The organism is Paraburkholderia sp. CNPSo 3272, assembly GCF_024206495.1.
Lineage (GTDB): Bacteria > Pseudomonadota > Gammaproteobacteria > Burkholderiales > Burkholderiaceae > Paraburkholderia.
Map to the genome: position 1 here is coordinate 55,793 of NZ_JAMBPQ010000021.1, position 56,911 is coordinate 112,703.

The 56,911-nt window shown below is 63.0% G+C and carries 52 protein-coding genes and 2 pseudogenes (1 of these 54 only partly in view); 34 read left to right on the top strand and 20 right to left on the bottom strand.

Going from position 1 to position 56,911, the window contains the following annotated elements; all coding sequences use genetic code 11:
* The first annotated feature begins 4 nt into the window (after positions 1-4).
* The 10 genes from M3I53_RS23670 (at position 5) to M3I53_RS23715 (ending at position 10,082) form a co-directional block, all read left to right on the top strand.
* On the top strand, positions 5-1,300 hold the full coding sequence (locus M3I53_RS23670; RefSeq protein WP_254318269.1) for an extracellular solute-binding protein: 1,296 nt from the start codon (positions 5-7) through the stop codon (positions 1,298-1,300).
* Between the two features lie 60 nt (positions 1,301-1,360).
* Positions 1,361-2,278: a carbohydrate ABC transporter permease gene (locus M3I53_RS23675; protein WP_254318271.1), complete on the top strand. Its 918-nt coding sequence runs from the start codon at positions 1,361-1,363 to the stop codon at positions 2,276-2,278.
* Between the two features lie 3 nt (positions 2,279-2,281).
* Complete coding sequence (locus M3I53_RS23680) at positions 2,282-3,112, top strand: carbohydrate ABC transporter permease (protein WP_254318272.1); 831 nt, start codon at positions 2,282-2,284, stop codon at positions 3,110-3,112.
* A gap of 45 nt (positions 3,113-3,157) precedes the next feature.
* Positions 3,158-4,288, top strand: coding sequence for an ABC transporter ATP-binding protein (locus M3I53_RS23685; protein WP_254318274.1), 1,131 nt, complete (start codon positions 3,158-3,160; stop codon positions 4,286-4,288).
* A 108-nt stretch (positions 4,289-4,396) separates the two neighbouring features.
* Positions 4,397-6,805, top strand: coding sequence for a glycoside hydrolase family 3 N-terminal domain-containing protein (locus M3I53_RS23690; protein WP_254318275.1), 2,409 nt, complete (start codon positions 4,397-4,399; stop codon positions 6,803-6,805).
* An 88-nt stretch (positions 6,806-6,893) separates the two neighbouring features.
* Positions 6,894-7,661, top strand: coding sequence for an SDR family NAD(P)-dependent oxidoreductase (locus M3I53_RS23695; RefSeq protein ID WP_254318276.1), 768 nt, complete (start codon positions 6,894-6,896; stop codon positions 7,659-7,661).
* A complete protein-coding gene (locus M3I53_RS23700; protein ID WP_254318278.1) occupies positions 7,658-8,542 on the top strand; it encodes an SMP-30/gluconolactonase/LRE family protein in 885 nt (294 codons plus the stop codon). Before M3I53_RS23695 ends, M3I53_RS23700 begins: the two co-directional genes overlap by 4 nt.
* A gap of 178 nt (positions 8,543-8,720) precedes the next feature.
* Positions 8,721-9,347: a hypothetical protein gene (locus tag M3I53_RS23705; protein ID WP_254318279.1), complete on the top strand. Its 627-nt coding sequence runs from the start codon at positions 8,721-8,723 to the stop codon at positions 9,345-9,347.
* Positions 9,348-9,459: 112 nt separating this feature from the next.
* The gene (locus tag M3I53_RS23710; protein WP_254318280.1) at positions 9,460-9,744 is read left to right on the top strand and encodes a type II toxin-antitoxin system Phd/YefM family antitoxin; all 285 of its coding nucleotides are present in this window, start codon (positions 9,460-9,462) and stop codon (positions 9,742-9,744) included.
* The gene (locus tag M3I53_RS23715) at positions 9,744-10,082 is read left to right on the top strand and encodes a type II toxin-antitoxin system RelE/ParE family toxin (protein ID WP_254318282.1); all 339 of its coding nucleotides are present in this window, start codon (positions 9,744-9,746) and stop codon (positions 10,080-10,082) included. The genes M3I53_RS23710 and M3I53_RS23715 overlap by 1 nt, the downstream gene beginning before the upstream one ends.
* Before the next feature lie 60 nt (positions 10,083-10,142).
* Here the strand turns inward: M3I53_RS23715 and M3I53_RS23720 are convergent, their stop codons facing one another.
* Together M3I53_RS23720 and M3I53_RS23725 are read right to left on the bottom strand one after the other, a co-directional pair.
* The gene (locus M3I53_RS23720) at positions 10,143-11,027 is read right to left on the bottom strand and encodes an amidohydrolase family protein (RefSeq protein WP_254318283.1); all 885 of its coding nucleotides are present in this window, start codon (positions 11,025-11,027) and stop codon (positions 10,143-10,145) included.
* Positions 11,028-11,065: 38 nt separating this feature from the next.
* Positions 11,066-11,563, bottom strand: a complete 498-nt coding sequence (locus tag M3I53_RS23725; RefSeq protein ID WP_254318284.1) for a MarR family winged helix-turn-helix transcriptional regulator — start codon at positions 11,561-11,563, stop codon at positions 11,066-11,068.
* Between the two features lie 111 nt (positions 11,564-11,674).
* Between M3I53_RS23725 and M3I53_RS23730 the strand changes: the two genes are divergently transcribed.
* The 5 genes from M3I53_RS23730 (at position 11,675) to mhpT (ending at position 19,096) form a co-directional block, all read left to right on the top strand.
* Positions 11,675-12,502: a p-hydroxycinnamoyl CoA hydratase/lyase gene (locus M3I53_RS23730; RefSeq protein WP_069262195.1), complete on the top strand. Its 828-nt coding sequence runs from the start codon at positions 11,675-11,677 to the stop codon at positions 12,500-12,502.
* Positions 12,503-12,537: 35 nt separating this feature from the next.
* Positions 12,538-13,989, top strand: a complete 1,452-nt coding sequence (locus M3I53_RS23735; RefSeq protein ID WP_254318285.1) for an aldehyde dehydrogenase — start codon at positions 12,538-12,540, stop codon at positions 13,987-13,989.
* A gap of 85 nt (positions 13,990-14,074) precedes the next feature.
* The gene (locus M3I53_RS23740) at positions 14,075-15,979 is read left to right on the top strand and encodes a feruloyl-CoA synthase (RefSeq protein ID WP_254318286.1); all 1,905 of its coding nucleotides are present in this window, start codon (positions 14,075-14,077) and stop codon (positions 15,977-15,979) included.
* Between the two features lie 12 nt (positions 15,980-15,991).
* Positions 15,992-17,779, top strand: coding sequence for an acyl-CoA dehydrogenase family protein (locus M3I53_RS23745; protein WP_254318287.1), 1,788 nt, complete (start codon positions 15,992-15,994; stop codon positions 17,777-17,779).
* Between the two features lie 87 nt (positions 17,780-17,866).
* On the top strand, positions 17,867-19,096 hold the full coding sequence (gene mhpT / locus M3I53_RS23750; protein ID WP_254318288.1) for a 3-(3-hydroxy-phenyl)propionate transporter MhpT: 1,230 nt from the start codon (positions 17,867-17,869) through the stop codon (positions 19,094-19,096).
* Positions 19,097-19,119: 23 nt separating this feature from the next.
* On the opposite strand, the gene M3I53_RS23755 is transcribed toward mhpT, so the two are convergent.
* The 3 genes from M3I53_RS23755 to M3I53_RS23765 form a co-directional block, all read right to left on the bottom strand.
* A complete protein-coding gene (locus M3I53_RS23755) occupies positions 19,120-20,070 on the bottom strand; it encodes a PDR/VanB family oxidoreductase (RefSeq protein WP_254318290.1) in 951 nt (316 codons plus the stop codon).
* Positions 20,071-20,134: 64 nt separating this feature from the next.
* Positions 20,135-21,187, bottom strand: a complete 1,053-nt coding sequence (locus tag M3I53_RS23760; RefSeq protein ID WP_254318291.1) for an aromatic ring-hydroxylating dioxygenase subunit alpha — start codon at positions 21,185-21,187, stop codon at positions 20,135-20,137.
* Between the two features lie 105 nt (positions 21,188-21,292).
* Entirely contained in the window at positions 21,293-22,063 is a 771-nt protein-coding gene (locus tag M3I53_RS23765) for a GntR family transcriptional regulator (RefSeq protein ID WP_254318292.1), read from the bottom strand.
* A gap of 284 nt (positions 22,064-22,347) precedes the next feature.
* Here M3I53_RS23765 and M3I53_RS23770 point away from each other — a divergent pair, with 284 nt between their 5' ends.
* The 5 genes from M3I53_RS23770 to M3I53_RS23790 all read left to right on the top strand — a co-directional run bounded on the left by M3I53_RS23770 (position 22,348) and on the right by M3I53_RS23790 (position 26,922).
* Positions 22,348-23,625, top strand: coding sequence for an MFS transporter (locus M3I53_RS23770; protein ID WP_254318293.1), 1,278 nt, complete (start codon positions 22,348-22,350; stop codon positions 23,623-23,625).
* A gap of 120 nt (positions 23,626-23,745) precedes the next feature.
* Positions 23,746-24,861, top strand: a complete 1,116-nt coding sequence (locus M3I53_RS23775; RefSeq protein WP_254318294.1) for a porin — start codon at positions 23,746-23,748, stop codon at positions 24,859-24,861.
* 415 nt (positions 24,862-25,276) lie between these two features.
* Entirely contained in the window at positions 25,277-25,840 is a 564-nt protein-coding gene (locus M3I53_RS23780) for a cysteine hydrolase family protein (RefSeq protein WP_254318295.1), read from the top strand.
* A 255-nt stretch (positions 25,841-26,095) separates the two neighbouring features.
* The gene (locus tag M3I53_RS23785) at positions 26,096-26,581 is read left to right on the top strand and encodes a MerR family transcriptional regulator (protein ID WP_254318296.1); all 486 of its coding nucleotides are present in this window, start codon (positions 26,096-26,098) and stop codon (positions 26,579-26,581) included.
* Positions 26,515-26,922, top strand: a complete 408-nt coding sequence (locus M3I53_RS23790) for a carboxymuconolactone decarboxylase family protein (protein ID WP_254318297.1) — start codon at positions 26,515-26,517, stop codon at positions 26,920-26,922. The genes M3I53_RS23785 and M3I53_RS23790 overlap by 67 nt, the downstream gene beginning before the upstream one ends.
* A gap of 147 nt (positions 26,923-27,069) precedes the next feature.
* Here M3I53_RS23790 and M3I53_RS38675 read toward each other — a convergent pair.
* The 8 genes and pseudogenes from M3I53_RS38675 to M3I53_RS38260 all read right to left on the bottom strand — a co-directional run.
* Positions 27,070-27,219: pseudogene (locus M3I53_RS38675) on the bottom strand (integrase); the annotation flags it as partial.
* 50 nt (positions 27,220-27,269) lie between these two features.
* Entirely contained in the window at positions 27,270-28,718 is a 1,449-nt protein-coding gene (locus M3I53_RS23795) for an amidohydrolase family protein (protein ID WP_254318298.1), read from the bottom strand.
* Positions 28,719-28,755: 37 nt separating this feature from the next.
* Positions 28,756-29,607 (bottom strand): ABC transporter permease, encoded by an 852-nt coding sequence (locus M3I53_RS23800; RefSeq protein WP_254318299.1) that lies wholly within the window; start codon positions 29,605-29,607, stop codon positions 28,756-28,758.
* Positions 29,604-30,473, bottom strand: coding sequence for an ABC transporter ATP-binding protein (locus tag M3I53_RS23805; protein WP_254318300.1), 870 nt, complete (start codon positions 30,471-30,473; stop codon positions 29,604-29,606). Before M3I53_RS23805 ends, M3I53_RS23800 begins: the two co-directional genes overlap by 4 nt.
* A gap of 2 nt (positions 30,474-30,475) precedes the next feature.
* Positions 30,476-31,510, bottom strand: coding sequence for an aromatic ring-hydroxylating dioxygenase subunit alpha (locus M3I53_RS23810; RefSeq protein ID WP_254318344.1), 1,035 nt, complete (start codon positions 31,508-31,510; stop codon positions 30,476-30,478).
* A 112-nt stretch (positions 31,511-31,622) separates the two neighbouring features.
* The gene (locus tag M3I53_RS23815; RefSeq protein ID WP_254318301.1) at positions 31,623-32,582 is read right to left on the bottom strand and encodes an ABC transporter substrate-binding protein; all 960 of its coding nucleotides are present in this window, start codon (positions 32,580-32,582) and stop codon (positions 31,623-31,625) included.
* A gap of 1,121 nt (positions 32,583-33,703) precedes the next feature.
* Positions 33,704-34,336, bottom strand: coding sequence for a TetR/AcrR family transcriptional regulator (locus M3I53_RS23820; RefSeq protein WP_254318302.1), 633 nt, complete (start codon positions 34,334-34,336; stop codon positions 33,704-33,706).
* A 100-nt stretch (positions 34,337-34,436) separates the two neighbouring features.
* Positions 34,437-34,559 carry a hypothetical protein gene (locus M3I53_RS38260; RefSeq protein WP_302057810.1) on the bottom strand — a complete coding sequence of 41 codons (123 nt, stop codon included), beginning with the start codon at positions 34,557-34,559 and terminating at the stop codon, positions 34,437-34,439.
* A 149-nt stretch (positions 34,560-34,708) separates the two neighbouring features.
* Between M3I53_RS38260 and M3I53_RS23825 the strand changes: the two genes are divergently transcribed.
* From M3I53_RS23825 to M3I53_RS23835, 3 genes are read left to right on the top strand one after another with little or no spacing between them, the layout of a single operon-like run.
* Positions 34,709-35,602, top strand: coding sequence for an NAD(P)/FAD-dependent oxidoreductase (locus tag M3I53_RS23825; RefSeq protein WP_254318303.1), 894 nt, complete (start codon positions 34,709-34,711; stop codon positions 35,600-35,602).
* A 10-nt stretch (positions 35,603-35,612) separates the two neighbouring features.
* Positions 35,613-36,464, top strand: a complete 852-nt coding sequence (locus tag M3I53_RS23830; protein ID WP_254318304.1) for an alpha/beta fold hydrolase — start codon at positions 35,613-35,615, stop codon at positions 36,462-36,464.
* A gap of 60 nt (positions 36,465-36,524) precedes the next feature.
* Positions 36,525-37,388, top strand: a complete 864-nt coding sequence (locus M3I53_RS23835; protein WP_254318305.1) for a class I SAM-dependent methyltransferase — start codon at positions 36,525-36,527, stop codon at positions 37,386-37,388.
* A gap of 248 nt (positions 37,389-37,636) precedes the next feature.
* Here M3I53_RS23835 and M3I53_RS23840 read toward each other — a convergent pair whose 3' ends face one another.
* Both M3I53_RS23840 and M3I53_RS23845 read right to left on the bottom strand, forming a co-directional pair.
* Positions 37,637-37,843, bottom strand: a complete 207-nt coding sequence (locus M3I53_RS23840; protein ID WP_254318306.1) for a hypothetical protein — start codon at positions 37,841-37,843, stop codon at positions 37,637-37,639.
* A gap of 493 nt (positions 37,844-38,336) precedes the next feature.
* The gene (locus M3I53_RS23845; RefSeq protein WP_254318307.1) at positions 38,337-39,080 is read right to left on the bottom strand and encodes an NAD(P)-binding domain-containing protein; all 744 of its coding nucleotides are present in this window, start codon (positions 39,078-39,080) and stop codon (positions 38,337-38,339) included.
* Positions 39,081-39,136: 56 nt separating this feature from the next.
* Between M3I53_RS23845 and M3I53_RS23850 the strand changes: the two genes are divergently transcribed.
* On the top strand, positions 39,137-39,559 hold the full coding sequence (locus tag M3I53_RS23850; protein WP_254318308.1) for a helix-turn-helix domain-containing protein: 423 nt from the start codon (positions 39,137-39,139) through the stop codon (positions 39,557-39,559).
* Positions 39,560-39,599: 40 nt separating this feature from the next.
* Here M3I53_RS23850 and M3I53_RS23855 read toward each other — a convergent pair whose 3' ends face one another.
* Together M3I53_RS23855 and M3I53_RS23860 are read right to left on the bottom strand one after the other, a co-directional pair.
* Positions 39,600-40,070, bottom strand: a complete 471-nt coding sequence (locus M3I53_RS23855; protein ID WP_254318309.1) for an SDR family NAD(P)-dependent oxidoreductase — start codon at positions 40,068-40,070, stop codon at positions 39,600-39,602.
* Positions 40,071-40,102: 32 nt separating this feature from the next.
* Positions 40,103-40,984 carry a LysR family transcriptional regulator gene (locus M3I53_RS23860; protein WP_254318310.1) on the bottom strand — a complete coding sequence of 294 codons (882 nt, stop codon included), beginning with the start codon at positions 40,982-40,984 and terminating at the stop codon, positions 40,103-40,105.
* On the opposite strand from M3I53_RS23860, the gene M3I53_RS23865 reads away from it, so the two are divergent.
* From M3I53_RS23865 to M3I53_RS23880, 4 genes are all read left to right on the top strand, one after another.
* The gene (locus M3I53_RS23865; protein ID WP_375542569.1) at positions 40,983-42,137 is read left to right on the top strand and encodes an SDR family NAD(P)-dependent oxidoreductase; all 1,155 of its coding nucleotides are present in this window, start codon (positions 40,983-40,985) and stop codon (positions 42,135-42,137) included. The genes M3I53_RS23860 and M3I53_RS23865 overlap by 2 nt on opposite strands.
* 5 nt (positions 42,138-42,142) lie before the next feature.
* Positions 42,143-42,682 carry an MFS transporter gene (locus M3I53_RS23870; protein ID WP_254318311.1) on the top strand — a complete coding sequence of 180 codons (540 nt, stop codon included), beginning with the start codon at positions 42,143-42,145 and terminating at the stop codon, positions 42,680-42,682.
* A gap of 369 nt (positions 42,683-43,051) precedes the next feature.
* A complete protein-coding gene (locus M3I53_RS23875) occupies positions 43,052-43,897 on the top strand; it encodes an alpha/beta fold hydrolase (protein ID WP_254318312.1) in 846 nt (281 codons plus the stop codon).
* Positions 43,898-43,949: 52 nt separating this feature from the next.
* Positions 43,950-44,699 carry an SDR family oxidoreductase gene (locus M3I53_RS23880; RefSeq protein WP_254318313.1) on the top strand — a complete coding sequence of 250 codons (750 nt, stop codon included), beginning with the start codon at positions 43,950-43,952 and terminating at the stop codon, positions 44,697-44,699.
* A gap of 197 nt (positions 44,700-44,896) precedes the next feature.
* Here M3I53_RS23880 and M3I53_RS23885 read toward each other — a convergent pair.
* Positions 44,897-45,088, bottom strand: a pseudogene (locus M3I53_RS23885) (MBL fold metallo-hydrolase); the annotation flags it as partial.
* A 625-nt stretch (positions 45,089-45,713) separates the two neighbouring features.
* Between M3I53_RS23885 and M3I53_RS23890 the strand changes: the two are divergent.
* From M3I53_RS23890 to M3I53_RS23905, 4 genes are all read left to right on the top strand, one after another.
* A complete protein-coding gene (locus M3I53_RS23890) occupies positions 45,714-46,949 on the top strand; it encodes an MFS transporter (RefSeq protein WP_254318314.1) in 1,236 nt (411 codons plus the stop codon).
* Between the two features lie 336 nt (positions 46,950-47,285).
* On the top strand, positions 47,286-48,530 hold the full coding sequence (locus M3I53_RS23895; protein WP_254318346.1) for an ABC transporter substrate-binding protein: 1,245 nt from the start codon (positions 47,286-47,288) through the stop codon (positions 48,528-48,530).
* Positions 48,527-51,487, top strand: coding sequence for an EAL domain-containing protein (locus M3I53_RS23900; protein ID WP_254318315.1), 2,961 nt, complete (start codon positions 48,527-48,529; stop codon positions 51,485-51,487). Before M3I53_RS23895 ends, M3I53_RS23900 begins: the two co-directional genes overlap by 4 nt.
* Before the next feature lie 176 nt (positions 51,488-51,663).
* Positions 51,664-52,443: a hypothetical protein gene (locus M3I53_RS23905; RefSeq protein WP_254318316.1), complete on the top strand. Its 780-nt coding sequence runs from the start codon at positions 51,664-51,666 to the stop codon at positions 52,441-52,443.
* 32 nt (positions 52,444-52,475) lie between these two features.
* Here M3I53_RS23905 and M3I53_RS23910 read toward each other — a convergent pair whose 3' ends face one another.
* The gene (locus M3I53_RS23910; protein WP_254318317.1) at positions 52,476-53,267 is read right to left on the bottom strand and encodes a 3-hydroxybutyrate dehydrogenase; all 792 of its coding nucleotides are present in this window, start codon (positions 53,265-53,267) and stop codon (positions 52,476-52,478) included.
* Between the two features lie 24 nt (positions 53,268-53,291).
* Complete coding sequence (locus M3I53_RS23915) at positions 53,292-54,692, bottom strand: GntP family permease (RefSeq protein WP_254318318.1); 1,401 nt, start codon at positions 54,690-54,692, stop codon at positions 53,292-53,294.
* A 354-nt stretch (positions 54,693-55,046) separates the two neighbouring features.
* Between M3I53_RS23915 and M3I53_RS23920 the strand changes: the two genes are divergently transcribed.
* Both M3I53_RS23920 and rbsK read left to right on the top strand, forming a co-directional pair.
* Positions 55,047-56,504: a sigma-54-dependent Fis family transcriptional regulator gene (locus tag M3I53_RS23920; RefSeq protein WP_254318319.1), complete on the top strand. Its 1,458-nt coding sequence runs from the start codon at positions 55,047-55,049 to the stop codon at positions 56,502-56,504.
* A gap of 223 nt (positions 56,505-56,727) precedes the next feature.
* Positions 56,728-56,911 carry the 5' portion of a ribokinase gene (rbsK, locus tag M3I53_RS23925; RefSeq protein ID WP_254318320.1) on the top strand. 707 nt of this gene lie beyond the right edge of the window, so 184 of the gene's 891 nt are visible here — the first part of the coding sequence; its start codon is at positions 56,728-56,730; its stop codon lies off the right edge, out of view.

Consider the following 56,911-nt stretch of genomic DNA (forward strand, 5'->3'; position numbering starts at 1 on the left):
AAACATGGCGTACCCAGGTTTCTCCAAGGCGCGGGCGATTGTCGGCGCCACGGCACTGCTGTTTTCACTGTCTGCAGTCGTTTCGAACGCTGTTGCGGCGGAGTCCAAGACCATCACGGAATGGGATCAGCAGACCAATGCGTCGTCGAGCAAGATCATCCGCGACGCCTCGGACCGCTTCGAGAAGGCGGACCCGGGCTACAAGGTCGAGAATTCGCACGTCCTGAACGAGGCCTACAAGACGAAGCTGAAGGTGGCGTTCGGTGCGAACCAGCCGCCGTGCGTGTTCGAGAACTGGGGCGGCGGCGGCCTGCAGGAGTATGTGAAATCCGGTCAGATCGTCGACCTCACGCCGTACCTGAACAAGGACCCGGCGTATCGCAACCGCTTCATGCAGTCGTCGTGGAGCGTCACGACGTACGGCGGCAAGACCTACGGTGTGGCGGCCGAAAACGCGGCGGCCGCGGTGATCTTCTACAACAAGGAAGTCTTCAAGAAGTACGGCATCGCGCCGCCCAAGACGTGGGATGAACTGATGCACGTCGTGGATGTGCTGAAGTCGCACGGCGTGGCAGCGTTCTCGCTTGCGAACAAGAACAAGTGGACGGGCTCGATGTACTACATGTACCTCGTCGACCGTATCGGTGGTCCGCAAGTCGTGAGCGACGCAATCGCAGGCAAGGGCAAGGGCTTCGAAGATCCGGCTTTCGTCGAAGCCGGCAAGCGTATTCAGGAACTCGTGAAGGCTGGCGCGTTTGCGCCGGGCATCAACGGTCTCGACTATGACTCGGGTGCGTCGCGCCGTCTTCTGTATTCGGGCAAGGCCGCGATGGAACTGATGGGCGCCTGGGAAGCTTCGACGATCGCGAACGAAGACCCGGCGTTCTCGAAGGATCTCGACTTCTTCCCGTTCCCGAGCGTGCCGGGTGGCAAGGGTGATCCGCGCGACCTGATCGGCACGGTGGGCGATGGCTTCCTGAGCATCTCGACCGAGTGCAAGACGCCGGACGCCGCATTCAAGCTGATCCAGGCGCTGACCGACGACCAGGCGATGCAGGCGCGCGCGTCGGCTGATCACAAGCTCCCGCCAGTCAACAACGTCAAGATTGACGATCCGTTCACGCAGCGTCTGCAGCAACTGCTTGCGGCGGCGCCGAGCGTTCAGCTGTGGTACGACCAGGCCCTGCCGCCCGCGCTAGGCGAGCTGCACAAGGACACGACGCAGGCGCTGTTCGGTCTGTCGCTGACGCCCGAGGCGGCTGCGCAGCAAATGGAAGCCGCTTCGAAGAAGGGCGGTTGATCTCCGGCACTCAGGAAAAGTCCGGCTGGCGCCGCAAGGCGTCGGCCGGCAGACAAGCTCGTGAATATTGCACTTTCCGCTACACCCGAACGCCGGCTGAAGCTCTCCTCGCAAACGCTCGTCACGGTCGTGTTTCTTGCGCCGTCGCTGCTGCTGCTGGCCGTGTTCCTGCTTTATCCGCTCGTTTCCAGCTTGCGGCTGTCGCTGCTCGACTGGAATGGCCTCGGCAATACCGGCCGCTATACGGGGCTCGCGAACTGGGCGCGCCTCGCCCACGACACGGTGTTCTGGCAGTCGCTCAAGAACAACGTGATCCTCGCGCTCGCCTCGATCGTCATTCAGCTTCCTGTCGCGCTCGCGCTCGCCGTCCTGCTGGAAAAGGCCGGCCGTGGCTCGCGCGTGCTCAAGGTTCTCTATTTTCTGCCGCTGCTCATGTCGAGCGTGGCCATCGGCGTGCTGTTCAAGCAGATCTACGACCCGAATTTCGGACCCCTGAACGTCGCGCTGCAGGCATTCGGGCTCGATGGCCTCGCCAAGGACTGGCTGGGCGACCCGCACTTCTCGCTGGGCGCGACCATCGCCGTGATCATCTGGCAGAACGCGCCTTTCTACATGATTCTGTTCCTCGCCGGCCTCTCGTCGATGCCGGCCGAGGTCAACGAGGCGGCGCTGCTCGACGGCGCCTCCGAGTGGACCATCTTCTGGCGCATCAAGCTGCCGCACCTGCAGGGCACGGTACGCACGGCCGTGATCCTTTCCGTGCTCGGCTCGCTGCGTTACTTCGATCTCGTCTTCGTCATGACCGGCGGCGGCCCCGAGGGCTCGTCCGAGGTGATGGCCACGTACATGTATCGCACGGTGTTCAGTTCGTTCCAGCTCGGCTACGGCAGCACCATCGGCTCGGCGATGTTCCTGATCGTCATCGCAGTGGCGGCGGTGTCGATGTACTTCACGCGCCGCTATGCAACCGAGGTCTGAACCATGATCAAGAAATTCCGCTTTCCCCGCGTGACGATTCCGATCCTCGCGCTGATCTGGCTCGCCGTCACGACAGTCCCGTTCATCTTCATGGTGGTGTCGAGCTTCAAGAGCCAGGAAGAGACCTTCACGACTTCCGTGTGGGCGCCGCCGAGCCACCTGTACTGGGGCAACTACGCGGCCGTGCTGAAGGGGCCGTTCTTCACGTATTTCCGTAACAGCCTGTTCACGGTGGGCGTGTCGGTCGCGCTGATCGTCGTCATCAGCGCGATGGCGGCCTATGTGTTCGCGCGCATGCGCTTCCGGCTGAACAAGCTGCTCTTCGGTCTCGTGGTGGCCGGCATGATCGTGCCGCTGCACGCGACGCTGGTGCCGATCTATCTGCTCACGCGCAACCTCGGTCTTTACGATACGCAGTTCGCGCTGCTAGGCCCGTACGTGGCACTCAGCCTGCCGGTGTCGATCTTCATCCTCACCGAGTTCATGCGCCAGATTCCGCGCGAGCTCGAAGAAGCCGCGCAGCTCGACGGCTGCAGCCCGTTCCGCATTTTCTGGCGTATTTTCTTCCCGCTTTCGGGACCGGGGCTCGCCACGGTGGCGATCTTCAACGGCATTGGTCTCTGGAACGAGTTCATCTTTGCGTACATGCTCACGTCGACGTCCGAGCACCGTACGCTGCCCCTCGCGATCTGGGACTTCATGGGGCAATACGCGTCGAACATACCCTCGATGCTGTCCGTTCTCGTACTCACGTCGTTGCCGTTGATCGTCGCCTACGCGTTCGGTCAGGAGCGCGTGATCAAGGGGATGATGGCCGGCTCGATCAAGGGCTGATTCTGGTCTGATTCGCACCGCTAACCGAACTTCGCATAAAACGATATGGCAAGCATTTCCCTCAACAACGTACAGAAGGCCTACGCGAGCGGCAACGCGGTGATTCGCGACGCCAACCTCGAGGTCGGCAAGAACGAATTCTGCGTGTTCCTCGGCCCGTCGGGCTGCGGCAAGTCCACGCTGCTGCGCATGATCGCCGGACTCGAATCGATCACCGACGGCGAACTGCGCATCGACGGTGAACGGATGAACGAGGTCGAACCCGCGAAGCGCAAGGTCGCGATGGTGTTCCAGAACTACGCGCTTTATCCGCATATGAGCGTGTACGAGAACATGGCTTTCGGTCTGCGTCAGGCGAAAGTCGACAAGGCCGTCATCGACAAGAAGGTGCGCAGCGCGGCTGCCGCACTGCAACTCGATACCTATCTCGAACGCCGCCCCGCAGCGCTCTCCGGCGGCCAGCGCCAGCGCGTGGCGATCGGGCGCGCGATCGTGCGCGAGCCGGGCGTGTTCCTGTTCGACGAGCCGCTGTCGAATCTCGACGCGGCGCTGCGCGTGCAGACGCGCACCGAAATCGCGCGTCTGCATCGCGAGTTCAGCGAAGCGAGCGCCGTGTATGTGACGCACGATCAGGTCGAAGCCATGGCGCTGGCCGATCGCATCGTGCTCCTGCAGGCGGGCGATCACATGGAACGGCACGGCAGCGTCGCGCAGGTGGGGGCGCCGCTCGATCTGTATCACCATCCGAAGAGCCGGTTCGTCGCGGGCTTCATCGGCTCGCCGAAGATGAACTTCTTCGCGGGCACGGTGGTGGGCGGCGACGACGGCGGCCTGGACATCGACCTGCAAAGCGGCGAGCGCGTACGCGCGCGCGTGGACGGCGCGCGTGCGCGCGCCGGCATGAAGGTGACGCTGGGTGTGCGTCCGGAGCATCTGCGTGTTGCCGGCGATACGCACAACGAACAGACGCTCGCGTGCCGCGTGAAGCTCGTCGAGCACATGGGCGAGCACAGCTACATCCACGCAACGCAGACGGGCCTAGGCGCGGCGACGTTGATCGCCAAGGTGCCCGGCGACAGCGCGCTGACGCACGATGAAGTGGTCAAGCTTGCGCTGCCAGCCGAGGCGTGTCACGTGTTCGACGACCACGATCTGGCGCTGCGTCGTCTCATCTAGGCCGGGCGCGGCTCTCGCCGCGTGCCCGCGCAACGCCAATTTCAAAAGCACAACTAAGCGGACGGCGAAAGAAAAGCGCCGTCTCGTGCAATACCAGGGAGTGAAGCAATGTCGCTTGAACACACCACTGAGGTGCCGCTTTATCGCCGCTCGGAAACTCCGACCGCGCAGCGCGTGGCGGACCTGCTCGCGCGCATGACGCTCGACGAAAAGATTGCCCAGCTTCACGCCGCGTGGCTGGTTCTGTCGGTCGACGGCGAGCACAAGGCGCGCGGTATCGACTTCGCGCAAAGCGCCAACAGCCTCACGGTGGAACAGATCCTCGAGCACGGTCTTGGGCAGATCACGCGTCCGCTCGGCACCCACACGGTCGACCCCAAAGAGGGCGTGCGCGCGCTCAACGAGTTGCAGCGCAAGATGGTCGAAGACACGCGCCTGGGCATTCCCGTCATGTCGCACGAGGAATGCCTCGTGGGCCTCATGATCAAGGATGCCACGCTGTTTCCCTCGCCGCTGAACTACGCGGCAACGTGGAACCCGAATCTCGTCGGCGAAGTGGGGCGCATCATCGGCGAGCAGGCGCGCTCGATCGGCTGCCACCAGGGCCTCGCCCCCGTGCTCGATGTGTCGCGCGATCCGCGCTGGGGCCGCACCGAGGAAACGCTCGGCGAAGATCCGTATCTGGTGGGCGTGCTTGCATGTCACTACGTGAACGGCCTGCAAGGCGAGCGCCGCGACGTGCTCGCCACGCTCAAGCATTTCGTCGGCCACTCGGCGAGCGAAGGCGCCCGCAATCATGCGCCCGTGCATGTCGGGCCGCGCGAGTTGAACGACGTGTTTCTGCTGCCGTTCGAAATGGCAGTCAAGCTCGCGCACGCAGGCTCGATCATGCCGGCGTACCACGATATCGACGGCGTGCCCTGCCATGCGGACCGCACGCTGCTGCACGATACGCTGCGCGAAAAGTGGGGTTTCGAGGGGCTCGTCGTTGCGGACTATGCCGCCGTCGACCTGCTCTACAGCCATCACGCCGTGGCGCACGACAGCGCGTCGGCGGCGGCGCTCGCCTTCAATTCGGGACTCGACGTCGAGTTGCCGGGGCACGAGTGCGCTGTTCATCTGAAAGAAGCGCTCGATCGCGGCGAGATCACCGAAGCGACGATCGACACCGCGGTGTCGCGCGTGTTGAGCGCCAAATTCCGCCTTGGGCTGTTCGAGAATCCGTATGTGGACCCCGAGCGCGCGGATGTGAAGGGCACGGCGGCGGCCGATACGGCGTATCAGGTCGCGCTCGAATCGGCGGTGCTGCTGCGCAATGAAGGCGGCGTGCTGCCGTTGAACGCCAATGGCGCGCAAACAATCGCGGTGATCGGCCCGACCGCCGACGACCCGCTCGCGCTGCTCGCCGGCTACAGCTTTCCGGTGCACCTCATCAACTCGGGCGAGCAGTCTGTCGCTTCGATCGCCACGCCGCTGGGCGCACTGCGCGCGCTGCTGGGCGATTCGCGCGTGCTGCATGCCAAGGGTTGCGACATCATCAAGACCCGCCGTGCGGGCGCGCCGGTTTTCCCGGGCGACGTGTCGCTCGACCTGAGCGCCGCCGCCAACCGCGACGAACTGATCAGCAAGGACGCCGAAGCAATTCCCGCTGCGGTCGAAGTCGCCCGCACGGCGGACGTGGCCGTCGTGTTCGTCGGCGATCTCGCGGGCTTGTTCCAGTCGGGTACGGTGGGCGAAGGCTCCGATACGGACAGCCTGGAACTTCCGGGCGTGCAACTGCAGTTGCTCACGGCCGTAGTCGAGAGCGGCACGCCGACGGTCGTCGTGATGACGGGCGGCCGCCCGTACAACCTCGGCGGCCTCGAAGATCGCATCGCCGCGCAGATCATGGCGTTTGCGCCGGGCGAGCGCGGCGCCGAGGCGCTTGCCGATCTGCTGGTGGGCCGCGCGGGCTTCAGCGGCCGTCTGCCGCTTTCCGTGCCGAAGAGCGCAGGGGCCGTGCCGTATGTGTACAACCATCGCCTCAAGAGCGCGGGCACGCCAATCGCCTACCACTTCGGTAGCCGCTATCCGTTTGGTTTCGGTCTGGGGTACACCCAGTTCCGTTACGGCGATCTCACGGTGGCGCAACGCGAGGTGCCGCTCGAAGACGGTACCGTCGAACTGAGCTTCACGGTGGAGAACATCGGCTCGCGCGACGGCACGGAGATCGTGCAGATCTACGTGCGCGATCAGCACGCGTCGACGGCGCGGCCGGTACGCGAACTCAAGGCGTTTGCACGCGTGCCGCTCGCGGCAGGCGCGCGCACTCGCGTGAACGTGAAGCTGCCCGTCGATATGTTCAATTTCACCGACGCGCGCGGCGAGCGCATCGTCGAGCCGGGGAAGTTCGATCTGATGGTGGGCAGTTCGAGCCGCGACATCCATCTGAGCGGCACGGTCACGGTGGTGGGCAATGCCACGCGCACGCTCCCGCGCGACTGGCGCATGCTGAGCGCCGTCGAAGTCGTCTCGTAAGCGAAAGGGAAGCGGCAGGTCAGGGCGGCGAGCCATTTGCGGCTCGCCGCCCTGTTTGGGTTCTGACAAGTCAACACTGGAATATCTGATGTCGTACGCAATCTATCCGAGCCTGGCGGACAAAACCGTCGTTATCACCGGCGGCGGCAGCGGGATCGGCGCCGCGGTCGTGGAGGCATTCGCGCAGCAGGGCGCGCGCGTGTTTTTCCTCGATGTGGCCGAAGACGATTCGCTCGCTGTTCAGGAAAAGCTTCGCGGTGCGAAGCATCCGCCGCTGTTCAAGCGCTGCGACCTGTGCAGCGTGGACGCGATCGAGAGCGTGTTCGCGTCGATCGTCGATGCCGCGGGCCCGATCGACGTGCTCGTGAACAACGCGGGCAACGACGACCGCCATGATATTGGCGAGCTGACCGCGAGCTACTGGGACGGGCGTATCGCGGTGAACCTGCGCCATCAGTTCTTCTGCGCGCAGGCCGCCGCGCGGGGCATGCGCCAGGCGGGGCGCGGCGTGATCCTGAACTTCGGTTCGGTGTCGTGGCACGTCGCGTTGCCGAACCTGCCGATCTACCTGACCGCCAAGGCCGGCATCGAAGGTCTGACGCGGGGTCTCGCGCGCGACCTGGGCAGCGCGGGCATTCGCGTGAACTGCATCATCCCGGGCGCAGTGAAAACGCCGCGGCAGATGAACCTGTGGCAAACGCCGGAGAGCGAAGCGAAGGTCGTCGCGGGTCAGTGTCTGAAACTGCGCATCGAGCCCGAGCACGTCGCCCGCATGGCCTTGTTCCTCGCATCCGACGACGCCTCGCGTTGCTCCGGGCGCGATTACTACGTCGACGCGGGATGGTACGGAGAATGACGATGCCGGCTCCCGAGTGCGTATGGCCGGTCGGCGCGGAGCTGGCCGAAGGGCCGCTCTGGCAGGCCGCGGAAAACGCGGTCTATTTCGTCGATATCAAGGGGCGCCGGATTCACCGTTTCGCGGTCACGACCGGTGAGCGCACGACGTGGTACGCGCCCGATCAGGTCGGTTTTATCGCGCCGCTGGGGGATCGGAGTTTCGTGTGCGGCCTGCCTGACGGCCTGTATCGTTTCGACGCCGTGAGCGGGGAATTCGACAAGCTGGTCGATGTCGAGCCGCATCTGCCGGGCAATCGCCTGAACGACGGTTTCGCCGATGCGCGCGGGCGCCTGTGGTTCGGCTCGATGGACGACGCCGAGCAAGCGCCGAGCGGCACGCTGTATCGCATGGACGCAGGCGCGGTGGTGAGCACGCAGGACAGCGGCTACGTGATCACCAACGGCCCGGCGATGAGTCCGGACGGCCGCACGCTCTATCACAACGACACGATGCGTCGCGTCGTGTATGCGTTCGATGTTGCCATTGACGGCACGCTGTCGGGCAAGCGCGTCTTCACCGCCATTGCCGGCGACGGGTACCCGGACGGCATGGCCGTGGACGCAGAGGGCTACGTGTGGGTCGCGCTTTTCGGCGGCTGGCGCATCGACCGCTATTCGCCGCAGGGGCAACTTGCCGATCAGATCGCGTTTCCGTGCGCGAACATCACGAAGCTCGCGTTCTGCGGGGACGATCTGCAGACCGTGTACGTTTCCACCGCGTGGAAGGGGCTCACGGCGGCCGAGCGCGGGAAACAGCCGCTCGCGGGCGGCCTGTTCACGTTCCGCTCGCCGGTGCCGGGGCTGGCGCCGGCGAACTGTGCGGCGGCCTTCGCGCGTTGAGCAGCATCGCCCCAGCCTCGCTCCCCAGCCTTGACCCCGGCCTTGACCCCCGGCCTTGACCCTATAGGACCAAAGTCCGATGGCCGGGGCGTCCCGCAGTGCTAGGCTCCGAGAGCACACGCCATGGTCCCTGACCGGCGCAGCAAGCGTGTCACCTGATCGTTTGAAGGGGACTACCATGCTCTACCGATCGAATACGTGCATTGCGCTCGCGCGCTGCCTGGCGCTCTGCGTCGTAGCATGCGGCTTCTTCGCCGCCTCGGTGCCCTTGTGCCGTGCGGCTGACGAGGACGCCTCCGCCGCCTCGGAGGCCGTGCCGGCCGGTGCCTCCGTCGACACGGAAAACGGGACCATCAGTTTGATCGATCAGAAGAATGCACTCGTCGTCGTGACCGTACCGGGTCACGACGACCTGAGCTTCAATGTCAAAGATCATCCCGACGTGCTCAAGGTCATCCGGGTCGGCGACAAGCTGACGACCCACTACATGGAGCCGTACGTCACCGGATTGACGCCTGCCGAGGGCGCGGCGGTCACGCGCCTGACCCACACGGCAAAGGTGACCCAGCATTCCTCCGGCGCCGACCAGGAAAACTTCCAGGTGCTCCGGGTCTTCAGCGGCGTGGCGCAAGTCACCGGCGTCGACCGCAAGCTCAACCTCCTGACCGTCGTCGACAAGTCCGGCACTGCCCGTTCCATTCGGGTCAGCCGCCCGGACCTGATCGAGGTGATGCAGTCCCTCAAGCACCACAGCCACGTGCGGATCAAGTACGAATCGGAGATGACGATCATCGTCGCCCGTTAGCGGCGGCTACGCTGTGGGACGCCCGTTTCTCCCGGCCCTAAAAGGTGGTGCGTGCAATCGGACCGATAATAGTCTATATTTGGTCCTGTTTGACTTGCTACGGGAGCCCCTCATGCATCTCGCCGATCACGTGAAGCCAATCAGCTACCTCAAGAGTGAAGCCGCGCAAATCGTCAAGGATCTGACCGATTCAGGGGAGCCGCTCATCATCACGCAGAACGGCGAAGCGAAGCTCGTTGTTCAGGACGTGCGAACCTATGAATCGACTCAACAAACGCTCGCATTGCTGAAGATCCTTGCCATCGGCCAAAAACAGATCGAGCGTGCGGACCATCTGGATGGCGACGAGTTCTTTGCAGAACTCAACGAGCTCGACCGCAAGGAAACGCTTCGCTAATGCAGGCCCCGCTGCTGAAGTACCGCGTCCTGCCGACCGCGCGGATCGGTATCGATGAGCTGAGAAGCTACATCGTCCGCGCATTCGGATGGGAGACCTGGCGTCAGACGTCGGCTCAACTCCAGGACACCATTGCGCAGACCCGCGAGTTCCCGGAGAGCGGCCATGTGCCTGCCGAACTCGATGGCTTTGTCGAAGACACTTTTCGACAGATGTTTTCGGGCAAGAACCGGATCATCTATCAGGTCCGCGACGACACCGTTTTTATTCACCTCGTGATCGACACGCGACGCGACCTGCAAGCGCTTCTCCATAGAATCGTGCTCCGCTTGATGTAAATTGCATGGGCGCAGCATATCGAATACCGTGGCCGTGTCTCGCCGAGCGCGCCGCTTTCTTCAGGGTTTCGCGCCGAGATCCAGCAGCCGTACCGCATTCTCCTTGAGGATCAACGGGCGCACTTCCGGCTTGATGTCGAGCGTATCGAAATCCGCGAGCCAGCGATCCGGACGGATCAAGGGAAAGTCCGAAGCGAATAGCACTCGCTCGCGCAAGAGCGTATTCGCGTACTTCACCAGTTCCGGCGAGAAGTATTTCGGCGACCAGCCCGACAGGTCGATATACACGTTGGGCTTGTGCAGCGCGATGGAAAGCGCCTGCTCCTGCCACGGCCAGGAGGGATGCGCGATGACGATCTTCATGTCGGGGAAATCGGCGGCCACGTCGTCGAGATAGATCGGCTCCGAGTACTTCAGACGCAACCCGCCGCCGCCGCGCATGCCCGAACCCATGCCCGAGTGGCCGCTATGAAACACCGCAGGCAGGCCATATTCGGCAATCACTTCGTATAGCGGGTAAGCCAGCCGGTCGTTGGCGAAAAAGCCCTGCATGGTGGGGTGAAACTTGAAGCCGCGCACGCCATGCGCCTCGATCAGCCGCCGCGCCTCGCGCGCGCCGAACTTGCCCTTGTGCGGGTCGATGCTGGCGAACGCGATCATGATGTCGGCATGCTGCTGCGCGAAGTCGGCGATCTCTTCGTTGTCGATGCGGCGACGCCCGATATTCGCCTCGCAATCCACCGTGAACATCACGAAACCGATGTTGCGCTCGCGGTAGTGCTCGATCGTTTCCGGAATCGTCGGGCGGCGGCCTTGCTTCAGTACGGTGCCGAAATACTTGTCGGCGGCTTCGTCGAATTCCTTCGCGAAGAGGTCGGGCGGCTGGCAGCACGACACTTCGGCGTGGACATGCGTGTCGATCGCAACGAGCTGGTCGATGTTCAAGGGTGTCTCCTCCTTCCTGTCACTCGCCGAGCGAGCGCTTACGCGGCGCGCAGATTGCGCACGCACGCATGCAGCAGCGCGTGCAGCTTTTCCGCTGTTTCGGTGTCCATATCGTCGAGCATCGCGCCTTCCACGTGGTCGGCCGCGGCGTCGCATTCGCCCAGCAGTGCGTTGCCGGCTTTGGTGAGCGATAGCAGCACCACGCGGCGGTTCATCGGGTCGGCTTCGCGCATGACCCAGCCGTTGGCCTCCATCGTCTTCACGACTTCGTTGGCGGCCTGCGGCGTGATGAACGAGCGCTCGGCGAGTTGCGCATTGGACGAGCGGCCGCGCGCGCGCAGCACGGAAAGCGCGGTGTACTGCGGCAGCGTGAGCCCGTGGCGAGCGAGCGCTTCGGTCAGGCGGCGGGACACGACGCGGTCGAGCTGGCCGATCAGATAGCTCAGGCGCATGGGCGGCACGGCGTGCGGGCTACCCTCGGCGGGCGGCTGCGGGGCTCGGGCGCGCGGCGCGGTCAGGGAAGTTTTCTGGGTCATCGCGTTTTACGGGTTTGTACCGACGAGATCATATTCTACTTTACATATCAGGCAGCCTGATAGTAAATTGATTTCAAGCCGTGAGTGCGGCAGTGTCTACGGAGAGAGAGAATGAGTTACGAAGGTCGCTGGAAAACGGTCAAGGTTGCGGTCGAGGGCGGCATCGGCTGGGTGACGTTCAACCGGCCGGAAAAGCGCAACGCCATGAGCCCCACGCTCAACAAGGAGATGATCGACGTGCTCGAAACGCTCGAGCTCGACGCCGAGGCGCAAGTGCTCGTGCTGACCGGCGAAGGCTCGGCGTGGACGGCCGGCATGGACCTGAAGGAATACTTCCGCGAAGTCGATGCCGGCCCCGACGTGCTGCAGGAGCGCATTCGCCGCGACGCGAGCCGCTGGCAATGGCAACTGCTGCGTATGTATTCGAAGCCGACCATCGCGATGGTGAACGGCTGGTGTTTCGGCGGCGGCTTCTCGCCGCTCGTGGCGTGCGACCTCGCGATTGCCGCGGACGAAGCCACGTTCGGTCTTTCGGAAATCAATTGGGGCATTCCGCCGGGCAACCTCGTGAGCAAGGCGATGGCGGATACGGTGGGCCACCGCGAGGCGCTTTACTACATCATGACGGGCGATACCTTTACGGGCCAGCAAGCCGCGAAAATGGGCCTCGTCAACAAGAGCGTGCCGCTCGCGCAACTGCGCGAGGAAGTGCTCGCGCTCGCCGCGAAACTGCTCGACAAGAACCCGGTCGTGCTGCGCAACGCGAAGCATGGCTTCAAGCGTTCGCGCGAACTGACGTGGGAGCAGAACGAGGACTATCTCTACGCGAAGCTCGACCAGGCCAACCATCGCGACAAGGAAGGCGGCCGCGAGCAGGGCCTCAAACAGTTCCTCGACGACAAGAGCATCAAGCCGGGCCTGCAGGCATACAAGCGCTAATCGATAGCGGCGCACCAGACAGAGGAGACAACGACATGCATGAAACCCGGCTTCTGATCGGCGGCGAGAAGCGCGCTGCGTCGAACGGCAAGACCTTCGAGCGCATCAATCCGGCCACGCGCGCGGTGGCCACGCGCGCCGCCGCCGCCACGGTGGAAGATGCAGACGCGGCCGTTGCCGCGGCCGCGCGCGCCTTCCCGGCGTGGGCAGCGCTCACGCCCACGGAGCGCCGCAAGCGCCTGCTGGCCGCCGCCGAGCGCATGGACGCGCGCACTGCGGACTTCATCGCCATCGGCGCGGCGGAAACGGGCGCAATGGCGAACTGGTACGGCTTCAATGTGATGCTCGCCGCCAACATGCTGCGCGAAGCGGCCGCCATGACCACGCAGATCGACGGCGCGGTGATCCCTTCCGACGTGCCGGGCAGCCTCGCGATGGCCGTGCGCGAGCCGTGCGGCGTCGTGCTCGGCATGGCGCCCTGGAACGCACCGGTGATTCTCGCCACGCGTGCGCTCGCCATGCCGCTCGCGTGCGGCAATACCGTGGTCCTGAAGGCTTCCGAAGGATGTCCCGGCGTGCATGCGCTGATCGGCGAAGTGCTCAACGAGGCGGGGCTGGGCGAGGGCGTCGTCAACGTGCTCACGCATGCGCCGGAAGATGCGCCCGCCATTGTCGAGCGCCTGATCGCCAACCCGGCCGTCAAGCGCGTGAACTTCACGGGCTCGACGCGCGTGGGCCGCGTCGTCGCGGAGCATTGCGCGCGGCGTCTGTTGCCCGCACTGCTCGAACTGGGCGGCAAGGCGCCGGTGCTCGTGCTCGACGATGCCGATCTCGACGCCGCAGTGGAAGGCATCGCCTTCGGTGCATTCTTCAATCAAGGGCAGATCTGCATGTCGACCGAGCGCGTGATTGTCGACCGCAAGATTGCCGATGCGTTCGTCGACAAGCTCGTTGCGAAGGCACGCACGCTGAAGGCTGGCGACCCCACGCAGCCGGGCTCGGTACTGGGTACTCTGGAAAGCGAAGCATCGGCGCGACGCATCCGTGCGCTAGTGGAAGACGCGCGCGAGAAGGGTGCGAACCTGCCGCTAGGCTGCGAGGTGAACGGCGCGATCATGCAGCCTGTGATCGTCGAAAACGTCACGCGCGAGATGAAGCTCTACGCCGACGAATCGTTCGGTCCCGTGGTGACGGTGCAGCGTGTGGACAGCGACGAAGAAGCGGTGAAGGTCGCCAACGACAGCGAGTACGGTCTTTCGGCGGCGGTGTTCAGCCGCGATATCGCGCGCGCGATGAACGTGGCGAAGCGCATCGAATCGGGCATCTGCCATATCAACGGGCCGACGGTGCACGACGAAGCGCAAATGCCGTTCGGCGGCGTGAAGGCGAGCGGCTATGGCCGCTTCGGCAGCAAGGCTTCGATTGCCGAATTCACGGACCTGCGCTGGATCACCGTGCAGACCGGCCCGCGCCACTATCCGATCTGAACGCGCGCATCACGACATGAACCACCGGGCCGTCTGCGCCGATCCACCGCGCAGCCCGGCACCGGTCAAGCAAAGGAGACAGGCTTTGGATTCGGAGCCGACCCAAACGCATGCTCGCGCCGTCGTGCAACCGGACTTCGCCGGTTATCGCGCCGTCGCGATCGGCTTAGCCGCGCCGCAGATCGAACGGCGCGGCGACTGCTGGTATTTGCGCTCGAGCGAGGCGCTCGACGACTTCCCCGAACGCGTGACCGACCGGCTCGTGAGCGGCGCGCGCGAGCATCCGGACCGCTGGCTCGTGGCGCGCCGCGGCGCCGACGGGCAATGGCAGGGCATCAGCTACGCGCAGATGCTCGAACGCGCCCGTGCGATCGGGCAAGCCTTGATCGAGCGCGGCTTGTCGGCCGAACGTCCGGTCGCGCTGCTCTCGGGCAACGATCTCGAACATCTGCAGATGGCGTTCGGCGCACTATGGGCCGGCGTGCCCTATGCGCCCATTTCTCCTGCTTATTCGCTCGTCTCCAGCGATTACAACAAGCTGCGGCACACGCTGGGTCTGCTCAATCCGGGCCTAGTATTCGCGGCGGACGGCCCCGCTTTTGCCGCGGCGCTCGACGCCGCGGTGCCCGCCGATATCGAGCGCGTGGTCGTGACGCCGGCTGGCGGCGGCCGCCGCGAGACGCCGTTTTCGACGTTGCTCGAGACGCAGGCGGGCAGCTTCGAGGCCGCGCAGGCGCGCGTGAGCGGCGACACGATCGCGAAGTTCCTCTTCACCTCCGGATCGACGCGCCTGCCGAAGGCCGTACCCACCACGCATCGCATGCTGTGCAGCAACCAGCAGATGCTGCTGCAGACTTTCCCGCAGTTCGGCATCGAGCCGCCGGTGCTGGTGGACTGGCTGCCGTGGAATCACACCTTCGGCGGCAGCCACAACGTGGGTATCGCGCTCTACAACGGCGGCACGCTCTATATCGACGACGGCAAACCGGTGGCCGGCCGCTTCGAAGAGACGCTGCGCAATTTGCGCGAAATCGCGCCCACGCTCTACTTCAACGTTCCGAAGGGTTGGGAAGAACTGACCGCCGCGCTCGAAACCGACGCGCAGTTGCGCGAGACGTTTTTCTCGCGCGTAAAGATGTATTTCTTCGCGGGCGCGGGGCTCTCGCAGGCGGCGTGGGACCGGCTAGAACGTGTGACGCAGGCCCATTGCGGCGAGCGCATCCGCATCATGGCGGGCCTCGGCATGACCGAGACCGCGCCGTCGTGCCTCTTCACGACCGGCCCGGTGATGGGCGCGGGCTATATCGGCCTGCCCGCGCCGGGCTGCGAGACGCGTCTTGTACCCGTGGACGGCAAGCTCGAAGCGCGCTTTCGCGGCCCGAACGTGATGGGCGGCTACTGGCGCGCGAACGAGGCGGACCGTCACGACGTGTTCGACGAAGAGGGCTACTACCGCACCGGCGACGCCGTGCGCTTCGTCGATGCCGGGCGGCCCGAACTGGGCCTGCTGTTCGACGGACGCATTGCTGAGGACTTCAAGCTCAGCTCCGGCACGTTCGTGAGCGTGGGGCCCATGCGCGCGCGCATCGTCTCGGGCGGCGCACCGTACGTGCAGGACGCGGTGATCGCGGGCATGGATCGCGACGACGTCGGCGTGCTGATCTTCCCGCGCCTCGACGAATGCCGCCGGCTCGCGGGGCTCGACGCGAGCGCGGCCGCGCGCGACGTTCTGGACGCGAGCGCCGTGCGCGACTTCTTTGCCGACCTGCTGGAGCGGCTGAACCGCGAGGCGACGGGCAGCGCGACCCTCGTCACGCGACTGCACCTGATGGACGCGCCGCCGTCGCTCGATCTGGGCGAGATCACGGATAAAGGGTCGATCAATCAGCGCGTCGTGCTGAGCCAGCGCGCGGCGCTCGTAGACGCGTTGTACGCAGCGCGGGGCACAGAAACGCGCGTGATTTTCGCCCGTCATCTGCAGCACGTTTGAGGACCGGTCACGATGAGTCTCGACTATCAGGTTCCGCTGCGCGACATGCGCTTCGTGATCGACGAATGGATCGAAGCACCCGCATGGTGGCGCAGTGTTCCCGCATGGGAGGACCTCGACAGCGCGACGGCACAGCAGGTGCTCGAAGAAGCCGCTCGTTTCGTGATGGAACGCATCGCGCCGCTGAACCCGGCGGGCGACCTCGAGGGGTGCCGCTTCGAGGGCGGCGAGGTCTCGATGCCCACGGGCTTTCGCGAGGCGTATGCGGATTTCGTCGCGGCAGGCTGGCCGACGCTCGCGCTCGACGCCGACGCGGGCGGCCAGGGCCTGCCGCAACTGCTCGAAGTCGCACTGCAGGAAATGCTCGCGGCGGCCAACCACGCATGGCTGATGTCGCCCGGCCTCACGCATGGCGCGACGGCGTGTCTGATGGCGCACGGCAGTGATGCGCTGAAGCGCGACTGGCTGCCGAAGATCGCGAGCGGCGAGTGGCTTGCCACGATGTGCCTGACCGAGCCGCAGGCGGGCAGCGATCTCGCGCTGCTGCGCGCGCGAGCGACGCCCGACGCGGCGCACGGCGCCTGGCGCATCGACGGCAGCAAGATTTTCATCACGGGCGGCGAGCACGATCTGACCGAAAACATCGTGCACCTCGTGCTCGCGCGTCTGCCCGATGCGCCGGCGGGCACGAAGGGCCTCTCGCTCTTCGTGGTGCCGAAACGGACCTTCGGCGAGACCGGCGAGCGCGTGCGCAACGGCGTGCATTGCGAAGGCATCGAGAAGAAGATGGGCCTCAAGGCCAGCCCGACGTGCTCGATGCGTTTCGAACACGCGCTGGGCTGGCTGGTGGGCGAGCCGCATCGCGGCCTCGCTTCGATGTTCGTCATGATGAACGCGGCGCGCCTGCAGGTGGCGATGCAGGGCGTGGGCCATGCGCAGCTTGCCTGGCAGCGCGCGCATGCCTACGCGCACGAACGCGTGCAAATGCGCGCCGTGAGCGCGCCTGCGCATTACGAGGGCGAGCCGGCGCAGGCCGCGCCGATCGCGTTTCATCCGGCCATGCGACGCGTCCTGCTCGATTTGCGCGCGACGGTGGAGGGCGAGCGGGCCATCGGCTACTGGATCGGTTACTGGCTCGATGTGGCCGCGCGCCATCCCGAGGCGCATGAACGCGAGGCGGCGGGGCGGATCGCTTCGCTGCTCACGCCTGTCGCCAAGGCGTTCTTCACCGCCAATGGTTTTGCGGCGGCATCGAGTGCGCTGCAGGTGTTCGGCGGCTACGGCTATATCCACGACTACGGCGTGGAGCAGATCCTGCGCGACAGCCGCGTCGCCATGCTTTACGAAGGCACGAACGAAATCCAGGCGATCGATCTGCTTGTCCGCAAGGTGCTCGGCGACGGCGGCGAGGCGTTGCGCGCGTTGCTCGCGCATGTCACAGCGGAGGCCGCACGCTGTATCGCTTCCCAGGATCGCGCACTTCACGGCGCATGCGCACGGCTCGATGCGCTGGTGGTGGACGTGCAGCGCATTACGGATGAAATCAGGCAGGGCAGCGCGGACGATCGCGAGTTGCCCTACCGCGTGGCCGACGACTATCTCGCGCTTATCGGCTGGCTGCTGCTTGCATTTGCCTGGGCGCGCACGCTGCGCATCGCGACGGATGCCTCGGCCGACGACCCGTTCTATGCCGAAAAGCGCGTCACGGCGCTTTACTTTTTCGCTTACCCGCTGATGGCGTTCGATCACCGGCTGCGGCTCATCGAAACGGGGGGCCGCGATCCGCTGCCCTATGCCTGAAATTTTTTTAGCACGTAGGTTAGGTTAACTAACTAGTGCCGGCGTGGTGAAAGGCCGCGACATTCCATTACAAAACGAGGAGGCAACGTGTCGTCATCGACTACGCAGGTGAGCGCGCGCACGGCGGCGGGAACCGCATGGGTGTTGGGTTTGTGTCTGATCGTGGCGGTGCTGGAGGGCGTCGATCTCCAGTCGACGGGTGTGGCCGCGCCGCGCATGGCGCGCGAGTTCGGTCTTTCGGTGAGCCAGATGGGGCTCGCGTTCAGCGCGGGCATGCTCGGTCTTCTGCCCGGCGCGATGATCGGCGGACGCCTCGCCGACCGCATCGGGCGCAAGCGCGTGCTGCTGCTCTCGATGGTGGCGTTCGGCGTGTTCTCGATCTCCACCGCCCATGTGTGGAGCTTCCCCACGCTGCTGGTGGCGCGCGTCCTGACCGGTATCGGCCTCGGCGGCGCCATGCCGAACCTGATCGCGCTCTCGGCTGAAGCCGTGGCGCCGCGGCTGCGCAATACGGCGGTCAGCATCATGTATTGCGGCATGCCGCTCGGCGGCGCGCTTGCGGCGCTGATCGGCGTGCTCAGCGCGGGCGACACCGAATGGCGGCATATCTTCTACGCGGGCGGCGTCGGACCGCTCGTGGTCGCGCCGCTGATCCTCGCCTGCCTGCCCGAATCCGCGGCCTATGAAGCGGCCTCGAGCCGCGCGCAGTCCACGCAGGGCGGGCCGCCGCCCACGTGGCGCGTGCTGTTCGGCGACGGCCGCGCCGCGGTGACCGCGCAGATCTGGCTCAGCTTTTTCTGCACGCTGATCGTGCTGTACTTCCTGCTCAACTGGCTGCCCTCGCTGATCGTGAGCCGGGGCCTTTCGCGCAGCCAGGCCGGCGTCACGCAGATCTTCTTCAACGTGGGCAGCGTGATCGGCGTGCTCGGCATCGGCATGCTGATGGACCGCGTAAAGCCGGGGCGTGTCGTCGCGGCTGTCTACGGCGGCATCGCGATCTCGCTCTTCATGCTCGCGGGCGCGGGCAACCTGTTCTGGATCTCGGTTTCGGTGCTGCTCGCGGGTATGGGCGTGGTCGGCGCACAGTCGATGCTCTACGCGCTTTCCGCGACGAGTTATGCCACCGTCATGCGCGGCACCGGCGTGGGCGCGGCAGTCGCGGTGGGACGCGTGGGGTCGATCGTCGGTCCGCTCGCGGCAGGGCAGTTGCTGGCAGGCGGCGCGAGCGCCACGACGGTGATAGGCGCGAGCGTCCCGGTCACGTTGGTGGCGGCGCTCGCCGCGCTGCTCGCGGTGAGGCGAGCGCGCGAGTCCTGATGTGCGGTGGCGCCGCCGCCGTATCAGAGGTCGAGCACGAGCATGGGCGAGCGCGAGCGCGAACAGCACGGCAGCAGCTGGTCGTTGGCGGCACGCTCCTCGTCGGTCAGGTAGAGGTCGCGATGGTCCGGCTCGCCGGAGAGCACGCGCGTGATGCAGGTGCCGCATACACCTTGCTCGCATGAGACCGGCACCTCGACGCCGCCCGCGCGCAGTGCTTCGACGATGGTCATGCCGGCCGGGACGTCGATCACGCGCTGGCAGCTCGCGAGCGTGACCTGGAAGGCGCCGTTGGCGTCGGCGTTCGCGCCTGGTTGGGCGGCGCCGAAGTACTCGCGGTGCACGTTTTGCGCGGGCCACCCCGCGCCGGCCGCGGCTGCGAGCACGGCATCGATGAAGCCCGCCGGGCCGCAAACGTAGGCATGCTTACCGTCCTGCGGGGCGCGAAGCACGCGCGCGAGGTCGATGCGCGCATCGGCGCCTTCGCTGTCGAAATAGAAGTGGGTGCGCTCCGCAAGACCCGCTTCGGCAAGACGCTCGCGAAAGGCGGCGCGCTGTGGGTCGCGAGTGCAGTAGTGCAGTTCGAACGGGCGGCCTTGCTCGCGCAACTGCTCGGCCATGGCGATGAGCGGCGTGATGCCGATGCCGCCCGCGAGCAGGATGGTATGCGTGGCCTGTTCGTCTAGCGGGAAGTGATTTTTCGGACTGCTGATTTCCAGGCTCGTGCCGGCATCGAGCGCGTGCATCGCGACGGAGCCGCCGCGCGAAACCGGGTCGCGCAACACGCCGATGCGGTAGACGCCTTTATCGGAGGGACGGTTGCAAAGCGAGTACTGGCGCACGAATCCATCGACATGGACGTCGATGTGCGCGCCCGCCGCGAAAGCGGGGAGCGGCGAGCCGTCGGCGCTCGCCAGTTCGAAAACGCAGATGTCGGTGGCAACGGAAATCTTGCGCAGAAGGGTGACTTTCATGATGCGTTGGGGCGAGGGAAGGAGAGCGGCCGCGCGTCCCCGCGCGACCGTGGCTTTGATCGAATCAGAGCGCCGCGGCGGTGGCCGTTGCGTTGCGTTCTGCGGCGATCAGGCGGTCGAGCACGCGGCGCGACTGCACGCCGCCGGCGTCGATGTTGAGGCTCAGAATGCGGCGTTCGGGCCATGTGAGCAGATTGCGCTGCTGCGATTCGAGCATCTCGAGGTCCTCGGAGAAGATCTTGCCCTGTCCCGCGCGAATCGTTTCGGTGAGCGCGTGGTCGTGCACGGCGAAGCTGCGCGCCATGCCCCAGAAATACCAGATCGACGTTTCGGTTTCCGGCGTAATGAAGTCGACGACGATGCTCGATGCCTTGTCGCGCGCATCGGCGTCATATCCGCCTTTGCCTGCGTGCGCCACGCCCACTTCGATCATCACATGGCTGGGCGGCGAGAAGTGACAGATCTGCCAGCGGTCGCAGGGCACATCGTCGGCAAGGCCGTTGCCGCGCAGCGCCGCGGCCCAGAACGGCGGCGGCATGATGTTGTGCATGAAGCGGCTGGTGGTGACCACGTCGCCGTTGACCGTGGTCTTGGGCGGTGCTTCCTCGATCTCGGGCTGGCCGATGCTCGAGGCGTGCACGTAGGTCTCGTGCGTGAGGTCCATGAGGTTGTCGACCATCAGGCGATAGTCGCACTGGATGTGATACAGGCCGCCGCCATACGCCCACGCGGGATTGTCGGCCCATTCGAGGTGATGGATCTTCGTTGGGTCGGCTTGCGCCGCGTCGCCGGGCCATACCCAGATGAAGCCGTAGCGCTCGACCGCGGGATAGCTGCGCACGGACGGAATGCCGCCCACGCGCTGGCACGGCATGCTCACGCATTTGCCGCCGGCGCCCACGGTGAGGCCGTGATAGCCGCACACCAGGTGCCCTTCGCGCACGCTGCCGAGCGAGAGCGGGGCGCCGCGATGCGGGCAGAAGTCTTCGAGCGCGGCGACGCCGCCTTCGGTCGTGCGCCAGAACACCATGCGCTCGCCGCAGACTTGCCGCCCAAGCGGCTTGCCGTCGATTTCATCGGGGGTGCACGCGACATACCATGCATTTTTCAGGAACATATATCTCCTCCAGGGCGTTTGATTGCGCCTTCGTTCAGGGTGAGGGGCGGCACGCGTGCCGCCATTCGAATCAAGCCTTTTGGCGAGCCTGTATACCGCTCGCCACTAGCGCGGATTGCGGCGAATGAGATTGCCGCCAATCAGCCTCGTCATGGCGCGCTGGTTGTCGAGCACGCGCTTGAGGTTTTGATGGGCGATATGCGAGTGCTCGCGCATCAGCGCTTCGGCGCGCGCGCCTTCGCGGCTTTCGATCGCTTCGAGTACGGCGCGATGCTGGGCCTGCGCAACGATCAGCGTTTCGCGCGCACGCGGGTCGAGCGACTGCACGACGACGAATGCGCTGGCGGATGCAAACGGCAAGGTGGCGACTTTCTCGATCTGCCGCGCCACCACTTCGCTGTCGGAAGCCGCGGCCAGCAGCCGGTGAAAGCGGCCATTCGCTTCGACGTAGCGGGAAAAGGTTTCCTCGCTCAGCTCGCCCACGAGCAGTTCGTCGATCTCGTCGATGCAGTCGTGCAGGTCGCGGAACATCGAATGGGTGATGCCGCGCTCGGCGGCAAGGCGCGCAGCCAGCCCTTCGAGCGTGCCGCGCAATTCGATCGAGTCGCGTATTTCTATTTCCGAAAACGAGCGCACGGCATAGCCGCCGCTCGGAATCGGTTCGAGCAGCCCTTCCTCCTGCAGGCGCATGAGCGCCGCGCGCACCGGCGTGCGCGAGACGCCAAGGCGCTCGACCACGCCCAATTCGGAAATGCGCTCGCCGGGCGCGAGTTCGCCGCCGAGTATCAGTTCTCTCAGCCCGAGCTGGGCTTTGACGGTCTGCGAAGCGGCGGAGCCGGCGCGCGTGCTGGCGGGGGTATCGTCGATGCCGTTCATGCGTAGAGGAAGTGGGGAAAGCGAATTGGGAGGCGGCCAGAGACAGCTTGGGTTCTGCCCGCGATGTGTACAGATTGTATACAGCGATTCGATCAATTCAATCGAAGTGACGCGAAATTCAGGGTAAACGTGGAAAAGTAAGCGGAAAGTAAAGAGAAATTGTGTACAACGAGGGTCTTTTTTGATTGACATCATTAGGTGAGGTTTCCTACGATCTTGCTCGAAGTTCGATAAACGAAGCGTAGTTCGTAATGCGAACACGCAAGATAACCAAGGAGACAAATGTGACGAGGCAGGTCCAATCACACCATCCGCATGAACCACACGATCTGAAAAACGAACGCAGGACGCTGGTCCTGCTCGCCATCGGCTTCGGTCTGGTCGGGCTCGATCGCTGGATGATCGCGCCGCTCTTTCCCCACATGATGAAAGACCTCAACCTGAGCTACCAGCAGCTCGGCCAGTTGATCGGCATTCTCAGTATTGCGTGGGGCGTGTTCTCGATCCTCATGGGCCGCCTGTCCGACCGCATTGGCCGGCGCAAGATCATGATCGCGGCGATGGTGATGTTCTCGCTGCTCTCGAGCTTCTCGGGATTCGCCGCCGGCTTCGCGAGCCTGCTGCTCATTCGCGCGCTGATGGGCGTCGCAGAGGGCGCATTCACGCCCACCAGCGTGGCCTCCGTGGGCGAGGCCTCGCATCCGTCGCGCCGCGGACGCAACCAGGGGCTGCAGCTCAGCATGTTCGCGCTGATGGGCCTCGGACTCGCGCCGATCATCGCGACGCAGTTGCTGCGCGTCGTGCCGTCGTGGCACTGGGTGTTCGCGGTTTCCGCCGTCCCGGGCCTCATCGTGGCCGTGCTGATCGCGACGATGCTGCGCGACGCGCCGCAAATCAAGCCGGCGCACGCGGCGGCTGCGCGCGCAACGGGCGGCCCGCGCTGGAGCGCGCTCTTTGGCAGCCGCAATGTCGTGCTAGCCATGCTGGCCACGCTTTGCGCGATGGCTGGCATCTTCGTGATCGGCGCGATGGTGCCCAACTATCTCGTGGACTACCTGCATCTCGACACCGCGCAGATGGGCTTCGTCGTGTCGGCAATCGGCTTCGGCGGCTTTCTCGGCGAGTTCGGCCTTGCCAGTCTCTCCGACGTTGCGGGGCGGCGGCTGACCTCGGTCGTGTCGTTCGCGGGCGCGGCGATTTCGCTATATGTGTTCGCCCGCATCGGCGCGAACCCGTGGATGCTCTTTGCCGTCCTGTTCGTCGTTTCGTTCTTCGCGCTTGGGATGCTGGGCGTCCTCACCGGTCCGATCGCGACTGAAGCCGCGCCGGCAGGTCTGGTCGCCTCGGCCATCGGCATTACCTCGGGCGCCGGCGAGATTTTTGGCGGCGGCATTGCTCCAGCCATTGCCGGATATGTCGCGCAGCACGACGGCATTCAGTTCACGCTGCAGTTCGCGCTCGGCGGCCTCATTTGCGGCATCTTCGTTTCGATGTTCCTGATCGAAACCGCACCGCGCGCGCTGGCACGCCGTTCGGCTCCGGTCGCACTGCAATCCGACTGATGTTGCGGTAACGGCGCCCCGGTGCCGTTACGGTTTGCCGAAGTTCGGCGATTATTTCAATTAATAAGGCATCCGTAATAAAAGGATGCCAACAAAGAGATCAAGTCAAAGGAGACGTCAATGAAGAACCTTGCACTGTGGTGCACGGCGGTATCGGTGATGGCTTGCGCCCAGGCACATGCGGAAGGCGGCCCGGCGGGTGGTGACAGCGTGTTGCTGTACGGCATGGTGGACGCGGGCGTGTCGTGGGTCAGCAACCAGGGCGGCCACTCGGTGGTGAAGTTCGACGACGGCATTTTCACGCCGAACCTGCTGGGGCTACGCGGGCGCGAAGATCTGGGCGGCGGCTTGCACGCGGTGTTCGACCTCGTCAATCAATTTTCGATGGGGACCGGCTCGATCATCTCCGGTCAAGGGATCTTCGGGCGCAATGCGTACGTTGGCCTCGACAGCGACCAGTACGGCAGGCTGACGATGGGCAATCAATATGACTTCATGACCGATTCGCTGTTTTTCGGTCACGACGACGCGGCAATGGAAGTAGGGGGCCTCTACAACTTCCGCGCGGGTCCGTTTGCGAAGATCGCGATTCCGGGCAACCCGCCCTTCGCGCAGCAATTCGACTGGGACCGCATGGCCGGGGCCACGGTCGAGAACTCGGTCAAATATCAATCGCCGAAGTTTGGCGGATTCAGCTTCGGTGGCCTGTACGGCTTTGGTGGCATTCCGGGCGCATTCGGACGCGGCAACACGGTCAGCGCCGGCGCGAATTACACCAACGGCGCGTTCGGCATGGCGGCGGCCTACACCGAAGCCAAATATGTCGAGACCGGCGAACCCGATGTCGGCATTCGCAACTGGGGCGTAGGCGCGCACTACGATTTCGGCAAGGTCATGGCGACGCTGCTGGTGACGACCGTGCGCAACACCTTCAACGGCGGCGCCATTGCCCAGGCCGAAGCCGGTGCGAACTGGCTGCTCGCGCCAGACTGGGCGATTGCCGCCGACTACATGTACATGAAGGGCAATGCGTATCTCGACAACAATCACGCGCACCAGATCACGGCCATCGTCGATCACTTCCTGTCCAAGCGGACGGTCGTGTATGCGGAGACCGTGTATCAGCGTACGAACGCCGGGGCTCAGGCACTGATCAGCGGCGTGCTCGACCCCAATGGCACGTCGAGTGGTCCTAACCAGTTCATCGCCCGCGTGGGCGTGCAGACGCGGTTCTGAGATGCGCGGCTTGCAAGCGCCGCGCTTGACGTGACTGACCGGTTTTCCGGCAAATCCTCACAGGGCGCTTTCCCGGCGCCCTTAGCCTCCAGCGAAGGGCCGCACCTCACGCGTACGTCTGCAGCTGAATGCGCCCGCGAATGGTGAGTTGGTTCGCGAAGCGAGAGGTGCTTCGCGAACCGCAACGGCCTTTCGAGGCTCCTGAAAGGAGACATTGGAGACAGGTCAAGCTTGCGTCCGGGCTTGTCTACGCAGTGAATGTCAACGATCCAGGTAGCAACATCGAACGGCCGTTCGCGGCCGTCTCGGGAATTCTGCCTCACGGTCGGCGGTGAGCCAACCTCAAGGCGGCACTTGCGTTGCGCTTCGCAAATCCCGCTAAGATAAGCGCTGTTTCCTCAAGATGTGACTGCTCATGACCACGTTAGCCGATCGCCCCAACACTGCACTTGTCGTTATCGATCTCCAAAACGCAGTCATCGAGAACGCATATCGCCGTAACGAAGTGCTCGGCGCAGTCAATTTGCTCATTGACCGGGCTCGTGCTGCTCGGGTGCCGGTCGTCTGGGTCCGCCACGCCGACGAAGAACTCAAGGCGGGCAGTGAAGCGTGGCGGATCGTTGCCGAGCTTGCCCCGGTGCAAGGGGAAGCAATCGTCGAAAAGAGTTATCGCGACGCGTTCGAAAGCACCGATCTGGAGCAGGTGCTGTCGAGGCTCGGGGTCGGCAAACTGGTTGTGACCGGCGCGCAGACTGACATGTGTATCCGATCGACACTGCATGGGGCACTCGCGCGCGGCTATGATGCGACTCTGGTCAGCGATGCCCATACGACAGAGGACATGACGCGAAGAGGTGCGCCGCCACCGGAAGCCGTGATAAACCATACCAATCTGTACTGGAGCAATCAAAGAGCGCCGGGCCGCTTCGGCGGAGTTATCGAAAGTGGAGACGTTGATTTCACGCGCTCTGGTTGCTGACTACGACAAGGGCGCAGGCATTCAGCGTGTTTCTGTCGCGCAACCGCCTGACCTGCACCACGCTGCGCCGAAAGACGTCAGCGCAAAGTACCCCGAGAGAAGGCCTGAACGGGCAGCGAAATTGCCGCAAAGCGGCCATCCAGAGGTCTCTCGTCAACCGATCGGCGTGCCAGGTGCAGACCGTGCATGAAAGAAAGCTGACACGACGTTGCGCTTGACTTAGAGTGCACTCGAAGTCCTAACCTCGGGTCCATCATGTCGAAATCGCTAACGATCGGTCAGGTGGCCGCAGCCACTGGTGTCTCCGCGCATACGCTGCGCTACTACGAGCAAGAGGGGCTGCTGCGTGCAGTAGGGCGAACCACTGCCGGACATCGGTTGTATTCGCCGGCCGATCTGGACTGGCTGCAATTCGTCATGCGCCTGAAAGCGACGGGAATGCCAATAGCCTCAATAAAAGCGTTCTCTGAACTACGCGCGCAGGGCGACTCGACGTACGGTTCTCGGCGCGAGATGCTCACTGAGCATCGGGACACGGTCTTGGCACGTATTGCTGAACTGCAGGCCAATCTTGCGGCAATCGTGGACAAGATCGCTTGGTACGAGACCGCAGCAAGGAACGCGACACGACATGACGACAATTTCCGACCACATCAACAGGAACAGGACCCGTCATGGATACGAAAGTCAAGACAACGCACGCGAACCAGGACCGCTACGCGCAGGGTTGGCAAAAGTTAAGGCAAATCGATGGGCATGTCGGCGAGAAGGTAGTCGCAGCGCTCGCGCCAATCGCTCCAGACTTCGGCCGTATGCTGATCGAATTTGGCTTCGGTGACATCTATAGCAGGCCCCAACTCGATCTGCGCGCCCGCGAGATTGCAACGATCGCGGCTCTGGCCGCGCTCGGCAACGCCCGACCGCAACTGAAGATCCATATCGAGGCGGCGCTGAATGTAGGCTGCACGCGCGATGAGATCGTTGAGGTGTTCATGCAGATGGCACTTTATGCGGGCTTTCCGGCAGCACTGAATGCCTTGTTCGCCGCACAAGAAGTGTTTGCCGCGACAGGCGTGGAATAGAACCCGACGGAGCAGCGGACGGGCGCGCGGTCAATTGTCGACGAAACAGCGCCCTGGTATGAAGGACCGCTCCCGGCCGAACAGCGCCCGAATGCCGCCCGCGACCCGTATCCAACGATGGACAAGACGGGCGTATTGACGCGTTCAAAGATGGGCTGAGACGTGAATGCGGCTTGGGAACAGATAATCGCTCGACGCCAGCCCGGCCTCTCAAATCCATGCAGTATCGCTCTCCCGCGTCTGTTCAGTGATTTCGAACTGGACCGGCCGCTGGGTCTTCTGCTGCATGACAGTCGCCGTTGGCTCTGACCTTCGGCGAATAACTGCGTGACATCGAGCCCGCGTCTTTAGCTATCCACCTCTGCGAGCAAGGCCTTTACCGCCGCCCTCGCCTCGCGCCCCAACTGCGCGAGGTCCACACCGTCGATCTGGTCATTGCTGACCACCCGTCGACCCGCCGAAAACAGCGCGGCCAAAGATGGCCTCCCCCCCGAGGCCACGGGTCCGACGGCCGGATCATGCAGACCGAAGTAACGTGGATCGTCGAGGCGATAGATGGCAATGTCCGCAGAATACCCCGGCGCGATTTTGCCCACGTCGTCAAGGCCCATAATCTGCGCGCCACCGGCCGTGCCCCAATGAATGACGTCTTCGACACTCGCGGCGTGCGCGCCGCCTTCGAAGCAGCCGCCCCGCAATCGCGGCGCGGCCGCCATCCCGAACCGAGCGCGTTGCGCCAGCCACGTCATGTGTACTTCGGAAATCATGTCGGCGGCTTCGTTGGATGCGGCGCCGTCGACGCCGATCGACACCGGCACGCCCGCATCCGCCATATCCCGAACCGGACAAATGCCACTGCCGAGGCGGCCGTTGCTTTGCGGACAATGCGCGACACCCGTACTCGTTTCCGCGAGCATGGCGATTTCGTCTGGATCGACCTTCACGAGATGAGCGTACCAGACGTCGCTGCCCAGCCAGTCGTGTTCGCCGCAGAACGCGACGGGCGAAAGTTGGTAAAGGTCGTGCGCGCTGTCCTGGTAGCCCACCGTTTCTGAGAGGTGACTATGCAGTCGCAGTCCGAGACGGCGCGCCACTGCCGCTGTTTCGCGCATCTGCCCAGGCGCGATGGAATACATTACGGTCGTAGGCGCCATCACGACGCGCCGCATCGCCCGAGGCGAAGCATCGTGATACCTGGCGGCGAGACGTTCGATATCGGCGACGTAAGCATCCAGCGTTTCAGGACGTAGCGCGGTGGGCAAATCCGCTTCTAGTTGCCGGGTTTGCGTGGCACCGCCGCGCAAGAGAACAAAACGCAGACCGAGCTTTTCCGCTTCTTCGAACAGGATTGCCGAACTGTCGAACGGCATGTCCGGGTAATAAACGTAGTTGTGGTCGGCGACGGTCGCGCAACCGGACCGTGCCAGTTCGATAAGACCGATGCGCGCCGCGAGACGAAAGCGTTGCTCGTCGAAAAGCGCGCGAAAGTGGTATGGCGTGGCCGCGAGCCAAGGCGTAAGCGTGGCGTCCAGACCGGCCCTATCGCCTTTGAGCAGAGACTGGAACAGATGATGATGGGTGTTGACCCACGCCGGATAGATCACGCAATCGGTTGCGTCGAAAACCGTCTCCCCTGGGTCTAGTGGCAGTGTGCCAATCGCTTCGATCGTCTCACCGCGGATGCGGATATCAGGGCCGCTCACGCGCGTGCGATCGTTCAATCCGCCGCGGCCTCCGGTCATGATGGCGGCCGCATTGCGGATCAGGATAGAGCCTTGCGTTACAGGAGTTTGCATGGGTTCGAATGATAAGAGAACGGAGTGCGAAGCCGAATCAAAGCTGACTGTCGTGCCATCCGCGCAAGCCGATACGCGACACCCACGCGGTCATGCCGAACAGCACAACGCCCGTTATGGTTATCAGCAGCAAAGCGGCGAAAAGCCGTGGAATGTTGAGCTGGAAGCCCGCCTGTAGAATTTGATAAGCCAGCCCCGCGCCGCTGCCGCCCGTGCCGGCGACAAACTCCGCTACCACGGCACCGATCAACGATAGGCCGCTGGAAATGCGCAGGCCGCCGAAGAAATACGGCAACGCGCTGGGTATGCGCAGCCGCGCCAGCGTTTGCCAACGCGTCGCACCGTTGATCCTGAACAGATTGATGAGGCCGGGATTCACGCTACGCAGTCCGAGCACAGTGTTCGAAATGATCGGAAACAGTGCGACTAAGGTGGCGCACACTACGAGGGCGACGGTCGTATCCTTTACCCAGATTATGATCAACGGTGCAACCGCCACCACTGGCGTGACCTGCAGCAAAATGGCATACGGAAACAGGCTCGCTTCGATCAACGGGCTTTGCACAAATAGCAATGCAATCGCCACGCCTAACACCGTAGCGAGCGCGAATGCCCACAACGTGATCTTCAACGTCATAAGCAGGCTGCCGAACAACAACGGCGCATCCTGGATCAGTTGTCCGACAATCGCCACGGGCGATGGCACCAGATATGCGGGCAACTTGAATAGCACACACCAGGCCTGCCACAGCGCCAGAAACACTATGCCGACCAACCACGGCGCAATTGCCTTTGCTACGCGTGGCCGCCGCAATATCGGCGTTCGTATGGTGGCGTTCGCGGTCGCCGTGTGCTGAGTTGGTTGAGCCCGCAGTACTTCGCCCGTCATGATTGCACCTCGGTTTCCTTGGCCGAAATCGATGCGCTATTCGCATCGGTGATCAGCTCCGAGAGCGTCTTGCAGTCCTGCATGAAGGAGACCGACACGCGGTGCGCATCGTCCCGTTCGAGCGCTCCCTCAATCGGCACTTCGGCGATGATGCGTCCCGGCCGCGCCTGCATAACGACAACCCGGCTCGATAGATACACCGCCTCGTAGATGCTGTGCGTGACGAACACCACCGTCATGCCGCGCCGTTGCCACAATGCGCGCAGATCGGCGTCGAGCCGGTTACGGGTGAACTCGTCGAGCGCGCCAAACGGCTCGTCGAGGAGCAACAGGTCGGGCTCGGTGACGAGCGCGCGTGCAAGCGAGGCGCGCATCTGCATGCCGCCGGAAAGCTCGCGCGGGAGCGCCTTGCCGAATTTCGCGAGTCCAACGCCTGCCAGTGCATCGGCAACACGCGCGTCCGCTTCCCGGCGCGGAACGTGCGCAAGATCAAGCGGCAGGCGCACGTTGGCGGCCACGGTTGCCCATGGCATCAGGGTGGCCTCCTGGAAGACCATCGACATGCGATGTTCCGGCGAGCCGACCGTTTGGAAAGGCTGCCCCCACCAGCGCAAATGCCCATGCGTCGGCAATTCGATGCCGGCAAACATCTTCAGCAGCGTGCTCTTGCCGCATCCCGATGGCCCGAGCAGGGAGACGAATTCGCCTGGCGCGATGGTGAGCCGCACGTCTTCGAGTGCAACGGTGCCGTTCGGATAGCGCTTGTCGACCCGCTGTACGGCGAGTAACGGCGCTGTGGTCGGTCGCCCAGTTTCAGGTTGGCCAGGCTCGCTGGATTGGGCGGAATACTCCGCGATGCTTTCCATGGTCACGCCTCCGTTTCCATACGAAACACTTCGCTTTCGCCGTGATCGCTCAGCAGCTTCAGCAGCATGCGCCGCATCAGCAGACCGGGTTGATCCGATTCCATGTGGCATTCCTGCTGACGCCTGACGTCGATGCAGGCGTCGTAGTCCGTTGCTTCGAGAATGTCGCGGTCTTCGTCGGTGATGGGACGGTCCCAGTCAATCAGCTCCTGCGTCGAACATGCCTCCTCACTGTCGTTGCGATAGAGCCACTGCGACAGCATCAGCGTGCGATCGTCGATCGGTGTTGCGCAGTTGTAGATGATGTGATGCACGCTGCTTGCCGGATACACGCAGCCAAAGCGCCGTGCAAACGGCATGAACCAGCGGTTGGTCAGATGCCGTTCGGTGACTTCCTCCGTCGTGCCCGTCACGCGATGACTCGCAGGCGGATTGCGCACTGGCACGTGCGTCTCCGCTTCAAAGCCCCAGTTGCTCGGATGGAATTCGTATTTCGACGGCTTCGGGTTGTCAAAGAGACCAAAATTCGACTTATGGACGAAGCTGAAATGCGAATTGTCGAACGAGTTTTCCATCATCCGCAGCGGGCTGGTTTCCCACCGCTCATAGAACTGCAGAATTCGGCGATAACCCGGTGCCGTTTCCTCGGGAAACTCGGGGATGGGCTGCAACGGTTCGTCGAGCGCGACCCACGCGTAGCCATAGCGCTCTTCGCAGCGGTAAGCCTGAACCACTGCGCGTGACGGAATCGCCGTACCGTTGCTCTGCGGAATCTTCACGCATTGCCCGGAACAGTCATAGGTCCAGCCGTGATAGCCGCAAGCAATATTGCCGTCACCGTCGACAAAGCCCTTCGACAATTTTGCCGTGCGATGGCAGCAGCGATCTCGCAAGGCGTGCGGCTTGCCGCCCGCGCCCTTCCAAAGCACGATCGGCTCTCCGAGTAGGGTGAACGGTTGCGGACCTTCATCGAGTTTCGCCATGGGCATAATGGCGTACCAGAAACGGCGCAAAACTTTTTGACGGGTGACGAGCATCGTGAAACTCCTTCGACTACATGTTTTGATGGTCTGCATGCGGGAGTGAAGAAGTACCCTCGCATGCAGCGAAGTCTTTGAGGCGGCCTGTAACGCGACGGATGGGCCTCTCTTATGGCATCACCCTCGTGACCTGAATGAATTGCAGGGTGTACGCACTGTGATAGTCCGTCGCCGGCTTGAGCAGCTTCGCACCGACCATATAGTCAAACGTCTTCTTCCAGCGCGCGTCAGTCATTACGCCGATGCCCGATAACGCTGCATCGCCGCCTGTGACCAGCTTCAGTTTCTTCAATTGAGCAACGCCATACGCGAGTTGCGCGTCCGTCATCTGGGGATTGTCTTTCTTGATCAGCGCATTCCCGGGTGGCGGATCGTTCAGATAGCTCTTCCAGCCTTCCATCGACGCTTTCACGAAGCGCGCCACTACATCGGGCTTGTTTTTCAGCGTGTCGCGCATCGTCACAATGGTTGTGTTGTACGGCGGATAGCCATCGTCCGCGAACAGGAAGAAATGCGCAGGAACATGCGCCTGCTCGGCCTGGTAAGTCTCCGACGACGGATAGGCCTGCATGGCCACGTTCGTATCTGCGAAGAACGGTTGCAGGTTGAACGTATACGGGCGCGATTGCGCGTCCGTGTAGCCATACTTCGCTTTCAGCCACGGCCACCAGCTCGTTCGTCCCGAGCCGGCCACCAGAATAGTTTTACCTTTCAGTCCCGCGAGACTAGAGACGTCTGCGTGCGTGAGCATGCCCTGCGGATCGTACTGAAACGACGCAGCAACGGTTGTCACCGGAATGCCTGCCTCCACGCCCGATAGCGTCTGAAAGTCATAACCGAGCATGAAATCGGCCTGGCCGCCAGCAAGCAATTGCATGTCATTCACTTGCGGGCCACCCATCTTGATCGTGACATCGAGGCCGTACTTTTGATAAATACCAGTCGCGACTGCCTGATAGAAACCGCCGTGCTCGGCCTGTGCATACCAGTTGGTGAGCAAGGTGACGTGATCCGCAGCATGAGAAAGCGGCGTGGCGACGACACCACCGACCAGCGTCACAGCAGACATGGACCGCGCAATTGATGAACGACGAGAAGCGAGAGAGCGGGATAAGCGAGACAGCAAATGCAAAAGGCGAAGAAAAGGCATGACAAAACTCCGTGTGAGGACACACAACAGGTGGATGGTTTGAATGGTGCGGAACGAGATCGCTGAGGGAGCGCCAAGAGGGAGCGTCGCGCGATGTACGCAAGAACGGACACGCCGTTGCTCAATCGCAAAGGCGGTTAGGCACATCGTTCGTGAAAAATCGGGGCAAACCATTGCACGCTCCTTGTTGGCGAAACCGGACGGTTCCGTTCAAACGCCGACACAAAGATCGACGTGGGCGCACGGTGCGCCCCAAGAGCAATGCCCCACGTAGCCGGCATGATCTGCCGGTCGCTAGCCGCTTCTACTCGGGCTGTGAGTTAAGCGAACTGCGTGCCAGTTGTGAACTGGATTGCGCATAACGAAGGCACGTCGGGCGTTGCGACGATAAGGCTGTAGAGCCAGTGCGGCGACATGTATGGGACATGCGCGCCGACCGTGCGCCTGGCACCGAATCTGTGCATCTTCCTCGCCGCGCATGGTGCAGAACCAGAGCAGGCGGCTCGGTCGGGCTGGTGCAAACAGCCGCCAGATGTCCATCTGATATTCACCACCTGAGCGACACCAGACCGGGAAATTTGAACGCTCGATGAAGGACCGAACGGTGGCTCAATCATCCCCCCTCAGACGGGCGACCTCGCATGTAGAGACTCGATACGGACCGTACGCGTTACCAGCCCGAGGGCACTCGCGCTGCGGCTTGTCGACCATTCATCTAGATGTCGAACCGCCGAAACCGGCCGAGTGGCACGGTCATTCCGTGCCGTGGGTTGGAGGACAAGTCGTCGGCCTCTGCGGACGCTTAGACCCGTGAGTTCGTGAGGCGGCTCAAGCCGTGCCAGGATGACATCTTGCTCGACCCTCGAATTGCTATCAAATGTTTTGCATAAAGAATGCGCCGATTGTCTGAGCACGCGGGCGGCTATTGCGCTCATGCGTTGGCCTTCCCATCAGTCGTCCACGCACCATCCATAGGTTGCTCAGGGCGAACAGCGTATGCAATTGCTGTGTGTTCTTCATCAGGCCGCGATAGCGCACTTTCAGATGCGACTGTGCGCGGCGATGAACATGGTGACGGCCGACCGGCAATAGTATTGGATTTCGTTGTCGTCCTCTGCTTTCGCCTCATCGAAGCGTGCAATAAGCAGGAGATCGGATCCTTTGAAAAGCGCGGCAAACAAGCGGGCGGACCTGAGCGCATCAGGTACGTTCAGAATCGCTTTCGCGTGCAACTGACGCAACAGGGCCTCGATTTGGGCGATGACATAGGCGGGCCCGGCTTCGTAATGAAGCTTGCTTAACGACTTTTGATTCGTCTTGTCGGCCAAGACCATGGCTTCGACACTGCGGACGTCCGGGCTCAACAGGGTGCGAAGCAGGGTTGATCCCACCGCCATGAGCTGATCTTCGGCCGAACCGTCGACGCCTTCAAAAAGGGCCTGTGGTGCAAACCGATGGCAGTGGGCCGCCATGGCCGCACTGAACAGCGCCTCCTTGTTCTCGAAGTGCCGATAGATGCTGAGCTTGGATATCTTCGCCCGCTGGGCGACCTTGTCCATTGTCGTCGCTTGAAAACCCAGCTCCATAAAGAGTTCGCTCGCGGCGTCGACTACCGTTTGGCCAAGCGCCTCGTTGGCGGGCCGACCGCGCCGCCCCTGTTTTTTTTCAATCATGCGAATTCCAGTACTTGACGGTATCTTAATGCATAGATTATGATACCGCACGGTATCTTAAATTTGCAAGCCAATGAGCAGGTTTCAACATGTTCTTCAGTCAAGCTGCCACGGGCCGCCCGGCGATATGGAAGGCGGCGTTGCGCTGCCAGGTCAACGCCGTGATAAGCAACTCACCGATGCCGAAACCCTGCTCGCTGCGCGTCTCGATCGCGTATCGCACGGCGACAACGCGCCGGCCTATGAAACAGGGAGATTTCCATGAAATCACGATCCCTATTACACCCGCCCGGTCCTTCCACCACCGGGCTCGCCCAGGCAAAGTCACCGCCAAGCCGAGCACCTTCCATCGACAACACGGAGCCCATTACCATGAATGACGTCATCATCATCGGCGGCAGCTTTGCCGGCCTCGCCGCCGCCCTGCAGCTCGGCCGTGCTCGCCGCAAGGTCGTCGTTCTCGATACCGGCCGGCCGCGCAACCGTTTCGCCGGCCATTCACATGGCCTCCTCGGACACGATCACAAGCCCCCGCTGGACATCCTGGCCGAGGCGCGGAAGCAACTGGCGCGCTATCCCACAGTCAGGCTGGTCACTGCCCGGGCCGAGAGCGTGTCTGGCGCCAACGACGATTTCCGCATCGTGACAGACGATGACGAAAGCTTGAGTGCACGTCGCCTGATCCTGAGCTATGGCGTCGTTGATCAGATGCCTGACGTCCCGGGCTTTGTCGAAAGCTGGGGCACGTCCATTGTGCCTTGCCCCTATTGCGACGGCTTTGAAGTCGCCGGCCAGCATTGGGGCCTCATATGGTCGGGGCCGCCGTCGCACAACTATGTCAGGCTGTATCACGATTGGACCGACACGTTGACGGTCTTCGCCGATGGTCGCGACATCGCGCCCGATATCCGCGCCGATCTGGCGCGCCGCAAAATACCTGTCGTTGACGGCCGGATCACGGAAATCGCCCGTCACGAAGGCCAGAATGCTGCCGTCAAGCTCGGCACCGAACTCAGTGTCGCAGTCGATATCTTGTTCGCGCATCCGCGCAACAAGCCCTCCGCAAGCCTACATGAATCACTGGGACTCGCCACGGTCGATACTCCTCTCGGCATTGCCATCAAGGTCGACGAGCGCCGCGAAACCAGCACGCCCGGCATCTACGCTGCCGGCGACCTCGCCAACCCGGCCATGGCCTCGGTCACCACGGCAATATCGCACGGCGCGACTGCGGGTATCTCCGCCCAGCAGTCGATGCTGGTTTGAGAAGACACCCATGGAATTCGAACACGTCACTTTCGACCTACCCCACGGCACCTTTCACGCGCTGCAGGGGGGCGATCCCGGTGGCCAAGCGACGATCGTCCTGCACGGTTTCCCAGACCATCCACCGACCGCGAAGGCCTTCCTTGCCGAGCTCGGCCGGCGTGGACGTCACGTCGTTGCACCCTGGCTTCGCGGTTATGCGCCGTCCCCGACTTCGGGGCCGTTCGACTTCGCAGCCCTCACCAGCGACGTGCTCGCGCTGATCGACCGCTGGTCTCCGGGGCGACCCGTCGAGTTGATTGGTCACGATTGGGGCGCCCTGATTACATACGATGCTTGCGCCACAGCGCCCGAACGGATCGAACGCGCGATCACGCTTGCAATACCTCACCCACTCACGTTCATGAGCCGGATGACGAAGCCGGCTCAGCTACGCCGGAGTTGGTACATGGGGCTTTTTCAACTGCCTGGAAGCGGCTGGGTCGCCACGGCCCGCGATCTCGCCCTCATTGACCGCCTCTGGTGTCGGTGGTCGCCTGGCTTCTCGCTCGATCCTGCTCTCCAGGCGGAGCTACATGAGCATCTGCGGAAGAGCATGCCCGCGCCTCTAAAGTACTACCGGGCGATGCTGCGACCCGGCATGATTGGTGCGGCGCGCCGCATGTCTCAGCCGATCACCGTGCCCCTGTTGCAGCTTCACGGTGCCCACGACGGCTGCATCCTCCCCGTGCAGGTCGACGACCGCCATCGGTTCGCCGCCCGGTACGCGACGGAGGTCGTCCCAGACGTCGGCCACTTCCTGCACATCGAGGCCCCCGAGGCGATCGCGGAACGGATCGCGGCATGGACCCGACAAGCGTAATTTTCCCGAGCATCGATAAAAGGGTAGCGACTTAAGGACGAATCAGAGCAAGGAGATGACATGACGGAGCAAAACGGCTATCAGGTCGCCGACTGGAATGGTCAAAGTGGGGAGCGCTGGGTCGCCAACCAGGCCCGGCTCGACGCCATGGCGGCGGTGTTCGGTGAGGCCGCGATCGAAGCCGTGGCGCCCGCTGTGGGCGAGCGCGTGCTCGACATCGGCTGCGGCGCGGGCACGTCGAGTCTGGCTCTGGCCGCCCGCGTCGGCGAGGGGGGGCAAGTGCTGGGCGTGGACATATCCGCAACGCTGATCAACCGGGCGCGCGCGCTTGCGCCACAGGATAAGCCGGTCCTGTTCCAGTTGGCCGACGCCAGCAGCGCCGAGTTGCCCAAGGGCGCGTTCGACATCCTGTTCTCGCGCTTCGGAGTGATGTTCTTCGACGATCCGACAGCGGCGTTCGCCCATTTGCGACGCGCGCTGCGGCTAGGCGGACGAGTCGCTTTCGTCTGCTGGCGCGGCGCGGCGGAAAACGATTGGGTTCGGCTGCCGATGGGCGCGCTCAAGGGCATCGTCCCGCCAATCGCGCCGCCTGATCCCGAAGCACCCGGCCCATTTTCGTTCGGCGACCGGGAGCGCGTGGCACGCATCCTGACTGCGGCTGGCTTCACCAATATCGCTATCGCGCCCTTCGATGCTGCTGTCCCGTGCGGCGAGGGCGCGACGCGGGACGCGGCGATCGACGACGCGGTGAAGATGACGCTCGAGGTTGGGCCGCTGTCGCGTGCGCTCGCTGATCAGCCCGACGAGATCCGCGCCCGCGCATCGGCCGCGGTCCGTGCGGCCTTCGCGGGCCTCCCCGGCGAGCGGTCGGTGATGATCGGCGGTGCGGCGTGGATCGTCATGGCACGCAATGCTGCAAGTTGACACGGATTAACAGGGGAGAAGCCCCGCTCGGTGAAGCTGGGGTCGTTGGCCGCTCAGATTAAAGTTCCTTCTGGCCGATGAACGAGCACTCGCCTTGTGCCAATCAGATGGCCGGTTGCGAAGCAGAGCCGACGCCTGAGCGGTCTGCCGGCGGCGCATGTGACCGGCAGTTTGTGGCCGCAGTGGGGCTCACAGCCGGGCACCCCGAGCATTCCAGGCGCGCGGCTCACACAAACGGCAGCGGTACCTCAACTAGTCGCTGACTTCGATAGCGACAGCAGGTAGTCACCTCGGCCTTCGTCGTCGGTCCACGCGTCCGTTGCCTCCTTGTCTACCCACGCTTCGTGCTCAATGTTGCGCATCAACCGCATCCGGCCTTCCGAGGCATCTTCGACCCAAGGCGTGGTTTCCAGCTGAACCCTGGGTACGAGCCAGTCAGCGAAAAGATCAGGCATTTCGGCAATTCGATGCAAGCGGTCCTTGTAAAAGAAGGGATCGGCTCCGATCCATATCTCACCTTCGACCCAATCTTTTGTCCACCGTCCGTTCCTGGCCCGATCAGAGCCTGACGTCAGAGCGCGAGGATGGTCTCCCGAGTCCGATCAATGCAAAAGGCATAGCAAGACGCGAAGGGTAACGTCGAATGTGCGTCTACCCACGGCCGCGATACACAATCAAAGGTGCTTAAATTTCTTAATCGATTTTCCCATTCAATCACCTGATCTAAACATCAATGGTCAGAAAACTTCGACACGGCTAAGCGATTTAACCAAATCGTTGCGTCGACCGGTTGAATCCGCCACCCGTTGCCGTCATTGTCTCCCGGTATCCGAATGACCGCTCCGGCATGGTTTATCGACTGCCCGGTGGAAACGGGTGTTGGCGAAAACGCTGCACAGGAAGAGGCAGAGAACGACTGACAGCATGGTACAGCGCGTGTCGTAGCCTTCATACAGCGTTCACCTTTCGATTCATGGCGATTACCTGTTCGTGAGTGGGATTGGCCCCAAGCGTGCTAAACAATTCAGGCAATCGATCACGCTTGGCCGACGCTACGCCCGGGATCGCATCGGCGAGTGCCTTGCGCATAGCAACAGCGTCCAGATCGCAGCAGTAAGCCGGCGTCGACGGCTGCTGACGCCAGGAGTCCGCAAGAGCGCCAGCATCAACGGCGTCGAAACCGACCTGGTTCACCAGACTCATCGCGACTTCCTTATGGCTCGGGACATCACCCGCTACAGCGATCGCCAAACGGCCGGCAGTTCCTTCAGGACTGCCAAGCTGCTGCAGGGTATTGGCAAGAACGTTATTGAATGCTTTGATGACTGGGCGTCCGATCTGCCTTGCGACCCAGACGCTTTCCGTCAGGCCGTCATCGATATCGGGGATATGGGAGTCACGCATGCCCGGATAGTAGTTGCTGGTATCAATGACAATTACGTCTTCAGCCAGCTGCGCAAACAGATCGCCGGGGAGCTGCTGGATAGCCGGTGTCGGTATGGAGAGAATGATGACATGGACATTGTCGATCACGCCGGGTATGTCCGCCGGCCGGACGTCATTTTCCTCTGCGAACTTTTGGACTCCGGCAATTCCACCCTTGTTTGCCACCCGCACCTCGTGACCTGCCGCATGGAGCTTCCTGGCAAGCGTGCCGCCGATGTTGCCGACACCAATAATTCCAATCTTCATGGTTGCTCCTGACTGGGATAGACTAGTTACACACATTCTAGATGGCTGGTGAGAAAATGGTAAGTACACACAAAAAAGTAAGTAACGTTCCGTCGACGGTGGTAAAGCCGGAGCGGGAGTGGCAATGCGAGGATCCCGAAAAGCGCAGGCAGTGGGCGGCAGCGACTACTGAAGCGCTTCAGGCTATCGAGGGAAAATGGAAGATTGTCATCATCTGCCAGTTGTTCGCCGCAAAGGCGCCAGTGCGATTTTCCGAGCTGGAAAGACTGGTCGAGGGCGCGAACCAGAAGATGCTCATCCAGCAACTCAAGCAGCTGGAGAAGGACGGCATTGTTGTGCGCAAGGTATTCCCCCAGGTGCCGCCAAGAGTTGAGTACGCACTGGGCGAGTTGGGCGTCGCGTTGGGACCGTCGATGGAGGCACTCATCGAATGGGCAGAGATGAGGCGGAGCCTTCGCGGCGAAGCCCCCGCCGTATGAGCTCTATCGCGCTTGAGAATCGCCCAAGCCCGTTGGCACGTCAGCGCCGGATGCTGGCGTGAACGTCTGCACTGCTCCATTCGTCCCACGTCTTGAGCCGCTTGGCGAACACATGAGGGACGACCTGAGCGGCGAGGGGGCCGAAGAGAACTCTCATAGGAGCCCTTTCGGAATCGACGACGTTCAGCATCTCCCGGCCAACGGTGGCAGGATCGGCGACCCGGCATGGAAGCAAAGCTGGCGTTGACCGCCGCGCGCACTCGATGGGTGTTGAGTGAACGGACGAACCTGCGAAGTCTGTGTTGAGAGGACCGGGTTCGACGATAGTGACCTTAATGCCTGGTGCCGCGATTTCCTGCGCCAGAGAGTCGGCCAGCCCCTGAATGGCCGCCTTGGATGCGCTAGAGGCACAACTGGAATTGGCGCTCGCAGCAGTCGCTGCATGCCTCTGGCGGGGAAACTGGAGAACCGGGCGGCGGGTGCGAGCGTGGGTGAATGCTTCCGATAGCATCGCGCGACCGTGTCTGTCGCCGCGTCGTGCACTTATCGCCTGATCTGATCGATGCGCGACAGAAAGGTCGCCAAGATCGGCGAGCGGTTGTTCCGGTTATAGCCGACCACCAGTGCAATCGTCGGCGGTTCGCCCTTGAGTGGCCGACTTGTCACCGACCAGGGCAGAAGTTTCTCGGCATATGCCGGCAGCAGCGCAACCCCTCTCGTCGAAGCGATCAGCGACATCGCCATCGTCAGGTTGTGGACACGGTGTGCCGGCTCGATGGCGAGATCGTTCGCCGCCAGATAGTTCTCGATTGCGCGGCGCATCGGACCGGCCACGTCCGAGCCGCTGATGAACGGCTCTCCTGCCAGTTCATGCACGTCGATTTCCTCGAGGTCCGCCAGATGATGATCGCTAGGCATCAGCACGACGAAAGGTTCGCGCGCGACGGTCACGTACTCGAGGTCGGGCCGGTTGGATTCGGCGCGCATGAATGCGATGTCCAGGCGGCCCGTTGACAGTCCTTCCGCCAGATCCGGGGAGTATTCACTCGACACCGTCATCTCGAGGGTCTGCAGGTCGGCCGCGAGAACACGCGTCGCTTCGCCAAGCCAGGTCACTTCCTGGCCGCTCAGAAAACCGACCGCAAACGTCGGCTTGGCCGGCCGTGCCGCTCGCCGCGCGGCCTCGCACGCCGCATCGACCTGCGCCAGGGCCAGGCGCGCATGATCCAGAAATGCCTTGCCGGCATCGGTCAGCTCGATACCACGCGCGCTGCGCACAAACAACTGCGCACCCACCTCGTACTCGAGGTCCCGGATCTGTCGGCTGAGGGATGGCTGGGACGTAAAAAGACGCCGCTCCGCGGCAACGGTCAAGCTGCCTTCCTCTGCCACAGCAACGAAATAGCGCAGATGTCGCAGCTCCATGCGCGAAGTCCTTTCCGGGAAGTCATGCCTGCCAGGTATGGCGGCCAGCTTACAAAGTCTTTTTCGTCCATGCAAGTGCCATCTATCGTTCGATCCCAACAGAGGACGACCGTCTCTCGTCTCAACGTTAGTTAGCTGCTGGAAGGAAACGATCATGAAGACCCTCGCGGGAAAGACCGCGCTCGTTACAGGCGCTTCGCGTGGCATCGGACGCGCCACGGCGCTTGCGCTCGCGCAGGCCGGCGCTCAGATCATCGTTCACTATGGTCACAGCGCACGTGAAGCCACGACTGTCGTTGCTGAAATCACTGCGGCGGGCAGCCGTGCGCATGCCATTCAAGCCGACCTGGCCGAATCCGACGGACCGCACAGGCTCGCGCGCCAGGTCCGGACGATCGTCGGCGAACGCCTCGATATTCTCGTTGCCAACGCAGCCATCGCGAAGGCCGCCGCGCTCGAGGAAACCGGCGTCGAAGATTTCGACGAACTGTTCGCCGTCAACGTCCGCGCTCCGTATTTTCTCGTTCAACAGCTTCTGCCGATCATGCGCAAGGGCAGCAACATCACGCTGCTTTCGTCGCTTGCGACCGTGTTCTGTACAACTGAATTCCTGCCCGTCGGGCTACTGCGCTATATCAGCCAGGGACTAAGCGTCACCGAAGGAACCGCCGGCATCATGGTCACGGCGCCCGGGCTGCTGGCCGCCATCGCCGCGCCGTTTCTCACGGTAGCCGTCGGACGTTTCGACCGTCGGCGCGTGCTGCTGGGCCTGGGCGTGCTACTCGTGATCTTGAATCTGGCGGCCATGCTGGCGCCGAACTTCCCGGTTCTCGTCGTGGCCCGCGCGATGTTCGGATTCGGAATCGGCGGATTCTGGGCGATCAGCGTAGCGCTCGGCAGCCGACTCGTGCCGGAGGAGCATGTCGGCCGGGCCACATCGATGATCTTCGCGGGCGTCTCGCTCGGCATGCTGATCGGTGGCCCGGCCGGGGCACTGATCGCCGAGCTGGCGGGCTGGCGCACCGCGTTTGGCGCAGCGCTCGCGATGTCCATTGCGGCGCTGCTGGCACAGTGCGTTTCGTTGCCGTCGCTGCACGTAGAACGCGCGATCTGCTCGGTATCTTCGGTACCCGACCGGCCCGCATCGGGCTGATCGCGATGACGCTCGCCCTGTGCGGGCAGTTCGCGACGTACACCTATATCACCCCGTTCCTGGCGACGGTGTCGGGCTTTGGCGGCAAGGCCATTTCATTGCTGCTGCTCGGTTATACGTTCATTGGTCTGCTCGGTAATTTCATCGGTGGTTCATCCGGGCAACGTAACGTCAGGATGACGTTGATCGCCAGCATCCTGTTTATCGCATTACCTCTCTCCATGCTACCCATACTCGGCACCAGCCGGCCGTGGGTGCTGGTCGCGCTGGCCGCGTGGGGAATCGCGTATGGCGCGCTGCCCGTCGCACTGCAGATGTGGATGGCGAAGGCAACCCGCGAAGTCCGCGAAGGTGGCATGGCGCTGTTCGTCGCCAACTTCCAGATCTCGATTGCACTCGGTTCGTTCGCTGGCGGCCGGATCCTCGACGCGTTCGGTCTCTTCAGCGCAATGTACTTCGGCCTGGGACTCGCCGTGGTCTCGATACTGACGCTCGCGCTGACCGGCGGCCATCCTCGGATGATCGACGAGCCCGCGACGGGTTAAGCGTAATCCAGCGGACTGCCTATCCCCAGTCATGAAGGAAGTTCGGACCCGGCCACAGTTCGTGGTCCGTCGGGGCGTCAAGCCAATCGTGACGGTCGGTCAGGCACGAGGCACCTGGCGCCGCGTCAACCCGTTTTCCGTCCCGATCCGCGCAGGCGAGCGCCGGCATGCGCACCCCATGCCTGTGTGGCATAACCGCTTGCCTACAAAGTCTTTTTCCTCTTGCCGGCCCGAGCATACATTACCCATCAACAGGCACCGCCATATCAGATTTCCAGGCGGGTGACTGGATTGCCAAAGCAGCACCCCATGCATTTCAGACATACCTGAAAGACAACTGCTGAACTTACACCTGAAAGGATCGCAATCATGACCCGCCATACGCATCAGACGGCACCGACGCAGTACGTCGAAGCAAACGGCATCCAGTTCGCCTACCGTCGATTTGGGAATCCCATCGGTGTGCCGCTTGTAATGAACATCCACTTCACCGGCACCATGGATCACTGGGATCCCGCAGTGACCGACGGCCTTGCCGCCGGCCGTGAGGTAATCCTGTTCAACAACGCCGGCATTTCCAGCAGCTCGGGCAGCGTTCCGGAGTCGATCGAGGAAATGGCCGCGAATGCTGCCGCTTTCGTCCGTGCGCTCGGCCTCGATCAGGTCGACCTACTGGGTTTCTCGATGGGCGGCCTGATTGCCCAGACACTTGCCATAGCGGAGCCCACGCTGGTCCGCCGCCTGATCCTCGTTGGAACCGGCCCGCGCAGCGGAGAAGCTATGGCCTCGCTGACGCCAGAAGCCCAGGAAATCTTTGGTGCAACCTATGCGGAACCGGACCACCTCTGGCTGCGCATGCATTTCTCGCCGACCGAAAACAGCCAGGCGGCCGGGCGCGCGTTCCTCGAACGTTTCCGCCGTCGCACGGAGAACCGTGATCCGGCGGCCAACGAGGCCGTGGCACCGGCCCAGCTTGCCGCTCTCGCCAAATGGGGCAAGCCGCAAGACAACCCGTACGCGTACCTGTCGGCACTCGGTCAACCAACCCTTGTTGTGAATGGCGACAACGACGTCATCATCTACACGGTCAATTCGTTGATCCTGCGTCAGCACATCCCGAATGCCCAACTGACCATATATCCGGACGCCAATCACGGCTCGCTCTATCAGTACCCCGAGCGTTTCGTCGAAGACGTTTCCAGGTTCCTTTCCTGAGCCGCAAGTCGAACAGTCCACATTTTGATATCGAGTTCAACTGGAGTTAATCGTGACTACTAATCTTTATGGCAAGAACGCGCTGGTAACCGGCGCTTCGCGTGGCATCGGCCGCGCAACAGCGCTGGCTCTGGCAGCAGCAGGCGCACGCGTGCTCGTGCACTACGCCAGCGACGAAAAGGCTGCCGATTCCGTCGTCGAGGCGATCCGCGCGTCGGGCGGTTCTGCAGAAAAGGTTGCGGCAGACCTGAGCGCAGCGAACGGCCCTCACGAACTGGCCCGTCGGGTACGCGAGCTGATTGGCGAGCGCCTCGACATTCTCGTTGCGAATGCCGGCATCTCGAAGGCCTCATCCATCGGGGAGACGACGATAGAGGATTTCGACCGGCTGTTCGCCGTCAATGTGCGCGCCCCATACTTCCTCGTCCAGCAACTGCTGCCTGTGCTGGGCGAGGGCAGCAGCGTAATCCTGCTGTCCTCTCTTGCTGCCCGCGCTGCCGTTGGTAACCTGTCGGCCTACGCCGCTAGCAAGGGCGCAATCGACACACTGGTCAAGCATTTCGCCGCTGCGCTCGGCGAACGTGGCATTCGCGTGAACGCCGTCGCGCCGGGCGTCGTTGAAACCGACATGTCGAACTTCGCCAAAACCGATGCGGGGCGAGACTACACGCTTGGCATGCAGGCCCTCAAGCGCGTGGCGCAGCCCGACGACATCGCAGGCGCAGCCCTGTTCCTCGCGTCCGACGCGGCGCGCTGGATGACGGGTGACACGCTGCGTGTCGATGGCGGCTCGAAGCTCTGACACCCCGGGAGGCGGTCAAGATCCACGCACCACGCTCCACCGTCTTGATCATGGTCTGCCTCAATCCGAAACGTCGCGCCGCCTGAAAAGCGCTTCGATAGCCAGTATCGCAGCCTGTGCCGAAATTTTCACATCGCGCTTTCGTGACCGCGAGAGCGGGCAACGCCTTGCGCGTGCCAATCCGCTTCCCGGCGACTTCAACCATTTCGCATGCGTGCAACTAAGGCGACCGAGCGAGCACTCATTTCCTTGGCCGGCAAATGCGCGAGCCAGCCGTGACCAGGAAGCAGCCATTCGAAACGATACACGGCCAGCTTGCCCAGCGATTCGGTGAGCTCGGTCCATGAGTACCAGCATGCGTCCCTGAATGCGACGAGGTCCTGCTCGCGTGCTGCTGGCTATCATCGCTATCGTTGCTCTGCACTATTGCCAAGAGGCTGCGGCACCGATGCCCCCATCTGATTTACACGGTCTCGAGTTGTCTTGAGTTCATTGAAACAGGCGGTGAACGAAGGACGATTCGTCTGCGCGCTTGAGGTTGATAGCTGGCCAGGCGGCCTTCGCGATGCCGAAAGTGATCGGTGGCCGAAACCACTCCTCGAACGGTCATTCAATCTGGCTTTTTGAGTGGTGGCCGGTGGCCCACACCGGCAGTTCGTCGTTGGCGGCTGCCGACGCTTTGTTTGGGCAGCGGGCACTCGATCCGCGGTCAACTATCCTCTCTGGCGCCGGGGCCGCAGGTTTGCGCGCAGTGACTTAATTATGCGCACAACGCTGACCGAACGAATGCGGACTATGGCCGCCGACGCGGCGCGCGGCAGGCTGCGTCACACGCCATTCATAACCCTTTTGACGACCCCGCTAATCTCCGGGCCGCACGCGCTTCTTTATTTGATGTTAATTTGAACGTCATTCCCGATTGGCCATTTAAACGGCGATTTTCCCCATTATTTGGTGCGAAATTGCCGAACAATGGCTTCTATTATTCGCCACACACAAAACAGTCATAGAAACATGAACGACCGCTCTCCCAATCTCGCGCCCGCGCCGCTCGAAGAGACGACACTGCGCCAGTGGTTGTCTGTCTTTGCCGTGGCGATCAGCGCATTCGCGTTCGTGACGTCCGAATTCCTGCCGGTCGGTTTGCTCACCGAGATCGCCCGCGACCTCGGCGTGACGCCGGGTACTGCCGGACTCATGGTGACCACGCCGGGCGTCATGGCGGCGATCTTCGCGCCGGGCCTGATGATGTTTGCCGGCCGCATGGACCGGCGGAAGGTATTTCTCCTGCTCACGGCCATGTTGCTCGCGTCGAATATCGTTTCCGCGCTCGCTACGAATTTTGCGCTCATGCTGGTTGGCCGCGCGATGCTCGGCGCGGCGCTCGGCGGCTTCTGGACGCTTGCGACCGCAGCGGCGGGCCGCCTCGTGCATACGAGTGACGCCCCGCGCGCAACGGCGATCATCCTGACCGGCGTGACCTTCGCGACGGTGATCGGCGTGCCGCTCGGCACCTTTATCGCGGGTTTCGCGTCGTGGCGCATGTCGTTTTTCGTGACGGGCGGCCTCGTCGCGCTTGCGCTCGTTGCGCAGGCGTTGCTGGTGCCTACGCTTCCTTCCGCGGCCGCATTGCGTCTTGCCGATTTCGCCACGCTGCTGCGCCGCTCGCATGTGCGTCTGAGCATGCTGATGGTGGCGCTCGTGTTCGGCGCACATTTTTCGACGTACACGTTCATCGCGCCGCTGCTTCAGCAGGACTTCTCGATGAGCGCCATCACGCTGCTGCTGCTCGCATTCGGCGTGATCGGCTTTTTCTCGAACGCGCTGACTTCGGCGGTCGTCGCCATGCGCCTGAAGTCCGCCGTGGCCACGATGACGGCGCTGCTGTTGTGCGCGCTCTCGGCGATGATTTTGCTCGACCACGTGCGAATTGGCGAGATCGCGGCGATGCTGATGTGGGGCGTGGCGTTCGGCGCGATTCCGCTGTGCTTCTCCGTGTGGATTCAGCGCGGCACGGCCGATCTTGCCGAAGCGGGCTCGGCGATGTTCGTGAGCGTGATCCAGGTGGCGATTGCGCTTGGCTCGTCGGTGGGTGGCACGATCGTGGACCGTGCGGGCATCCGTGCCGATCTGGTGCTCGGCTGTGCGCTCGCCGTCTTCGGGCTCGTGACGCTGCAGCGGCTTGCGGCAATGGAGCGGCCGGCGCGGGTCGCGGCGCTCGAATGCGAATGCAGCCCGTCGCTCGATTGAAACCATTGAAACGATCGAAGCGGGAGCGACGCAAGGCGGCGAGCCATCGACCTCGCCGCGCCGCGTTCTGGGTCTGCGCAAAGAGACCTGATGCCATTGCACCACGTTAGCGCATCGCGCCGCGCTAACGTTTGCGAACGGCCGTGATCGTTCCTCCGCAAGGCTCGCCAATTATCGCGTGCCACGCTCACGCGTAACCCCCTCAAGTGACGCCCGGTTTCGGCCGATATGCAAGATGGTTCCCCTGCGTTCCGCAGGGCCCGCCATTCCCGAACTGAAAGCGAGCGTTACGTGCACGGAATCAAGTTTGCCTGGCTGTGGTCTGGTCTGATCGGCATGCTTTTGCTCCTGGGTTGCGAACAGCAGAACGGCGCCCAGAGCAGCAAGGCCGCGCCGGCACGGACTACCATTACCGCGCTGATCTGGGCGCCGGACTGGCCGGAGGAGATGCTCCAGATCGCCGCCGAGTTCGACAAGCTCAATCCCGATCTGCACGTGAACGTGCAGTTCATGGTCGGCAACTCGGTCGAGCAAAACATCAAGCCGCGCGTGGCGGCGGGCACGCTGCCGGACCTCGTCAGCATCAATCCGAACGCCTATGCCGCGGAGCTGGCCGACCAGGGCGTGCTCGCCGACGTCCGCCAGAGCGCCGCATGGAAGAAGATGCTCGATCCGCTCAAGGCCGACTGGACCAGTCGCGACGGCAAGGGTTTCGGCGTTTCGGGCGGCGTGGCGACGACGATGATCTATTACAACCGCGCCATGTTCGCGAAGGCCGGCATCGACACGCTGCCGACGAATTTCGATGAGTTTCTGGCGGTGTGCGCGAAACTCAAGCAGGCGGGCATGATTCCCGTGATGTGGAGCGGCGGCTTTCCGAACATGCTCGGCAACGGGCCCTTCGCTTCGGGCTTTGCCAATAAGGTGGTCGCGCACGAGCCCCACTGGAAAGAGAAGATGGCGGACGGCACGCTGAACCTCGACACGCCGGAGGTGGCCGATATCTTCGCCAAAATCGCATTGATACCGGAGCGCGGTTACGCGCAGCCGTCGTTCATGACGACGGGCTACGACGAGGGCATTCGCCTTTTCAAGGAAGGCAAGGTGGCGATGGCGTTCCAGGGCAGCTGGGCCGCCGGGCTCATGCTGCATGGAAACGATTTCTCGGTGGGCGTGTTCGTGCCGCCATGGAACGCGCGCGGCGAACGTGTCGTGCCGGTGCTCGGCAGCGAAACGGGCTTTGCCGTTTGCGAAACGCCCAACAAGGCCGCGGCCACGCGTTTTCTGGAATTCATCGCGGGCAACGGGTTTCCGCTGCTTCAGAGGAAACGTCACAACATTTCGCCGTTCCAGCAAGGCATGGGCACCGTGGTGAGCGACGTGGAGATCGTCGACTACACGAACGCGGTCGGCCGTTATCCGGTCACGGCAAGCCCCTATTATTCGACGCTTCCTTCCAATACGATTGAGTTGGTGCATGAATTGATGCAGGATGTGCTGCTCAGGAAAATTACACCCAGGCAGGCTGCGCAGCGCCTGGACATCTCGGTCAAGACTGAAGCGAAGATGCACTACAAATGAATGCAATCTCCGCACTGCTGCGACGCGCTTTCGACTACCTCTGCCAGGATTTGCTTCGGCGCGTCGAGATCCGCTATCGACTGATTGCCGCTTTCATTCTGTTGGCGCTGTTGCCCATTATCATTTCGGGCTGCATTTCCTATGTGAAGTCGGTCGCGGCGATCAAGGAAAATGCGGAGATATTCTCGAAAGAGGTGGTAAGTCAGGTTTCGAGAAATGTCGAGTTGCGCATGCATGAGATCGAAACGGAAAGCAATCTTCTCGTGCTTTCGGACCGGGTCCAGAGCGCGCTGGCGAGAGCGGCGAGTGGCAGCGCCAGCGAGCAGAGCGAGGCGCGCGAGGACATGACGCGTTTGCTGCTCGAGCATTATGGATCGGTCGATTTCATCAACCAGAAATATTTGCTCGACCAGAAAGACCGGATTCTGGATACGCAGGCATTTGCGCAGTTGACGTCGGGTGTCACGGCGCTCGTCGGCATTGCCGAAGAGTCGCATGAACGCACTTACTGGGGCAGCTACGACGACGGCGTCGGCCAGCAGAACCTGGGGATGGTGCGCGCCATCTACAACAAGAGCGACAACGCGAAGATCGGCAGTCTGGTTCTGGTCGTTCGCCCCGAATACTTCTCGACGATTTTCAACGATGTCGCGACGGGCAGCGGAACGGAGATTTACGTATTCGATGCGAGCGACAACCAGATCATCGTGGTTCCGAATCACGCGTCGTCGCCGAACCCGGGCGCCGCGCCCGAGCCTGGCCTGATCGAGGACATTGCGCGCCACCGCGTATCGGGCGAGTCGAGCCGGTTCGTCAATTTCGCGGCCAAGCGCGGCGGGCATTATCTCGCCGCCTACGCGCGCATTCCCGGCACGAGCTGGTTCGTGGTCAGCACGATCGCTGAGAAGAACCTCACCGCGGAGGCACAGGCCGTACGCAACCAGATCGTGGTGGTCGGCATCTCCGGGTTTCTGCTTTCCATTTTCCTTGCCTACTTTATTTCGTACAGCATTTCGGCGCCGCTCCAGGACCTGGTGCGCCGCATGCACGACACTGGCGAGGATGCCGGCGCCGTCGAGGACGATGGCAAGGACGGGGAAGGCCCGCTTGGCGGACCGGACGAACTGGCGCGGCTGGCGCAGCGTTTCGAGCGCATGCGCACGGCGATCAGGCAGAAGATTCACAAGATCAACGAAATTAATGCGTCGCTCGAACAGACTGTCGTCGACCGAACGGCCGAACTCGTCGCCCGCGAACGGGAGTCGCGCACGCTGATCGAGAATTCGCCCGATACAATCACGCGATATGATCGCGAGTTGCGCCGCACCTTCGCCAATCCGGCCTTTTGCACGTCGGCGGGATGCGATCTCGCCAGTGTGCTCGGCAAGCGGCCTTCGGAGCTTCCCGGCGGGGCCAATGCGCTGGTCTACGAAAGGAAGATCGCTGACGTCATCGCGACCGGAAAAAGCTCGCAGTTCGAACTGCGGTGGGCGGGAAAGGACGGGCAGGAACAATGCACTCACATTCGCATCACGCCTGAGATCGATCGCTCCGGCCATGTCACTTCGGTGCTGGCAGTCGGTCGCGACCTCTCCGACCGGATGGCGTTCGAGGCGACCATCTGGAAGCAGGCCAATTTCGATGCATTGACGGGTCTGCCGAACCGGCAACTCTTTCACGATCGTCTCACCGAGGAGGCCGCGCTCGCGCGCCGTTCGCAGAGGCGCGTGGCCCTGATGTTGATCGACCTCGACCGCTTCAAGGAGGTCAACGACTCGCTGGGGCACGACCGCGGCGACGTGCTGCTGATCGAAGCCGGGCGCCGTATCAGCGCGTGCGTGCGCAATCTCGATACCGTCGCGCGACTGGGCGGCGACGAGTTCACCGTGATCTTGCCCGACCTCGAAGACATGGAAGCGGTCGAGCAGACCGTGCGCAATATCAATCGCAAACTGACTGAGCCGTTCAAGCTCGGCGCGGACGAGGTCTACATTTCGGCGAGCATCGGCGTCACCGTTTTCCCCGACGACACGGTCGAACTCGACGCGTTGTTCAAGAACGCCGACCAGGCCATGTACGCGGCCAAGAACGCCGGGCGCAACCGCTTCAGTTACTTCACGCCGGACATGCAGCTGGAGGCGGAAACGCGCTTGCGCCTGACCAGCGACCTGCGTTCAGCGCTGCCTCGCAACCAGCTTCGGCTGGTTTATCAGCCGGTCGTCGACCTGGCAACGGGGCGGGTCTGCAAGGCGGAAGCCCTGTTACGCTGGCTGCATCCCGAACGCGGCATGATCAGTCCGCTGGAATTCATTCCGCTGGCCGAAGATACCGGCCTCATCATTCCCATCGGCGACTGGGTGTTCAGGCAAGCCGTGCAGCAAGCGCGAGTATGGCGGGAGCAATACGATCCGTCGTTCCAGATCAGCGTGAATATGTCGCCGGTGCAGGTCCGCCAGGACAGCACGGTCGGCGTGCGGTGGCACGGCTATCTCGATCGCGAGGGCATGCCGGGGCAAAGCGTGGTGGTGGAGATCACCGAGGGGCTGTTGTTGCAAGCCGAATCGAATATCGACGAGCGGTTGCTGGATTTCCGTCTCGCGGGCATTGGCATTTCCATCGACGACTTCGGCACAGGCTATTCCTCGCTGGCCTATCTCAAGCGCTTCGACATCGATTACCTGAAAATCGATCGCTCGTTTGTTCAGAACCTCAGCGTGGACGAAAACAATCAGGTGCTCTGCGAGGCGATGGTGGTCCTTGCGCACAAGCTGGGAATCCAGGTCATCGCCGAAGGCGTGGAAACCGTCGAGCAACGGGATTTTCTCAAGTCGATGGGCTGTGATTTCGCGCAGGGGTATTTGTACTCCAGACCGATCGAACCCGAGCAGTTCGAACAGGTGGTTTGGCCATTGATCGCAGCAGACGCGGCCGGCGAGCAGGAGCGTAGCGATAGCTAACGAATCGATGCGGCAGCATCGTATCGGCTCACTGCGAAACGATCCGAAATAGCCAGCCAGCATATAAATCGACACGTTCAGGCGATCTGTACGAAGACGTACGGAACACGAAAGCTTTATCCCTCAGTCTACGGTCTGAATTGACCGTGTGCCCGTATTCTGCGCGAGGGACCGCAATGAACGTGCTGGACGATGAACGGCCGCTAGATGAATTCGTGCGGGTAGACGTGCCGAGTGCGCAGGCGCTCGCTCAGTCGATGGACGACGACGGCGTGGGTGTCCTTCGCGACATCGTGCCAGCCGACATGCTCACGAAGCTGCGCAGCGGGGTAGCCGAACTGGTGGGGCAGCAAGGCGCCCGATACTTTGGCTTTAGCGGGGCGCAATGGGTAACGGGCACCTGTCTCGCCCCACTATTCGAAGACTCGGGGCTGCACGCGTTGTTGCGTCAGCTATATGTGCGCAAGATGGGGACGCTGCCGCCGAGCGAGCGGATTTATCCGGTGATGCGCGTGCTTTCGGGAAAACAGGGCGTCCGTCACTCGAACAATTTCCACTACGACTCGTACGCCATATCGATCCTGCTGCCGATTCTGATTCCCAATGACCCGGGCGAACTGGCAGGCCATCTCGTAATGTTTCCGAATCTACGGAATGCGCGGCGCTTTGCGATCGTCAATATCGTCGAGAAGGCGATCGTGGAAAAACTGCTCGCGCGGTTCTGGCGCTCATCGCGTGTGCAGAAATGGTTTTCTGTGAAGGTCGTGACGTTGCAGCCGGGTAACCTTTACTTCATTTGGGGCTTGCGCTCGCTGCATGCGAATCAGGCCTGCGCACCTTCCAGCATTCGATGCACGGTGCTGTTTCACTTCGGCGACCCGCACGAAAACAGTGTTTTCAAAGGGCTCAGCCAACGGCTGCACGCCATGAAGCTGCGGCGCATGGCGCGCGATTGACGCGTTGTACGTCGCTCGCGCGCCGCCGCTTTTTACTGCGCGAGCCAGCCTCCATCCACCTTGAGTTCGGCGCCGCGCATTTCGTTCGCCGCTTCCGAGCACAGGAAGGCCGCTACGCCGCCGATTTGCTCGACCGTCGCAAAGCTTGCCGACGGTTGCTTTTCGCCGAGCAGTTTCAGCGTGGCGTCTTCGACGGAAATGGCATCGCGGTGGGCCAGGTCGTCGATCTGCTTCTGCACGAGCGGAGTGAGCACCCAACCCGGACAGATCGCATTGACGGTCACGCCGCTGCGGGCGGTTTCCAGTGCGGCGACCTTGGTGAGCCCGATCACGCCATGCTTGGCCGCGACATAGGCCGACTTGCCGACCGAACCCACGAGCCCGTGTACCGAAGCGATATTGATCACGCGTCCCCAACCCGCTGCGCGCATGATGGGAAGCGCCGCGCGCATGGCGTGAAACGTCGCGCTCAGATTGATCGCAATGATCTGATCCCAGCGCTCCGCCGGAAAGTTTTCGATCGTTTCGACGTACTGAATGCCCGCGTTGTTGACGAGAATATCGAGGCCGCCGAATGTGCTCGCCGCGAAAGCCACGAGAGCTTCGACCTCGGCGGGGCGGCTCATGTCCGCGTTGTGATGCACGGCGCGCACGCCGGCCGCTTCGATTTGCGCGAGCGCTGCCGCCGGATCGCCGAAACCGTTCAGGACGATATTGGCACCCGCGCGAGCCAGCGCCGTCGCGATGCCGAGACCGATGCCACTGGTCGAACCGGTGACGACGGCGGTTCTTCCGGCGAGAGAGAGCGTATTGGGGAGATTCATGGGTGGGCCTGGTGTCGTTGCCGGTTAGACGATGCCGGTCAGGTAGAACACGGCGATGACGAAGAAGACCGCGAGCGTTTTGATGATCGTCACCGCAAAGATGTCGCGATACGACTCGCGGTGCGTGAGGCCCGTGACGGCGAGCAGCGTGATGACCGCGCCGTTGTGCGGCAGCGTATCCATGCCGCCGCTCGCCATCGCCACCACGCGGTGCAGCACTTCCATCGGAATGTGCATGGCCTGTGCGGTCTTGATGAACGTGTCCGACATGGCGGCGAGCGCGATGCTCATGCCGCCCGACGCGGAACCCGTGATACCCGCGAGCGCCGAAACCGAAACGGCCGCATTCACGAGCGGATTCGGAATGGCCTTGAGCGCATTGCCGACCACGAGGAAGCCGGGCAGTGCCGAGATCACGCCGCCGAAGCCATACTCGGATGCCGTATTGAGCGTGGCGAGCAACGCGCCGCTCACTGCGGTTTTCGTGCCGGTCGCAAAGCGTTCCTTCACGCGGCCGAATGCCGTCACGATGACGAGCAGAATGCCGAGCAGCAGTGCGCCCTGCACGGCCCAGATGGCGACAACGCTTTTCACGGCCACCGTCACGGGCGCGTGCATGCCGGGCAGCACGTCGGGCGCGACGGTGAAGCTTTCGCCGTACCACTGCGGAATCCACTTCGTCAGCAGGAAGTTGGCGACGCCAACGAGCACGAGCGGAGCGATAGCCAGCGCCGGATGCGGCAGGTTTCCGGTCTCGACGCGCTCCGGTTCGTTCACGAGCGACGTGCCATAGCCTTCGCCCTTCGCCATGGCGCTGCGGCGGCGCCATTCGAGGTAGGTGAGACCGACCACGATGATGAAGATCGAGCCGATTACGCCGAGCCAGGGTGCGGCCCATGCGGTGGTCTTGAAGAACGTGGTGGGAATGATGTTCTGGATCTGCGGCGTACCCGGCAGCGAATCCATCGTGAACGTGAACGCGCCGAGCGCGATCGCGCCGGGCATGAGGCGTTTGGGAATGTTGCTCTGGCGATAGAGTTCGGCGGCGAACGGATACACGGCGAACACCACGACGAAGAGCGAGACGCCGCCGTACGTGAGCAGCGCGCACACCGCGACGATCACGGCGTTGGCGCGCGAGCGGCCAATGTAGCGGATCGCGGCGGCTACGATCGCCTCGGAGAAGCCCGATAGTTCGATAACCTTACCGAATACGGCGCCGAGCAGGAACACGGGGAAGTAGAGCTTGACGAAGCCGACCATCTTTTCCATGAAGATGCCGGAAAACACGGGGGCGACGGCGGAGGGATCGATCAGCAGCACGGCGCCCAGTGCGGCGATGGGCGCAAAGAGAATGACGCTGTAGCCGCGGTAGGCCACGAACATCAGGAACGCCAAAGCGGCGATCACAATCACAAAGGACATCTTGTCTCCAGTTGGTTTATTCGTGCAGGTCTGTTTGTTGTTCGCGCGCGCCGAAGCCGGCGCGTCCGCGCATTAGAGCACGATATGTGCCAGCGGCTTGTGAGCCTTGCGGGAGGCGGCGCGCAAACGGGCGGCGCGGCGCACGGGCGTGCGCCGGAATGGTTGCGGCGGCGGCGCGTCTCAAAACTGAGACGGATTCGGCGCAGAAGCGCGCCGTCGGGAGCAAATCCACGCGCAAAGCCGGGAAATTTCAGGAGACGTGGCGCAATCTCATTTCTGAGATAATGCGTCCCGCAAATGAGAATCCACTGGTCGTGACGGGCTACGTCAGGCCGCGACCCAAAAAAATACCGAATGGAAATCGAAACGACCGCGCTGCTGGCCGACTACGACCACGTGCGCAAGCTGGCGATGCAATCGCTCTTTCAATCGCTCGACAAGTTCAGCGAAGGTACCGTGATCGTCGATCGCAACGCGCGCGTGGTCTGGATCAACCAGCACTACGCGGCGCGCTTCGGCTTTGACGACCCCACGGCCGTGATCGGTCTCGATTGCGAAGCCGTCATTCCGAACAGCATGATGCGCGACGTCGTGAAGGGGGGCGAGCCCATCCTGCTCGACATTCTCGAGACCGACCGCGATCCGATCGTCGTCACGCGTTTGCCGATCAAGGACGACAACGGCGAAACGATCGGCGCCGTCGGCTTCGTGCTGTTCAACGAACTCAAGGGACTGTCGCCGCTCTTCAGCCAGTACGCGCGGCTGCGAGCCGAACTGATCAGCACGCGCCAGTCGCTCGCGCAGGTGCGCCGCGCGAAATACAGCTTTTCGAGCTTGATCGGCACGAGCGCTGCAAGCCTCGAAGTGAAGCGCCAGGCGCGCCGGGCCGCGCGTCTCGCGTCGCCGGTGCTGTTGCTGGGCGAAACGGGCACGGGGAAGGAGCTGCTCGCGCACGCCATACACGGCGCGTCCGGACGCGCGGACAGTCCGCTCGTGACGGTGAACGTCGCGGCGATTCCCGACACGCTGCTGGAACTGGAATTCTTCGGCGCGGAGGCGGGCGCGTACACGGGCGCAGAGCGCAAGGGGCGCATCGGCAAGTTCGAATTGGCCCAGGGCGGCACGCTCTTTCTCGACGAGATCGGCGACATGCCGCTCGCGCTGCAGGGAAAATTGCTGCGGGTTTTGCAGGAGCAGGAGTTCGAGCCGCTCGGCTCGAATCGCATCGTGCGCACCGACGTGCGCATCATCGCGGCGACCTCGGCGGATCTGCCCGCGCTCGTGGCGCAGGGCCGGTTTCGCGCGGACCTCTACTATCGCCTCAACGTGCTGATGATTCGCGTGCCGCCGCTGCGCGAACGCCTGGCGGACATCGAGGCGATGGCGTATTCGATTCTCGACAAGCTCGCGGTGGAAAGCGGCGCGGGGCATCTCGAACTCGACAAGGATGCGCTCGCGGTGCTGTGTGCGTATGGCTGGCCGGGCAACGTGCGCGAGTTGCGCAATACGCTCGAGCGCGCGGTGCTGCTATCGGATAGCGAGCGCATCGATGCGCGCTCGCTCGCGCGCTTCATCGGCGATGGGCGCGGGCAGCGCCGGGACGAGGAGGGGGCCTCTCAGCACGATACGCAGGACGACACCGGCGTGCAGCAGCATCAGCAGTACAACGAAGCAATGCGCGATTACGAACGTCGCTTCCTGGCCGAAGCGTTGCGCGCGGCCGGCGGCCAGGTGACGAAAGCCGCCGCGCAGATCGGCATGGCGCGCGCGACGCTATACCGGCGCATCGTCGCGCTAGGTATCGACGTGTGATGCGCAAGGATCGCGTCACGGGCCCCCCCGCCGGATTCGCATAGCGCCGGTGCCCCGCTCCGGCTGGCCGTCAATAATCGGGGACATATTCTTCTGCGCATCCGGTTATACCCTGGGTCTATTTCACCTGCCTGAGGACTCTGGTATAACTGCGCTCCCAAGCTGATTACGTTTTAGCACGGCAAAAAACCGCAGGCGCGGCAAGCCGTCGAAAGGGAGTGCAATGGCGCGCGTAGTGGTGGTGGGCAGCATCAACATCGACATGGTCGTCACGACCGACACGTTTCCCCGGCTCGGCGAAACGCTTTTCGGCACGCGTTTCTCGACCCATCCGGGCGGCAAGGGCGCGAACCAGGCGGTCGCGGCGGCGCGTCTTGGCGCCGAGGTGACGATGATCGGTTGCGTCG

Bases quoted from the DNA above. Each gene is read 5' to 3' on its own strand.
- M3I53_RS23835 (WP_254318305.1), top strand. From the start codon at position 36,525: ATGACGGAGCAAAACGGCTATCAGGTCGCCGACTGGAATGGTCAAAGT.
- M3I53_RS23910 (WP_254318317.1), bottom strand. From the start codon at position 53,267: ATGAATCTCCCCAATACGCTCTCTCTCGCCGGAAGAACCGCCGTCGTC.
- M3I53_RS23820 (WP_254318302.1), bottom strand. From the start codon at position 34,336: ATGATTGAAAAAAAACAGGGGCGGCGCGGTCGGCCCGCCAACGAGGCG.
- M3I53_RS23815 (WP_254318301.1), bottom strand. From the start codon at position 32,582: ATGTCTGCTGTGACGCTGGTCGGTGGTGTCGTCGCCACGCCGCTTTCT.
- M3I53_RS23905 (WP_254318316.1), top strand. From the start codon at position 51,664: ATGAACGTGCTGGACGATGAACGGCCGCTAGATGAATTCGTGCGGGTA.
- M3I53_RS23870 (WP_254318311.1), top strand. From the start codon at position 42,143: ATGACGCTCGCCCTGTGCGGGCAGTTCGCGACGTACACCTATATCACC.
- M3I53_RS23890 (WP_254318314.1), top strand. From the start codon at position 45,714: ATGAACGACCGCTCTCCCAATCTCGCGCCCGCGCCGCTCGAAGAGACG.
- M3I53_RS23865 (WP_375542569.1), top strand. From the start codon at position 40,983: ATGCGCGAAGTCCTTTCCGGGAAGTCATGCCTGCCAGGTATGGCGGCC.
- M3I53_RS23765 (WP_254318292.1), bottom strand. From the start codon at position 22,063: ATGAACGGCATCGACGATACCCCCGCCAGCACGCGCGCCGGCTCCGCC.
- M3I53_RS23850 (WP_254318308.1), top strand. From the start codon at position 39,137: ATGGTAAGTACACACAAAAAAGTAAGTAACGTTCCGTCGACGGTGGTA.
- M3I53_RS23745 (WP_254318287.1), top strand. From the start codon at position 15,992: ATGAGTCTCGACTATCAGGTTCCGCTGCGCGACATGCGCTTCGTGATC.
- M3I53_RS23790 (WP_254318297.1), top strand. From the start codon at position 26,515: ATGGATACGAAAGTCAAGACAACGCACGCGAACCAGGACCGCTACGCG.
- M3I53_RS23775 (WP_254318294.1), top strand. From the start codon at position 23,746: ATGAAGAACCTTGCACTGTGGTGCACGGCGGTATCGGTGATGGCTTGC.
- M3I53_RS23875 (WP_254318312.1), top strand. From the start codon at position 43,052: ATGACCCGCCATACGCATCAGACGGCACCGACGCAGTACGTCGAAGCA.
- M3I53_RS23825 (WP_254318303.1), top strand. From the start codon at position 34,709: ATGAATGACGTCATCATCATCGGCGGCAGCTTTGCCGGCCTCGCCGCC.
- M3I53_RS23670 (WP_254318269.1), top strand. From the start codon at position 5: ATGGCGTACCCAGGTTTCTCCAAGGCGCGGGCGATTGTCGGCGCCACG.
- M3I53_RS23700 (WP_254318278.1), top strand. From the start codon at position 7,658: ATGACGATGCCGGCTCCCGAGTGCGTATGGCCGGTCGGCGCGGAGCTG.
- M3I53_RS23785 (WP_254318296.1), top strand. From the start codon at position 26,096: ATGTCGAAATCGCTAACGATCGGTCAGGTGGCCGCAGCCACTGGTGTC.
- M3I53_RS23795 (WP_254318298.1), bottom strand. From the start codon at position 28,718: ATGCAAACTCCTGTAACGCAAGGCTCTATCCTGATCCGCAATGCGGCC.
- M3I53_RS23915 (WP_254318318.1), bottom strand. From the start codon at position 54,692: ATGTCCTTTGTGATTGTGATCGCCGCTTTGGCGTTCCTGATGTTCGTG.
- M3I53_RS23735 (WP_254318285.1), top strand. From the start codon at position 12,538: ATGCATGAAACCCGGCTTCTGATCGGCGGCGAGAAGCGCGCTGCGTCG.
- M3I53_RS23840 (WP_254318306.1), bottom strand. From the start codon at position 37,843: ATGCCTGATCTTTTCGCTGACTGGCTCGTACCCAGGGTTCAGCTGGAA.
- M3I53_RS23810 (WP_254318344.1), bottom strand. From the start codon at position 31,510: ATGCTCGTCACCCGTCAAAAAGTTTTGCGCCGTTTCTGGTACGCCATT.
- M3I53_RS23800 (WP_254318299.1), bottom strand. From the start codon at position 29,607: ATGACGGGCGAAGTACTGCGGGCTCAACCAACTCAGCACACGGCGACC.
- M3I53_RS23710 (WP_254318280.1), top strand. From the start codon at position 9,460: ATGCATCTCGCCGATCACGTGAAGCCAATCAGCTACCTCAAGAGTGAA.
- M3I53_RS23860 (WP_254318310.1), bottom strand. From the start codon at position 40,984: ATGGAGCTGCGACATCTGCGCTATTTCGTTGCTGTGGCAGAGGAAGGC.
- M3I53_RS23830 (WP_254318304.1), top strand. From the start codon at position 35,613: ATGGAATTCGAACACGTCACTTTCGACCTACCCCACGGCACCTTTCAC.
- M3I53_RS23895 (WP_254318346.1), top strand. From the start codon at position 47,286: ATGCTTTTGCTCCTGGGTTGCGAACAGCAGAACGGCGCCCAGAGCAGC.
- M3I53_RS23900 (WP_254318315.1), top strand. From the start codon at position 48,527: ATGAATGCAATCTCCGCACTGCTGCGACGCGCTTTCGACTACCTCTGC.
- M3I53_RS23780 (WP_254318295.1), top strand. From the start codon at position 25,277: ATGACCACGTTAGCCGATCGCCCCAACACTGCACTTGTCGTTATCGAT.
- M3I53_RS23680 (WP_254318272.1), top strand. From the start codon at position 2,282: ATGATCAAGAAATTCCGCTTTCCCCGCGTGACGATTCCGATCCTCGCG.
- M3I53_RS23715 (WP_254318282.1), top strand. From the start codon at position 9,744: ATGCAGGCCCCGCTGCTGAAGTACCGCGTCCTGCCGACCGCGCGGATC.
- M3I53_RS23695 (WP_254318276.1), top strand. From the start codon at position 6,894: ATGTCGTACGCAATCTATCCGAGCCTGGCGGACAAAACCGTCGTTATC.
- M3I53_RS23855 (WP_254318309.1), bottom strand. From the start codon at position 40,070: ATGCTATCGGAAGCATTCACCCACGCTCGCACCCGCCGCCCGGTTCTC.
- M3I53_RS23705 (WP_254318279.1), top strand. From the start codon at position 8,721: ATGCTCTACCGATCGAATACGTGCATTGCGCTCGCGCGCTGCCTGGCG.
- M3I53_RS23725 (WP_254318284.1), bottom strand. From the start codon at position 11,563: ATGACCCAGAAAACTTCCCTGACCGCGCCGCGCGCCCGAGCCCCGCAG.
- M3I53_RS23845 (WP_254318307.1), bottom strand. From the start codon at position 39,080: ATGAAGATTGGAATTATTGGTGTCGGCAACATCGGCGGCACGCTTGCC.
- M3I53_RS23805 (WP_254318300.1), bottom strand. From the start codon at position 30,473: ATGGAAAGCATCGCGGAGTATTCCGCCCAATCCAGCGAGCCTGGCCAA.
- M3I53_RS23755 (WP_254318290.1), bottom strand. From the start codon at position 20,070: ATGAAAGTCACCCTTCTGCGCAAGATTTCCGTTGCCACCGACATCTGC.
- M3I53_RS23760 (WP_254318291.1), bottom strand. From the start codon at position 21,187: ATGTTCCTGAAAAATGCATGGTATGTCGCGTGCACCCCCGATGAAATC.
- M3I53_RS23920 (WP_254318319.1), top strand. From the start codon at position 55,047: ATGGAAATCGAAACGACCGCGCTGCTGGCCGACTACGACCACGTGCGC.
- M3I53_RS23690 (WP_254318275.1), top strand. From the start codon at position 4,397: ATGTCGCTTGAACACACCACTGAGGTGCCGCTTTATCGCCGCTCGGAA.
- M3I53_RS23685 (WP_254318274.1), top strand. From the start codon at position 3,158: ATGGCAAGCATTTCCCTCAACAACGTACAGAAGGCCTACGCGAGCGGC.
- M3I53_RS23730 (WP_069262195.1), top strand. From the start codon at position 11,675: ATGAGTTACGAAGGTCGCTGGAAAACGGTCAAGGTTGCGGTCGAGGGC.